The organism is Variovorax sp. CCNWLW225 (assembly GCF_037204045.1).
GTDB lineage: Bacteria > Pseudomonadota > Gammaproteobacteria > Burkholderiales > Burkholderiaceae_C > Variovorax.
Genome location: NZ_JBBCBV010000006.1, coordinates 193,458 through 250,298 on the forward strand (window position 1 = coordinate 193,458; position 56,841 = coordinate 250,298).

49 protein-coding genes and 2 riboswitches (2 of these 51 running past the window's edge) are annotated in these 56,841 nt (G+C 65.5%); of the genes, 12 read left to right on the top strand and 37 right to left on the bottom strand.

Annotated features, from left to right (window positions below):
* Positions 1–760 carry the 5' portion of an adenosylhomocysteinase gene (gene ahcY / locus V9L20_RS13690; RefSeq protein WP_337297001.1) on the bottom strand. 680 nt of this gene lie to the left of the window's left edge, so the window shows 760 of its 1,440 coding nt (coding positions 1–760); the start codon lies at positions 758–760; its stop codon lies beyond the left edge, outside the window.
* Positions 761–826: 66 nt separating this feature from the next.
* Positions 827–895, bottom strand: a riboswitch (S-adenosyl-L-homocysteine riboswitch).
* A 116-nt stretch (positions 896–1,011) separates the two neighbouring features.
* Between ahcY and V9L20_RS13695 the strand changes: the two genes are divergently transcribed.
* The 6 genes from V9L20_RS13695 to V9L20_RS13720 all read left to right on the top strand — a co-directional run bounded on the left by V9L20_RS13695 (position 1,012) and on the right by V9L20_RS13720 (position 9,012).
* Positions 1,012–1,380 carry a hypothetical protein gene (locus V9L20_RS13695; protein WP_443098577.1) on the top strand — a complete coding sequence of 123 codons (369 nt, stop codon included), beginning with the start codon at positions 1,012–1,014 and terminating at the stop codon, positions 1,378–1,380.
* A 142-nt stretch (positions 1,381–1,522) separates the two neighbouring features.
* On the top strand, positions 1,523–2,035 hold the full coding sequence (gene phaP / locus V9L20_RS13700; protein ID WP_337297002.1) for a TIGR01841 family phasin: 513 nt from the start codon (positions 1,523–1,525) through the stop codon (positions 2,033–2,035).
* Between the two features lie 208 nt (positions 2,036–2,243).
* Complete coding sequence (locus V9L20_RS13705; protein WP_337297003.1) at positions 2,244–4,220, top strand: trypsin-like serine protease; 1,977 nt, start codon at positions 2,244–2,246, stop codon at positions 4,218–4,220.
* A gap of 77 nt (positions 4,221–4,297) precedes the next feature.
* Positions 4,298–6,460: a hypothetical protein gene (locus V9L20_RS13710; RefSeq protein WP_337297004.1), complete on the top strand. Its 2,163-nt coding sequence runs from the start codon at positions 4,298–4,300 to the stop codon at positions 6,458–6,460.
* 79 nt (positions 6,461–6,539) lie between these two features.
* On the top strand, positions 6,540–8,168 hold the full coding sequence (locus V9L20_RS13715; RefSeq protein WP_337297005.1) for a peptide chain release factor 3: 1,629 nt from the start codon (positions 6,540–6,542) through the stop codon (positions 8,166–8,168).
* 7 nt (positions 8,169–8,175) lie between these two features.
* Complete coding sequence (locus V9L20_RS13720) at positions 8,176–9,012, top strand: HAD-IIB family hydrolase (RefSeq protein WP_337297006.1); 837 nt, start codon at positions 8,176–8,178, stop codon at positions 9,010–9,012.
* Here V9L20_RS13720 and V9L20_RS13725 read toward each other — a convergent pair.
* Entirely contained in the window at positions 9,002–10,270 is a 1,269-nt protein-coding gene (locus V9L20_RS13725) for an MFS transporter (RefSeq protein ID WP_337297007.1), read from the bottom strand. The genes V9L20_RS13720 and V9L20_RS13725 overlap by 11 nt on opposite strands.
* Positions 10,271–10,358: 88 nt before the next feature.
* On the opposite strand from V9L20_RS13725, the gene V9L20_RS13730 reads away from it, so the two are divergent.
* A complete protein-coding gene (locus V9L20_RS13730; protein ID WP_258502461.1) occupies positions 10,359–10,961 on the top strand; it encodes a TetR/AcrR family transcriptional regulator in 603 nt (200 codons plus the stop codon).
* Here the strand turns inward: V9L20_RS13730 and V9L20_RS13735 are convergent.
* From V9L20_RS13735 to uvrA, 4 genes are all read right to left on the bottom strand, one after another.
* Positions 10,915–11,895, bottom strand: coding sequence for a Bug family tripartite tricarboxylate transporter substrate binding protein (locus V9L20_RS13735; protein ID WP_337297008.1), 981 nt, complete (start codon positions 11,893–11,895; stop codon positions 10,915–10,917). The genes V9L20_RS13730 and V9L20_RS13735 overlap by 47 nt on opposite strands.
* 97 nt (positions 11,896–11,992) lie before the next feature.
* Positions 11,993–13,039 carry a histone deacetylase family protein gene (locus V9L20_RS13740; RefSeq protein WP_337297009.1) on the bottom strand — a complete coding sequence of 349 codons (1,047 nt, stop codon included), beginning with the start codon at positions 13,037–13,039 and terminating at the stop codon, positions 11,993–11,995.
* 7 nt (positions 13,040–13,046) lie between these two features.
* Complete coding sequence (locus V9L20_RS13745; protein WP_337297010.1) at positions 13,047–14,096, bottom strand: ornithine cyclodeaminase; 1,050 nt, start codon at positions 14,094–14,096, stop codon at positions 13,047–13,049.
* A gap of 169 nt (positions 14,097–14,265) precedes the next feature.
* Positions 14,266–20,115, bottom strand: coding sequence for an excinuclease ABC subunit UvrA (uvrA, locus tag V9L20_RS13750; RefSeq protein ID WP_337297011.1), 5,850 nt, complete (start codon positions 20,113–20,115; stop codon positions 14,266–14,268).
* Between the two features lie 174 nt (positions 20,116–20,289).
* On the opposite strand from uvrA, the gene V9L20_RS13755 reads away from it, so the two are divergent.
* A complete protein-coding gene (locus tag V9L20_RS13755) occupies positions 20,290–21,396 on the top strand; it encodes an ABC transporter substrate-binding protein (protein ID WP_337297012.1) in 1,107 nt (368 codons plus the stop codon).
* A gap of 157 nt (positions 21,397–21,553) precedes the next feature.
* Entirely contained in the window at positions 21,554–22,675 is a 1,122-nt protein-coding gene (locus V9L20_RS13760) for an ABC transporter substrate-binding protein (protein ID WP_258502467.1), read from the top strand.
* 4 nt (positions 22,676–22,679) lie between these two features.
* Here the strand turns inward: V9L20_RS13760 and V9L20_RS13765 are convergent, their stop codons facing one another.
* The 13 genes from V9L20_RS13765 to V9L20_RS13825 all read right to left on the bottom strand — a co-directional run bounded on the left by V9L20_RS13765 (position 22,680) and on the right by V9L20_RS13825 (position 33,353).
* Positions 22,680–22,853: a hypothetical protein gene (locus V9L20_RS13765; RefSeq protein ID WP_165442116.1), complete on the bottom strand. Its 174-nt coding sequence runs from the start codon at positions 22,851–22,853 to the stop codon at positions 22,680–22,682.
* A gap of 119 nt (positions 22,854–22,972) precedes the next feature.
* Positions 22,973–24,667 carry an MFS transporter gene (locus V9L20_RS13770; protein WP_258502469.1) on the bottom strand — a complete coding sequence of 565 codons (1,695 nt, stop codon included), beginning with the start codon at positions 24,665–24,667 and terminating at the stop codon, positions 22,973–22,975.
* 169 nt (positions 24,668–24,836) lie between these two features.
* Positions 24,837–25,481 (bottom strand): 2-hydroxychromene-2-carboxylate isomerase, encoded by a 645-nt coding sequence (locus tag V9L20_RS13775; RefSeq protein ID WP_337297013.1) that lies wholly within the window; start codon positions 25,479–25,481, stop codon positions 24,837–24,839.
* The gene (locus V9L20_RS13780) at positions 25,478–25,744 is read right to left on the bottom strand and encodes a DUF1289 domain-containing protein (protein WP_337297014.1); all 267 of its coding nucleotides are present in this window, start codon (positions 25,742–25,744) and stop codon (positions 25,478–25,480) included. Before V9L20_RS13780 ends, V9L20_RS13775 begins: the two co-directional genes overlap by 4 nt.
* Before the next feature lies 1 nt (position 25,745).
* Positions 25,746–26,234, bottom strand: a complete 489-nt coding sequence (locus V9L20_RS13785; protein ID WP_337297015.1) for a YbaK/EbsC family protein — start codon at positions 26,232–26,234, stop codon at positions 25,746–25,748.
* A 31-nt stretch (positions 26,235–26,265) separates the two neighbouring features.
* Positions 26,266–27,186: a hydroxymethylglutaryl-CoA lyase gene (locus V9L20_RS13790; protein ID WP_337297016.1), complete on the bottom strand. Its 921-nt coding sequence runs from the start codon at positions 27,184–27,186 to the stop codon at positions 26,266–26,268.
* A gap of 139 nt (positions 27,187–27,325) precedes the next feature.
* Positions 27,326–27,619, bottom strand: coding sequence for an acylphosphatase (locus V9L20_RS13795; protein ID WP_337297017.1), 294 nt, complete (start codon positions 27,617–27,619; stop codon positions 27,326–27,328).
* 17 nt (positions 27,620–27,636) lie between these two features.
* On the bottom strand, positions 27,637–28,806 hold the full coding sequence (locus V9L20_RS13800; protein ID WP_337297018.1) for an acyl-CoA dehydrogenase family protein: 1,170 nt from the start codon (positions 28,804–28,806) through the stop codon (positions 27,637–27,639).
* Entirely contained in the window at positions 28,803–30,026 is a 1,224-nt protein-coding gene (locus V9L20_RS13805; RefSeq protein ID WP_258502477.1) for a CaiB/BaiF CoA transferase family protein, read from the bottom strand. Before V9L20_RS13805 ends, V9L20_RS13800 begins: the two co-directional genes overlap by 4 nt.
* Positions 30,027–30,162: 136 nt before the next feature.
* Positions 30,163–31,176: a Bug family tripartite tricarboxylate transporter substrate binding protein gene (locus V9L20_RS13810; protein WP_258502478.1), complete on the bottom strand. Its 1,014-nt coding sequence runs from the start codon at positions 31,174–31,176 to the stop codon at positions 30,163–30,165.
* Between the two features lie 27 nt (positions 31,177–31,203).
* Positions 31,204–31,587 (bottom strand): cupin domain-containing protein, encoded by a 384-nt coding sequence (locus tag V9L20_RS13815; protein WP_258502480.1) that lies wholly within the window; start codon positions 31,585–31,587, stop codon positions 31,204–31,206.
* Between the two features lie 9 nt (positions 31,588–31,596).
* Positions 31,597–32,334 carry an IclR family transcriptional regulator gene (locus V9L20_RS13820; protein ID WP_258502481.1) on the bottom strand — a complete coding sequence of 246 codons (738 nt, stop codon included), beginning with the start codon at positions 32,332–32,334 and terminating at the stop codon, positions 31,597–31,599.
* A gap of 98 nt (positions 32,335–32,432) precedes the next feature.
* On the bottom strand, positions 32,433–33,353 hold the full coding sequence (locus V9L20_RS13825) for a 2-hydroxyacid dehydrogenase (RefSeq protein WP_258502482.1): 921 nt from the start codon (positions 33,351–33,353) through the stop codon (positions 32,433–32,435).
* 158 nt (positions 33,354–33,511) lie between these two features.
* Between V9L20_RS13825 and V9L20_RS13830 the strand changes: the two genes are divergently transcribed.
* On the top strand, positions 33,512–33,826 hold the full coding sequence (locus tag V9L20_RS13830; protein WP_258502483.1) for an EthD family reductase: 315 nt from the start codon (positions 33,512–33,514) through the stop codon (positions 33,824–33,826).
* Position 33,827: 1 nt separating this feature from the next.
* Here the strand turns inward: V9L20_RS13830 and V9L20_RS13835 are convergent, their stop codons facing one another.
* The 7 genes from V9L20_RS13835 to V9L20_RS13865 form a co-directional block, all read right to left on the bottom strand.
* Complete coding sequence (locus V9L20_RS13835) at positions 33,828–35,831, bottom strand: acetyl/propionyl/methylcrotonyl-CoA carboxylase subunit alpha (protein WP_258502484.1); 2,004 nt, start codon at positions 35,829–35,831, stop codon at positions 33,828–33,830.
* Positions 35,824–36,495, bottom strand: a complete 672-nt coding sequence (locus V9L20_RS13840; RefSeq protein ID WP_337297019.1) for a DUF4126 domain-containing protein — start codon at positions 36,493–36,495, stop codon at positions 35,824–35,826. The genes V9L20_RS13835 and V9L20_RS13840 overlap by 8 nt, the downstream gene beginning before the upstream one ends.
* Positions 36,496–36,504: 9 nt before the next feature.
* Positions 36,505–37,296, bottom strand: a complete 792-nt coding sequence (locus tag V9L20_RS13845) for an enoyl-CoA hydratase/isomerase family protein (protein WP_337297020.1) — start codon at positions 37,294–37,296, stop codon at positions 36,505–36,507.
* A gap of 354 nt (positions 37,297–37,650) precedes the next feature.
* Complete coding sequence (locus tag V9L20_RS13850; RefSeq protein WP_337297021.1) at positions 37,651–39,276, bottom strand: carboxyl transferase domain-containing protein; 1,626 nt, start codon at positions 39,274–39,276, stop codon at positions 37,651–37,653.
* Positions 39,273–40,943: an AMP-binding protein gene (locus V9L20_RS13855; protein WP_337297022.1), complete on the bottom strand. Its 1,671-nt coding sequence runs from the start codon at positions 40,941–40,943 to the stop codon at positions 39,273–39,275. The genes V9L20_RS13850 and V9L20_RS13855 overlap by 4 nt, the downstream gene beginning before the upstream one ends.
* A gap of 29 nt (positions 40,944–40,972) precedes the next feature.
* Positions 40,973–41,941, bottom strand: coding sequence for a tripartite tricarboxylate transporter substrate binding protein (locus tag V9L20_RS13860; protein ID WP_337297023.1), 969 nt, complete (start codon positions 41,939–41,941; stop codon positions 40,973–40,975).
* Between the two features lie 42 nt (positions 41,942–41,983).
* Positions 41,984–43,156, bottom strand: coding sequence for an isovaleryl-CoA dehydrogenase (locus V9L20_RS13865; RefSeq protein WP_337297024.1), 1,173 nt, complete (start codon positions 43,154–43,156; stop codon positions 41,984–41,986).
* Positions 43,157–43,296: 140 nt separating this feature from the next.
* Between V9L20_RS13865 and V9L20_RS13870 the strand changes: the two genes are divergently transcribed.
* Entirely contained in the window at positions 43,297–44,325 is a 1,029-nt protein-coding gene (locus tag V9L20_RS13870; protein ID WP_337297025.1) for an AraC family transcriptional regulator, read from the top strand.
* Between the two features lie 173 nt (positions 44,326–44,498).
* Here the strand turns inward: V9L20_RS13870 and V9L20_RS13875 are convergent, their stop codons facing one another.
* The 6 genes from V9L20_RS13875 to V9L20_RS13900 form a co-directional block, all read right to left on the bottom strand.
* On the bottom strand, positions 44,499–45,542 hold the full coding sequence (locus V9L20_RS13875) for a hypothetical protein (protein WP_337297026.1): 1,044 nt from the start codon (positions 45,540–45,542) through the stop codon (positions 44,499–44,501).
* Positions 45,543–45,730: 188 nt separating this feature from the next.
* Positions 45,731–45,934 carry a hypothetical protein gene (locus V9L20_RS13880; protein WP_337297027.1) on the bottom strand — a complete coding sequence of 68 codons (204 nt, stop codon included), beginning with the start codon at positions 45,932–45,934 and terminating at the stop codon, positions 45,731–45,733.
* Positions 45,935–46,243: 309 nt separating this feature from the next.
* A complete protein-coding gene (locus V9L20_RS13885; protein ID WP_337297028.1) occupies positions 46,244–46,570 on the bottom strand; it encodes a thioredoxin family protein in 327 nt (108 codons plus the stop codon).
* 96 nt (positions 46,571–46,666) lie between these two features.
* On the bottom strand, positions 46,667–47,359 hold the full coding sequence (locus tag V9L20_RS13890; protein WP_337297029.1) for an HAD family hydrolase: 693 nt from the start codon (positions 47,357–47,359) through the stop codon (positions 46,667–46,669).
* A 56-nt stretch (positions 47,360–47,415) separates the two neighbouring features.
* The gene (thiC, locus tag V9L20_RS13895) at positions 47,416–49,299 is read right to left on the bottom strand and encodes a phosphomethylpyrimidine synthase ThiC (RefSeq protein ID WP_337297030.1); all 1,884 of its coding nucleotides are present in this window, start codon (positions 49,297–49,299) and stop codon (positions 47,416–47,418) included.
* Between the two features lie 86 nt (positions 49,300–49,385).
* Positions 49,386–49,491: riboswitch (TPP riboswitch) on the bottom strand.
* Positions 49,492–49,517: 26 nt separating this feature from the next.
* Positions 49,518–49,946, bottom strand: coding sequence for a YchJ family protein (locus V9L20_RS13900; RefSeq protein WP_258502498.1), 429 nt, complete (start codon positions 49,944–49,946; stop codon positions 49,518–49,520).
* A 134-nt stretch (positions 49,947–50,080) separates the two neighbouring features.
* Between V9L20_RS13900 and V9L20_RS13905 the strand changes: the two genes are divergently transcribed.
* Positions 50,081–50,815 carry a helix-turn-helix transcriptional regulator gene (locus V9L20_RS13905; RefSeq protein ID WP_337297031.1) on the top strand — a complete coding sequence of 245 codons (735 nt, stop codon included), beginning with the start codon at positions 50,081–50,083 and terminating at the stop codon, positions 50,813–50,815.
* Positions 50,816–50,831: 16 nt separating this feature from the next.
* On the opposite strand, the gene iaaH is transcribed toward V9L20_RS13905, so the two are convergent.
* The 5 genes from iaaH to V9L20_RS13930 form a co-directional block, all read right to left on the bottom strand.
* Positions 50,832–52,340, bottom strand: coding sequence for an indoleacetamide hydrolase (iaaH, locus tag V9L20_RS13910; RefSeq protein WP_337297032.1), 1,509 nt, complete (start codon positions 52,338–52,340; stop codon positions 50,832–50,834).
* Positions 52,341–52,428: 88 nt separating this feature from the next.
* A complete protein-coding gene (locus V9L20_RS13915; protein ID WP_337297033.1) occupies positions 52,429–53,268 on the bottom strand; it encodes a metallophosphoesterase in 840 nt (279 codons plus the stop codon).
* Positions 53,265–54,395, bottom strand: coding sequence for an acyl-CoA dehydrogenase family protein (locus tag V9L20_RS13920; RefSeq protein WP_337297034.1), 1,131 nt, complete (start codon positions 54,393–54,395; stop codon positions 53,265–53,267). Before V9L20_RS13920 ends, V9L20_RS13915 begins: the two co-directional genes overlap by 4 nt.
* A 33-nt stretch (positions 54,396–54,428) precedes the next feature.
* A complete protein-coding gene (locus tag V9L20_RS13925) occupies positions 54,429–55,679 on the bottom strand; it encodes a glutamate carboxypeptidase (protein ID WP_258502503.1) in 1,251 nt (416 codons plus the stop codon).
* An 83-nt stretch (positions 55,680–55,762) separates the two neighbouring features.
* A protein-coding gene (locus V9L20_RS13930; RefSeq protein ID WP_337297035.1) for an acetyl-CoA C-acyltransferase crosses the window boundary here: on the bottom strand, positions 55,763–56,841 show its 3' portion. The gene runs 106 nt beyond the window's last position; only the last 1,079 of its 1,185 coding nucleotides appear in the window; its start codon lies off the right edge, out of view; the stop codon is at positions 55,763–55,765.

Consider the following 56,841-nt stretch of genomic DNA (forward strand, 5'->3'; position numbering starts at 1 on the left):
CGCGCTTGATACCGTCCACCAGCGATTCGCGGCAGCCGTAGAGGTTGTCGAACTTGCTCTTGGTGACCGAGTCGTTCACGTTGATGGCGCGGAACAGCAGCGTGCCCTTGGCGCTCATCTCGTTCAGGCGGTGCACGCCGGTCGTCGTTTCTTCGGTCACGCCGATGATCTCGGCCGACTTGCGCGTGTACCAGGTCGAATCGACAGCCAGCTTGGCCTTGATGGCTGCGTAGAGGATGCGTTCTTCCTCGCTGGTCGGGTTGGCGAGCACGCCCAGGTCCTTTTCAGCGCGCTGGCCCAGGTGCATCAGCAGCGTGGCGTCGCCGCCGTCGTCCAGGATCATGTTCGGGCCTTCGCCCTTCGAACCCTTGGGTCCGAAGTCGAAGATGGCGTGGGTGTAGTCCCAGTAGTCCTTCAGCGACTCGCCCTTGATCGCGAACACCGGGGTGCCGGCTGCGGCAATGGCGGCGGCGGCATGGTCCTGCGTCGAGAAGATGTTGCACGAGGCCCAGCGAACGGTGGCGCCAAGCGCTTGCAGCGTTTCGATCAGCACGGCGGTCTGGATCGTCATGTGCAGCGAGCCCGTGATGCGCGCGCCCTTGAGCGGCTGCGCCTTCGAGAACTCTTCGCGGATGGCCATCAGGCCGGGCATTTCGGTTTCCGCGATGCGGATTTCCTTGCGGCCCCAGGCGGCCAGCGACAGGTCGGCAATCGCCTGGTCGGCGGTGGAAACGGGGGTGGGCTTGAGAACAGCGCTCATGAGAACTCCAACAAAGCTAGTTTGAAAGGTGCCACTGCGTTCGGGGAAAAGACTCACCGCGAGAACAGCGGGTGAGCGTGGTTGCGATGTAGTCCGAGCCTCACGCCTGATGGCGCTGCAACGCTCCTCGGAACGGGGATTGTAGACGGGGTGGGGAGGCGAGCCAATCGCCGGGGCATCCCACATACCGGAAAGCGCGTTTCTCATCCCTGTCCGACATCAAGCGGGGCAGCTTTATCGGCACCGCCGCCATGCCGCAGGCCGACGGCTCGCAAAAGGCGCTCGAGGTGGTGGTGTTTCCCGAGGCCGCGCGCGGCACGGGCGAAGGGCACCGTCCGTGGGACCTGCTGCCGCAGAGCACCATGACCAACGCCACCGTGGCCGATCTGGCTGCAGCGCCGAAGTCGGTACGCGGCGGACAGCAGCTTCGGCTGACGTACAAGGGCGGAGAAAAGATCATCGTCGTGCCGCCCAATGTGCCGGTCGTGACCTTCCGACCCGGCACCGAGGCTTTGCTGGTGCCGGGCGCCAAGGTGCTGGTCAATGCGCAGGAAAAGAACGGCACGCCCACGGCGCTGCGCGTCACCGCCGGGCGCAACGGCTTTGCGCCGCCGATGTAGCAGCCCAAGGGAAATCCCGAAGGCGAATTTGTTGCCGCGGGCATTGCGGCCGTTCCAGTGCGGCGTATCGTGGCGAGGGACTTCGCCGTCCGGCCGGTCCTTGCCATTCACCCCGTTCACCTGACACAGGAGATACCGCACCATGGCCACAGCCAAGAAAGCCGCCGCGAAGAAGACTACGGCCAGCAGCAGCGAAAACAGCAGCGGGAGCACCAGGGCATCCGCCCCCGATGCCGCCGACATGCTGAATCCGCTGAAGAATCTCAAGGCCATGACCGATCGCCTGCAGGAGCTCAACCTGACCGGCGGTGCGAGCAAGCTGCTCGAAAGCGGCCAGAAGGACCTCCAGGCGCTGATGCAAGCCAACGAAAAGTCCTACCAGGGCCTGCAAACCGTGGTGCAGCGGCAGACCGAGATGATCAAGAACGCCATCACCGAATGGCAGACGGCCGCCAAGGAAATGCCGGGCAGGGACCCGAAGGCCAACCTCGCCAAGCTGGACGAACTCGGCCGCCAGTCGTTCCAGCGCGCCATCGACGACATCAAGGAACTCGCCAACCTGGCGGCCAAGTCGCAGGCCGATGCCTTCGAGCTGGTGCGCCAGCGCATTCAGGCGAATGTGGACGAAGTGACCAAAATGCTGAAGCGGAAGTAGCGAACAGACTCCCCTTCTGAATTTGCCATCCTTTAGTTTTAATTTTTCTTGGGAGGCACGACTGCTGAAGAGATAGATGTAGCTTTGCATCGCATTTTTGCGACTGCCGTGATGTTTCGCACGACAAATCCCTGTCGAACCAAGCCCGGAAACGTTTGCGTTTTATACAATCGCGTGTCAAGACGTAACGATTCAGGGTGGGTAAGATATGCGCGCAAATCTCAAGCTAGGTTGGGGCACGGTTATGCTGTCAGCATTGCTGACGGCATGTGGAGGATCAAGTGACGGCGGCTCCGCCCCCCAACTGATAGCGGCATCGGGCACTGTCGAAACAACAGCCAAGAGCGCCGAACCAAGCCCCGCCACGAGTAGCGCCCTGCTGCCTATCGAATCTAGAGTCCAAACGGAGGAGGGCGCGGCAGTTGACGTCAATCGGTTCAAAGTCCGCCTGATCGGCCGCGGCCCGGAACCGCAACAGGTAACCCTACCTTCGCTTCCGGCGGCAGAAAGCTCGCTCCCGTTGAAATCGACGCCTTCGATCTTTGGGGTCCCTACCAAGATCGGTGTTGCACGTCAGGTTGCTCAAACCGCCAGCCCTCTAGCCGTAACAAGCCTGATGAATTGGACGCCATCAGAACGAGGAGGCCAACTGGCCGCAATGAGGTTTGCATCGCCCAGCGCGAGAGGCGTTCGAATTGGCTTGCGTGTAGACAGTCTTCCTTTGGGCACGATGGTTCGCTTCTATGGCGATACAAGCGAAAAAATGTATGAAGTGTCTGCGCAGGAGATTCTTGCCGTCATTCAACGCAATTTAGCCGCTGGCGATTCGAGTGACAGCGCTCGAACCTTTTGGTCTCCCAACATGGGTGGCGAAGCCACTACGGTCGAAGTTGAGGTGCCGCCCAGCGCTGCGGTAGATGCAGTGAAGGTGGCAGTGCCCATGCTGTCGCACGTGACCGTGGACATGACCAAACAAGAATCGCTGGAAAAAGTCGGCGAATCCGGGTCGTGCAATGCGGACATTCCCTGCACCTCAAAATACGACAGCCTCAGCAAATCCGTCGCATTGATGGATTTCATCAAGGACGGGAACAACTACGTTTGCACCGGCACCTTGCTTAACGACCGCATGTCGACAGGCACGCCATATTTCTTGAGCGCCAATCACTGCATTTCCAACCAGACGGTTGCCTCGACCCTTTACACCCTGTGGTTCTACAAGTCGGCAACCTGCCGTAGCACGCAAGTCAACCCGACCTTTGCCACCATGACCTCGGGTGCCACACTGCTCTATACCGAGCCGACGACGGATACCACCTTCATGCGGCTGAATTCGCAACCTCCGGCCGGCGCACTGTTTGCGGGATCGAGCCCTTTCAGTCCTGATTCGTATAACGGTGTCCAAGGCGTCTACGGCGTACATCACCCCAAAGGCGATGTGCAGAAGTACAGTGAAGGCAGCTATCTTGGAACCGCAGCTTGCGGGAGTTCGAATTGTTATGCTGCCACGGGGAGCAATGCCAAGTTCCTCGCCGTCAGTTGGTACAACGGCGTGACCGAGGGGGGCAGCAGCGGCTCAGGGCTCTTCAGAAGGCTCAATGGCAATGACTATCTGGTCGGACAATTGCTGGGCGGAGCATCTTCGTGCAGCAACCCTGGTGGGTATGACTTCTACGGGCGCTTTGATCTCGCCTTCCAAGCTGCACTGCAACAGTGGCTCGATGCGCCCTCAACCACGGTACGTACGCCCATCTATCGCTTCTACAACACCAAAACCGGCGCACACTTCTATACCTCCAGCGTGTCCGAACGCGATCTCGTCATCACCAAGCTGCCCGAGTACAACTATGAAGGGCCCGCGTTCTTCGCGTTCGGTGCGGCTGCGCCGGGCACCAAGCCGGTTTACCGGTTCTATAACACGCGCAACGGCACGCACTTCTACACGATGGACGAGCAGGAGCGGGCGAATATCCAAGCCAACATGCCTTGGTATGAATACAACTACATAACTTGGTACGCCACTACTTCGCAGACCAGCGGAGCCATGCCGATGTACCGGTTCTATCATTCGCAAGCACAAACTCATTTCTATACGATGAGTGCAAGCGAGCGTGACAACATCCGACAAAACATCCCACAATATGCGTATGAGGGGGTCAGGTACTTCGCATGGGGAAGCCCTTGACCTAATAGCTGGGCCATCTGGCAGCTCTTCGTAAAACGGTTGAGTTGCGCGCAAAAAAACAAAGAAGGCGTGCCTGTATGCAACGAGATCTTGGCTTGTGCGGACTGCTGCTTTTCGGCGTCATCCTTACAGGTTGTGGTGGGGGGACTGGCAACGCATCGGGCGACTCAGGACCAGACGGCGCGGCCGCGAGGTTATTCGCAGCCGGCGAGTCGAGTTCGCTTCCCAGGACTGACTTTGCGGCGCCCGCAGGCGAACATGCAACGACTGGCACCAAAGAGCTCGGCTCTGTCATTCGCCCGCTCGCGAGGAGCCCCTTCGCGTTCGCAAGAAACGGCCAATTCCATGTCTACGCCGGCAACGGGTCGCGGAAACGCCTCGCGCTTGATTTCGATACCAGGACCTACACCGTAGCGGACAATTCGGGGCAAGGCACCTCCGGTACGTTCAGCGAGGATGCGACGGAGCCGGGGACTTACATCTTCGCGAGCACGCGTATCACGAGCGTCGTCAACACGGCACGCTTTCGCATCACTGCCGACGCAATCGTTGGCGCCTTCCCATTCGAAAAGCCTTGGTCGGATCCCGTCCGCTATGAGGTAGTGCCATTCATCGGGGCACGTGCTTTCGTTACGAACCCGGCCGAGCTCGATGGTTCTTACAATCGATTTGGCATCAGCCGCAACAGCGACGGGAGTTCGGACTCACAGATCCTCGCAATGGAGATTTCGGGCAACGGCACGCTGCTGGAGATGTGTTTCGATATCGGTATTTATCGCATAGCCACGTGCCCATACCAGTCGAGGCGCTCTTACCTCCTGACGGCCTCTGTTGATTCAGTGTGGACCGGCACCAACATCGCGGCGCCCAACGATGTACTGCAGTTCCGCATGGCGCGCATCGGGGGGGAGAACGTCTGGCTGTCAGGGGGTTACACGGACGCCGCTCCCGGTATTCATGTGTTCCGGGTCGGGTTGAAAGATGCAACCATCTGGCCTACGGCGCGCTATGGTGGGGGGTCCTCTGATGGGCGCTGGGGCACGAACATCATTGGTCCTACGAGCTCCTCACGCACCAGTTTTGATGCGACAGGTACGCCGTCAACGCTGGTCCGTACGGTGAGCACCCTCGGAGAGTCCGCGCCGCTGGGCATCCGCGGAGTCGACCTCAACGGTACACAAAAGTACTTCGCGATCCAGAACGGTGCGCTGTCGGTGGTCCTCGGCGCCCGCAATCCGGATACGCAGGGCTATATTCAAGTCGGGCTGTTCAAGGATCATGCCGGCGTGGATACCCGCAGTGGCACGTACCACGTTTTTTCGGGTCAGCGTTCGATCGTGAAGTTGACACTCGACTTTGATGCTGGCACTTACCGGATGAACGAAGACTTCAGTCAGGCCAGCAGTGGCACGTTCAGTGCCGACCCTAGCGATCCGGGCAGTTACATCTTCGATAGCCAGCGGATCACCGGCGCCGTGAACACGGCGCGGTTCCGCGTCGCGCAGGACGCGATTATTGGGGCCTTCCCGTTCTACGTCCACGCGCTACCTCCCAATCAGTATCAGATCCAGCCTTTCGTTGCGGCACGCAACTTCGTGACGTATCGCGGCGAGCTAGAGGGCCTCTACGACTTGATGGTGGCGGGTATACCGGTCGGTGCGAACGCGTATCCGCTCAACCTGATGCGCATGGCCATCCCTGCGTCCGGCTCGAGCGCCCAGCTCTGCAAGCTGGTGCCGGTCACGAGCTGCGCGGATGGCTCTTCATCTCCCTTCTCTGTGATAACCGGAGTGACGCCTGAGTCCTGGCTGCTCTCCGCCCCGGCTTGGGTGACACGCCTTTACGTGGCAAGAGTTGGAACCCGCCGGCTCGCTCTCTACGCAACGACCCAGATGTATGACAACCCCACCCGCGTCGGCGGCTACATGGTGATGGGCTTGCGTCGCCCCTCCACTGGCTCCGCCAACTGGACCAGCCTCAGTGGGCGCAGTTACTCAGGCTCCGGCGACCTCGGCGCTATGCTCGTAGACACTTCGAGCTATACAACCACATACGCCCGATCCGACGGGACGACGGCGTTGTTCTCACTGGCGTTGAGTCCAGTGACGAATAACACGCAAGTCAAGATTGGGGCGGATACGATCGGAACGCCGTACGCAGTGATCCAGGACGATTTGTTCATGTTTGCCATGCCCACCAGTGGCGATGCAAGCCAATTGCACATCAGTCTGGCTAACTGACCCGAGGGAACAAAGCGATCTACCGTGACGAGGGGGACGTACTTCTAAAATCGGGTAACTCCTTCGCAGATTGCCCACCTTGTCTTTTGTTGCCGAAACCCGCCGCCGTCGCACCTTTGCGATCATTTCCCACCCTGACGCCGGCAAGACCACGCTGACCGAGAAGCTGCTGCTTTTCTCCGGCGCGATCCAGATCGCCGGCTCGGTCAAGGCGCGCAAGGCCTCGCGCCACGCGACTTCCGACTGGATGGAAATCGAAAAGCAGCGCGGCATCTCTGTGGCCTCGTCGGTCATGCAGATGCTGTACCGAGACCACGTGATCAACCTGCTCGACACGCCCGGCCACAAGGACTTCTCGGAAGACACCTACCGCGTGCTCACGGCGGTGGACTCGGCCCTGATGGTGATCGACGCGGCCAACGGCGTGGAAGCGCAGACGCGCCGGCTGATCGAGGTTTGCCGCCAGCGCGACACGCCCATCATCACCTTCGTCAACAAGATGGACCGCGAAGTGCGCGAGCCGCTCGACATCCTCGACGAAGTGGAGCGCGAGCTCGGCATGCCGTGCGTGCCGATGACCTGGCCGGTCGGCCAGGGCAAGAGCTTCCGCGGGATCATGAACCTGCGCACGCAGACGATGACCGTGTTCGAGTCGGGCAGCGAGCGGCTGCCGCAAGATTTCGAGACCATTCCGCTCTCGGAGCGCGACACGCTCACCAAGCGCTTCGGTGCCGATTTCGAATCCGCCATGGACAGCATGGAGTTGGCCACCGGCGCCTCCCCCACCTGGGACCGCGAGGCCTTCCTGGCCGGCAAGCAGACGCCCGTGTTCTTCGGCTCCGGTGTGAACAACTTCGGCGTGATGGAAGTGCTCGACGCGCTGGTCGACCTCGCGCCGCCGCCGCAGTCGCGCACCAGCACCACCATGGTCAACCGCCAGCCGGTGGTGAAGGAGATCCAGCCCGAGGACAAGGACTTCGCGGGCGTGGTCTTCAAGGTACAGGCCAACATGGACGCCAACCACCGCGACCGCATCGCCTTTGTGCGCATGGCCTCGGGCAAGTACACGCCGGGCATGAAGCTCAAGGTGCAGCGCACCGCCAAGGAACTGCGCCCCACCAGCGTGGTCACCTTCATGAGCCAGCGCCGCGAGGCGGTCGAAGAGGCCTATGCGGGCGACATCGTGGGCTTTACCACCCACGGCGGCGTGCAACTGGGCGACACCATCACCGACGGCGCGAGCCTGCAGTTCACAGGCCTGCCCTTCTTCGCACCCGAACTCTTCATGACCGTGATCCTCAAGAACCCGCTGCGCACCAAGCAATTGCAGCAGGGCCTGGCCCAGCTCGGCGAGGAAGGTGCCATCCAGGTGTTCCGCCCCGAAATCGGCGGGCCGATGCTGCTGGGCGCCGTCGGCCAACTGCAGTTCGAAGTGGTGCAGCACCGGCTGAAGGCCGAGTACGACGCGGATGTACGGCTCGAAGGCTGCCAATACACCGGCGCACGCTGGATCACGGCCGATTCGCCGACCGAGCTGCGCGAGTTCGTCAACGCCTACCCGCAGCGCATGGCAAAGGACGCGGCCGATACGCTGGCTTTTCTGTGCACTTCGCCTTACGACGTGCGGCTGGCGCAGGAGCGCTTTCCGAAAATTCATTTCCATCCGCTGCGCGAGCACGCGGGCCTGGCGCTGCAGAGCGCGGGCTGAGCCGGGCATGCGCCAGCCGTCCTCCCTGCCGCCCTCGCCGACCCACCTGCTGCCGCTGTCGCAATGGACGGCGGCGGCGCGCGGCAAGCTGATCGGTGTGTTCACCGACATCGACGACACGCTCACCACCGAAGGCGCCATCACGCCCGATGCGCTGAAGGCCCTGTGCGACCTGAAGGCCGCCGGCCTCCATGTCGTGGCGATCACCGGCCGTCCCGTCGGCTGGAGCGTGCCCTTTGTTTCGGCGTGGCCGGTAGATTCCATCGTCGCGGAGAACGGCGCGGTCGCCTTGCTGCCCCTTGCCGGCGGCAAGCTGCAGAAGCGCTACCAGCAGGACGCAGCAACCCGCGCCGCCAATTTCGATCGCATGCAGGCCGTGCTGGTGCGCATCGAGCGCGAGATTCCAGACGCCCGGCGCGCCACCGACTCGCCGGGCCGCGAGACCGACATCGCCATCGACCACAGCGAGTTCACCCAGCTGAGCGAGGAAACCATCGCACAGGTGGTGGCGCTGATGCGCAGCGAAGGCATGCACGCCACCGTGAGCAGCATCCACATCAACGGCTGGTACGGCGACAACGACAAGCTGGAAGGCGCGCGCTGGATCGTGCGCGAGCTCTGGGGCCGCATGCTCGATGACGAAATCGACCGCTGGGCCTACGTAGGCGATTCGACCAACGACCAGCTGATGTTCCGCACCTTTGCGAACAGCATCGGCGTGGCGAACGTGGCGCGCTTCGTGCCGCAGCTGGCGCACCTGCCGCGCTACGTAACCGAAGGCGAGCGCGGCGCGGGCTTTGCCGAGGCGGCGCGGGCCGTGCTCTCGGCGCGCGCTACTCGATGACCGGCAGGCTGCGCCCCGGCGCGCCCCGCAGCGCCGCCCATTGGCGCCAGGCGCCGAAAGCCGCGATAAGCAGCAGCACACCCGCATAGCCTTCCGCCACACGCAGCAGCCCCAACGGCGCCACCAGGAAGCCCGCGAGCATCGCAGGCAAGCTGAACGCAAGGTAGGAGACCACGAAGATGGCCGCGAACAGCTCGCCGCGCTCATGCGCATCCGCGAGCGGGGCCAGAATTTGAATCAACGCCGAGAACGCGCCGCCGAAGCCGATTCCCGCGACCGCCGAACCGACGAAGAAGAGCCCGAGCGACTGCGTGGCCAGCGAAGCGAGCAGCAGCACCAGCCCGATCGCGATGCTGACTGTGCCGAAGATGACCGAACGAGGCGCACCCAGGCGGCCCAGCAGCGTGGGCGCGACCGCGCCAAAGCCCGATAGCACCGCGATCGTGAGGCCGTTGACCACACCGTTGTCGATGCCGAACACGTGGTGCATCAGCGAGGGAGCGAGCGACAGTTGCAGCCCGCCGAGCGCCCACACCACGATAAACACTGGCAGGCCGCGCGCAAACTCTTGCCGCGCCCGCGCAGGAATCGAGACGCGCGGCACCAGCGAGGCCAGCGCACCGGCACGCGGCGTCACGGTCTCCGGCAGCCACAGCACTGCGACGGCGCCCAGCACGAACACCGCGGCCAGCACGCCGAAGACCAGCGCTACCGGCACGCCGGTGAACTTGACCGCCATGCCCGTCAGCAGCGCCCCCACTGCGAGCCCGGAGAGTGGCGACACGCTCGTGATCAACGCCCCCAGCCGCTTGCGCGATGCCGGCGCCGCCTCGACCACCGCTGCACTCAGCGCGCCGCTTGCCACGCCCGTGGCTACGCCCTGCACGATGCGCGCTGCGATCAGCCCCGCGATGTCATGCGCCCACAAGAAAAGCCCCATCGCCACGGCCTGCAGCACCAGCGCCGCCAGCACCACCGGCCGGCGCCCGATGTGGTCGGACAGCGACCCCGCCACCAGCAGCGAGATCAGGAGCGCAATTGCATAGACCGCGAAGGCCACCGTGAGCATCGACGCCGAGAAGCCCCAGGCGTGCTGAAACACCACGAAAAGCGGCGACGGCGCGGCCGCCGCAAAGAAGAACGCAAAAAGCACCGCGGCGAGCAACACAAAGCTGAGCGACGCCGGAAGGCGCCAAGGCTTGGACCGAGTGGCGGTTGCGGCTGTGGAAACCGCGAGTTCAGGGCAGGAGGACGGCATGGCAGATTCTTAACGCAACTTTTTTAGCTTTTGCGATTCTAGACCTGCATATCCCCTAAAGCAAATATCTTTGCGTTAAAGTGTTGCCATGAATGATGTCGTTCTTCCCAGCAAGCGGCCCGGCGGCCGCAGCGCGCAAGTGCAGGCACTGGTGCGCACCGCCCTCGAGGAATTGGTGGCCGAGCAGGGCCGTGAGCGCGTAACCGTGCCCGCCGTGGCCGAGCGCGCGGGCGTCAGCGCCTCGAGCATTTACCGGCGATGGGGCGACCTGTCAGGCCTGCTGGCCGAAACCGCAACCCACCGGCTCGACCCGAACCGGCCCTTGCCAGATACGGGTTCGCTGCGGCAGGACCTGGTGGCCTGGGCGCAGGAACTCATCACCCATCTGGCGCAGCCCTGCAGCAAGTCTTTGTTGAAAGCCGCAGCCGCGTTGGCCAACGACGGCGCGGACACCGACTGCCTGCGCAACCGCCGCAAGGAGGCGGCCACGCTGGTCGAGCAGGCGCACGCCCGCGGCGAGCATGCGCCCGAGACGCAGCAAGTGATCGATCACCTGATTGCGCCCATCGTCTTCCGGCTGGTGTTCGGGGCCGAGCCGGTGAAGCCCGAACTCGCCCAGCGGCTGGTGGACGAACTGTTTGCGATCAGTTCGCCTTCGGCGGCTCCTTCGCCAGGCCCAGCTTCTCGATAACGGCCTTCTCCTTCACCACGGTCTCCTGCGCAAACTTGGTATAGGTTTCCGAGCTCATGTAGTTCGGCAGCATGTCGTAGCGGCCAAGCGACGCCACATAGCTCGGCTCTTCCATCGCCTGCTTGAACGCATCGTGCAGCTTCTTCACCACCTCGGGCGGCGTGCCCTTGGGGGCGCCGATGCCGAACGGCGAGTTCTGCACCAGGTCGTAGCCCAGTTCCTTCAGCGTCGGCGCATCGGGGAACTTGGCCAGGCGCTTCTCGCCCCAGGTGTTCAGCACGCGCAGCTTGCCGGCCTCGACTTGCGGCGCAAAGCCGGTGCTGTCGGCGGCGGCCATGAGCTGGCCGCTGACCACCGCGAGCATCAGGTCGGCGCTGCCCTTGTAGGGCACGTGCTGCAGTTCGATGCCGGCCTTCTGCGCAATGATTTCGGTCGTGAGGTGCGGACTCGTCAGGTTGCCGGTGGAGCCGTACGTGAGCTTGCCGGGGTTCGCCTTGGCGTAGGCGACAAAGTCGGCCCAGGTCTTGAACGGGCTGCTTGCCGGCACCACGATGCCGAAGGCGTATCCCGTCACGTTGAGGACATAGCTGATGTCCTTGAGCGGATCCCAGTTGATCTTGGTGGTGTAGCCCAGGCGGAACACGCCGAGCGGGATCTGCGCGACCGTGTAGCCGTCGGGCTGCGAGGTTTGCAGCGCCTGTGCGGGCAGCGTGCCGCCGGCGCCGGGCTTGTTGTCGACGATGACGGGCTGGCCGAGGATCTTGCTCGCGTTGTCGGCCAGCTGGCGCATGGTGATGTCGGTCGGGCCGCCCGCCGGGAAGGCGATGACCAGCTTGATCGGCTTGCTGGGAAAGGCCTGGGCAAGCGCCGCCAAGGGAAAAGCAAGGCCGCACGCGGCAAGCGTGGCGGCACAAAGAAGGGAACGGCGGGACATGGCGGAAGACTCCTGAAACTGAAATGAACCGCGCATTGGGCCTTGCCCCGCCGCCCCCGGCAATCGGGGCTCACCCGACTGCTGTCGCCGAAGTTCCTCAGCCGGCCCGCTGGCCGAAACCTTCGAGCACGTTCACCGTGTTGATGCCCACTTCGGCGACCGCGTAGCCACCTTCGAACACGAACACCGTGGGCAATCCTGCGCCCGCCAGGTCTTCTCCCATGCGCAGGTAGTCCTCGCTTTTCAGCTTGAACCCGGAGATCGGATCGCCCTCGAAGGTGTCGACGCCGAGCGAGACCACGAGGGCGCCGGCCTTCACTTTCGCGATGCCGTCGAGCGCCGACTTGAGAGCCGCGCGCCAAGCGGAAAAGCCGGTGCCTCGCGCGAGCGGCAGGTTGTGGTTGAAGCCCTCTCCTTGGCCCGCGCCGCGCTCGTCGGCGTGGCCGAGGTAATACGGGTAGTCGGTGAGCGGGTCGCCGTGCAGGCTTGCAAAGTGAACATCGCTTCGCTCATAGAAGATGGCCTGCGTGCCGTTGCCGTGGTGATAGTCCACGTCGAGCACCGCAACGCGCTCCACACCGGCACCGCGCAGCGCCTCTGCGGCAACTGCAGCGTTGTTGACAAAACAGTAGCCGCCAAAGAAATCGGCGCCCGCATGGTGGCCCGGCGGCCGCGTGAGCGCAAAGGCGGAGCGGCGACCGCCAATGACGCGCTGCGCCGCGGTCCATGCGCAGGCGGCGCCATGCCGCGCGGCCTCCCAACTGCCCGCCGTGAGCGGCGTTCCCGCATCGAACGAGAACAGGCCCAGACGGGCCGGAAAACTCTGGGGCAGCACATCGGTGCGCATGCCGCGCGTGGGCCAGTACGAAGGCAGCGCATCGCGCGAGGCGTTGGCTGCGTCGAGCGCCACCCACTCCTCCCAGGCATGCGCAATGAAGTCCAGGTAGCGCGGCGCATGCACCTTGGCCAGCAGGGCTTCGTCGAAATCATCGGGCACTTGCAGCGGGCCCAGGCCCCGGCGCTCCAGTTCATGCTTTACGTGGTCGACGCGGTCGGGCACCTCGAAGCACGGCACCAGCTCGCCGCGGAACATCTCGACTTTGCCTTGGTGAAGTGCGTGCTGGTCGTTGTAGATGGTGAGCATGCCTGGATCATGCCGCACGCCGCAGCACCGCGCGGCGCCGGCCGGATGCAGTCAACCCGAACAGATCCTTCGGGTCGTCCAGCTCGGGCACCAGCGCAATCTGCTGGCCCACGCCCCGCTCGATGGCCAACTGGTGGATGTAGCGCAGCGCGGTGTAGTCCTCGAGTGCGAAGCCGACCGAGTCGAACACGGTGACCTGGTCGGCGGTTTCGCGGCCCGGCACGTCGCCGACAAGCACCTTCCAGAGTTCGTGCACAGGAAAGTCGGCCGGCAGTTGCTGGATCTCGCCCTCGACGCGGGTCTGGGCCTCGTACTCGACGAACACGCGTGCCAGGCGCAGCACATCGGGGTGCAGTTCGGTCTTGCCGGGTGAATCGCCGCCCACGGCATTGATGTGCATGCCGGGCTCAATCATGTCGGGCGTGAGAACGGTGGCCTGCCCCTGGAAAGCGGTGATGGTGGTGACGATGTCCGCACCGCGCACGGCCTCGGCAACGGACCGGGCACGCACCACGTCCATCGGCGTACAGGCAGACAAGTGGCGCACCAGCTTGTCGGTTGCCCGCGCGTCGATGTCGAACACGCGCACTTCCTCGATGCCCAGCAACGCATGAAAGGCCAGCGCCTGGAACTCGCTTTGCGAGCCGTTGCCGATGAGTGCCATGCTGCGCGAGCCGAGCCGCGCCAAGGCCTGTGCCGCCATGGCCGAAGTGGCAGCGGTGCGCAGTGCGGTGGTGAGCGTGAGTTCGGACAGCAGCACCGGGTAGCCGGTGTCGACCTCGGCCAGCACGCCAAACGCCATGACGGTGGGCAAGCCGACCTGCGTGTTGTGCGGATGGCCGTTGACGTACTTGAAGGCGTAGGCGCCGTCGTCCGCCACCGGCATCAGCTCGATCACGCCAAGGTGCGAATGGCTCGCCACGCGTGCTTTTTTGTCGAACTCACGCCAGCGCAGGAAGTCGTCGCGCAGCGCGTCGGCCAACGCCGTGAGAAATTGCGGAACGCCGGTTTCGTCCACCAGGCGAACCAAGCTGTGAACATCGATGAAGCGGGTCATGACATGGCTCCTTGCGTAGCCCCGGCACGGCGCTTCATCCTGTCACCCGACTCGATCCCCCATGGCTGATTCAGGATGCGCCTGCGCCAAGGATTGAAGCCATTGTGCGCCGCCTTTCAGCGCTTTGCGAGCCCCGCGGAACCGGCGCTTGCCGGCCCGCAGTGTTGCGCTATCTCGTCAGCACCGGCGCCAGCGCCACGCCCGTGTGGGTACCCAGCCGAACCACCTCTTCCGGCGGTGCCGCGGCAACGATGCGCCCGCCGGCATTGCCGCCTTCCGGCCCCAGGTCGATGATCCAGTCGGCCTCGGCAATCAGGTCGAGATCGTGCTCGATCACCACCACGCTGTGGCCGCCGTTCACCAGCCGGTGCAGCACGTGGATCAGCTTCTCGACGTCGGCCATGTGCAGGCCCACGGTCGGTTCGTCGAGCACGTAGAGCGTGTGCGGCGCCTTCTGGCCGCGGCGCGTGATGTCGTCGCGCACCTTGCTGAGCTCGGTCACCAGCTTGATGCGCTGCGCCTCACCACCCGAGAGCGTTGGCGAAGGCTGCCCCAGCGTGAGATAGCCCAGGCCGACGTCCTTCAGCAGCTGCAGCGGATGGCTGATGTTGGGCATGGCGGCAAAGAACTCCACCGCCTCGTCCACCTCCATCTGCAGCACGTCGCCAATGCTCTTGCCGCGCCAGCTCACCGCCAGCGTCTCGGCGTTGAAACGCGCGCCGTGGCACACCTCGCAGGGCACCTTCACGTCGGGCAGAAAGCTCATCTCGATGGTGCGCACGCCCGCGCCCTCGCACCCCGGGCAGCGGCCTTCGCCGGTGTTGAAGCTGAAGCGCGCCGGGCCGTAGCCGCGCGCCTTGGCCTCCAGCGTGTCGGCAAACAGCTTGCGGATGGTGTCCCAAAAGCCGATGTAGGTGGCCGGGCAGCTGCGCGGCGTCTTGCCGATGGGGGTCTGGTCGACCTCGAGCACGCGGTCGATGGTTTCGTAGCCCTCGACGCGATCGCAGCCGGACCATGCCGGGCGCTTGCCCGCGGCATCGGCGTCGCGGCCCGCCTTGGTCATGCGCTGAATCACGACGGCCTGCACGCTGGCCAGCAGCACGTCGCGCGCAAGCGTCGACTTGCCCGAGCCGCTCACGCCGGTGACCACCACCAGGCGGTGCAGCGGCAGCGTGGCGGTCACGTCCTGCAGGTTGTGCAGGTCGGCGCCGTGCACCGTGAGCCAGTTGCCGCTGTCTTCCGCCTTCGGGTCCGGCGAGGGAATGAGCCGGCGCGCCTGCAGCGGATGCTTGATGGCATCGCGCAGGTAGCGGCCGGTTTGCGAATCGCCCGCCGACTGGATGTCTGCCACCGATCCTTCGGCCACGAGGCGGCCGCCCCGCTTGCCGGCGCTGGGGCCGATGTCGATGATGTGGTCGGCGCGGCGAATGGTGTCTTCGTCGTGCTCCACCACCACCAGCGTGTTGCCCTTGTCGCCGAGCTTGTGCAGCGCGTCGAGCAATATCTGGTTGTCGCGCGCATGCAGGCCGATGGTCGGCTCGTCGAGCACGTAGCACACGCCCTGCAGGTTGCTGCCAAGCTGCGCCGCAAGCCGAATGCGCTGCGCCTCGCCGCCGCTCAGCGTGGGCGCGCCGCGGTCGAGCGTGAGGTAGCCCAGGCCCACCTCTTCGAGAAACTCGAGCCGGCTCTTGATCTCGGGCACCAGGTCGCGCGCAATTTCGGCTTCGCGGCCGGTCAACGCGAGCCCTTCGAACCACTGGCGCACCTCGGTCACGCTCATGCGCGCGAGTTCGGTAATGCCGATGCCGCCCATGCCGTCCGCCAGCGATGCGCCGAAGCTCACCGCGCGCGCCGTTGCGTTGAGCCGGGTGCCTTCGCAGGTGGGGCACACCACGTCGGCCAGGTCTTCCACCTCGGGCTCTGCAAAGGTCTGCTCGCGGCCCTTGTTGTCGTCGTCGCGAATCGAATCGTCGAAGACCTTGCGCTGGTCCTTGCTGAGCTTGACGCCGGTGCCCACGCAATCGGGGCACCAGCCGTGCTTGCTGTTGTAGCTGAACAGGCGCGGGTCAAGCTCGGCATAGCTGGTGCTGCAGACCGGGCAGGCGCGCAATGTGGAGAACACGTTCACGCGGCCGATGCCGTGCGCCGATACGCCGGCCATCATCGCGGCCTTCAAGCCATCGAGCTCGCTCAGCACATGCACCACGCCCTTGCCATGCTCGAGTGCCTTGGTCAGCGCCTCGCGCAGCTCGGTTTCCTTCGATGGCAGCACGTCCAGGCTGGCCACCGGCAGTTCGATGCTGTGCTCCTTGAAGCGGTCGATGCGCGGAAAGCCCGTGGTCGGAAGAAACTCCCCGTCCACGCGCAGGTGCGTAAAGCCGCGCGGCCGCGCCCAGTCGGCCAGCTCGGTGTACACGCCCTTGCGGTTGCTCACCAGCGGCGCCAGCAGGCCGATGTGCTGGCCCTTGAAGTTGCGCATCAGCTGCGCCGCAATGCTGTCGGGCGTCTGCGGCTGCACGGCCGCGCCGTCGTGCGTGCAATGCTGGATGCCCAGCTTGACGTACAGCAGGCGCAAGAAGTGCCACACCTCGGTGGTGGTGCCCACCGTGCTCTTGCGGCCGCCGCGCGACAGGCGCTGCTCGATGGCCACCGTCGGCGGAATGCCGTACACCGCATCCACTTCGGGCCGGCCCGCGGGCTGCACGATGCTGCGCGCATAGGCATTGAGCGATTCGAGATATCGCCGCTGCCCTTCGTTGAACAAGATGTCGAAGGCCAGCGTCGACTTGCCCGATCCGCTGACGCCCGTCACCACGCTGAATTTGCCGCGCGGAATATTGACGCTGAGGTTCTTCAGGTTGTGTTCGCGTGCGTTGACGATTTCGATTGCATGGCTGCCGGGCGCCGTCTTGGCATTGGCGATGTAGCGCCGCGCCGCGCGCTCGGCCACCTTGTAGGCCTCGGGGCCGATGGCCAGTTCGTAGTCGGCCAGCGCCGCGCCGGTCAGCGAGGCGCGGTTTTCGCGCAGCTGCTCGGGCGTGCCCTCGGCCACCACCTGGCCGCCGCCCTCGCCGCCTTCGGGGCCAAGGTCGATGCACCAGTCGCTCGCGCGGATCACGTCGAGGTTGTGCTCGATCACGATCAGCGAATGCCCTGCGTCGAGCAGCTTGCGCAGTGCGCGCATCAGGCGTGCAATGTCGTCGAAGTGCAGGCCGGTGGTCGGCTCGTCGAAGAGAAACAGCGTGCCCTTGCGCGCGACCGACTGCTTGCTGGCCGTTCCGTTCTTTGCCGCTTCCGCCAAAAAGCCCGCGAGTTTGAGGCGCTGCGCCTCGCCGCCACTCAGTGTGGGCACCGGCTGGCCGAGCTTCACGTAGTCGAGCCCCACGTCTGAAATGGGCTGCAGCACCCGCAGCACGTCGCGGTCGGCTTCAAATACGGCGGCCGCTTCGGCCACGGTCAGTTCGAGCACGTCGGCCACGTTGTAGCTCTTGCCTTTGCGCTCGACCTTCACTTCCAGAATTTCGGGGCGGTAGCGCTTGCCGTCGCAATCGGGGCAGCGCAGGTACACGTCCGACAGGAACTGCATCTCGACGTGCTCGAAGCCCGAACCGCCGCAGGTCGGGCAGCGGCCGTCGCCGGAGTTGAAGCTGAACTTGCTCGCGGTGTAGCCGCGCTGGCGCGAGAGCGCAGCGGTGGCGAATATCTCGCGAATCGCGTCCCATGCGCCCACGTAGCTCGCCGGATTGGAGCGCGCCGTCTTGCCGATGGGCGACTGGTCGACAAAGACCACGTCGCCCAGGTGATCGGCGCCCAGCAGGCGGTCGTGCGCACCCGGCGTTTCGGTGGCCTTGCCGAAGTGGCGCATGAGCGCGGGTGCCAGCACGTCCTGGATCAGCGTCGACTTGCCCGAGCCGCTGACGCCGGTCACGCACACCAGGCGCGCGAGCGGAAACTCGACCGTCACGTTCCGCAGGTTGTGCTCGCGCGCACCTTCGAGAATGAGGCGGTGCGTGTTCTCGCTCACGAGCCGCTTGAAGCCCATGCCGATCTTCTTGCGCCCGCCCAGGTACTGGCCGGTGAGCGTGTCGGCGTCGCGCAGCTGGTCGGTGGTGCCGTCGAACACGATCTGCCCGCCGCGAATGCCGGGGCCGGGGCCCATGTCGATCACGCGGTCGGCCGCGAGCATCACGGCCGGGTCATGCTCGACCACCACCAGCGTGTTGCCCGCATCGCGCAGGCGCAGCATGGCCTCAGTGATGCGGTTCATGTCGCGCGGATGCAGGCCGATGCTGGGCTCGTCGAGCACGAACAGCGTGTTGACCAGCGAGGTGCCGAGCGCCGTCGTTAAATTGATGCGCTGCACCTCGCCACCCGAGAGCGTGCGGCTCTGGCGGTCGAGCGTGAGGTAGCCGATGCCTACGTCGTGCAGGTAGCGCAGGCGGGTGGTGATTTCTTCATGGAGGAGCTTGAGGGCCTGGGCTTCGCCCTGTCTTGCTCCTTCCCCCGCTGGGGGAAGGTGGGGATGGGGGCTCCCGGCCTCCACCACCGCCACAGCTTTTGCGGAGGCCGCGTGCCCCCACCCCAGCCCTCCCCCAGCGGGGGAGGGAGCCAAACCCATGTGGTCGAAGAACTGCCGCAACCGCTCGATCGGCAGCAGCATCAGGTCATGCAGGCACAGCCCCGGCAGCGCTTCCAGCTGCGCACGCGTCCATTTCGCGCCGGTCGGCATGAAGCGCTTGGCGGGCTCCAGCACCGTATCGGCGTCTTCCTTGCTGCCGATGCGCCACAGCAGGCTGTCGAGCTTGAGCCGCGCGCCGCTGCAGACGGGGCATGGCGTGTAGCTGCGGTACTTCGACAAGAGCACGCGGATGTGCATCTTGTAGGCCTTGCTCTCCAGGTAGCCGAAGAAGCGGCGCACGCCGTACCACTGCTTGTTCCAGTTGCCCTCCTTGTAGTTGGGCGTGCCCTCGATCACCCAGTGCTTCTGCTCGTCGGTGAGCTTGTTCCAGGGCGTGTCGCGCGGAATGCCGGCGGCCTCGGCGTGGCGCATGAGGTCGTCCTGCGCTTCTTTCCAGGCGGGCGTCTGGATGGTCTTGATCGCGCCGGCGCGCAGCGTGAGCTTGTCGTTCGGAATCACCAGGCCCAGGTCAACGCCGATCACCCGGCCGAAGCCGCGGCAGGTGTCGCAGGCGCCCACGGCCGAGTTGAACGAGAACATCGACGGGATCGGGTCGGTGTAGCGGATGTCGCTCTCGGGGCAGTGCAGGCCGGTCGAGAACTTCCACACGTCCGTCGGTGCATTCTCATCCGCGCCCGTGGCATGCACGGTGACGCGCCCGCTGCCGCGCTTGAGCGCCACTTCGATGGCTTCGACCACGCGCGACCGCTCGGCGCTCGAAATGCGGAAGCGGTCGGCCACCACGTCGAGCATCTTGCGCGGCCCGGTGGGCGTGGCCACCTCGCGCTCCGCCTGCACCCGCGTGAAGCCGCTGGCCGACAGCCACTGCGTGACTTCTTCCGCCGAAGTGCCCGCGGGCAGTTCGACCGGGAAGGTGACCACAAGGCGTGGATCGCCCGCCGCAGCCGCGCGCTCGGCAATCTGCGCATAGATGCTGTCCGGCGAATCGTGGCGCACAGGCAACGCGGTTTCGCGGTCGAACAGCTGGGCCGCGCGCGCATAGAGCAGTTTCAGGTGGTCGTTCAGCTCGGTCATCGTGCCGACCGTGGAGCGCGACGAGCGCACCGGATTGGTCTGGTCGATGGCGATGGCGGGCGGCACGCCCTCCACCTTGTCGACGGCCGGCTTGTCCATGCGGTCCAGGAACTGGCGCGCATAGGCGGAGAAGGTCTCCACATAGCGCCGCTGGCCTTCGGCATAGAGGGTGTCGAATACGAGGCTCGACTTGCCCGAGCCGCTGGGCCCGGTGACCACGGTCATCTCGCCTGTGCGGATGTCGAGGTCGAGGTTCTGGAGGTTGTGCTGGCGCGCGCCGCGAATCCGGATGGAGCCCTGTGTCATGAGTGCCTTGGGGGGTGGGGCAAACATTCTAGGGAGTGGCTGGTGACGAATTTGTGCACTCCGTCACATGGACTGTGCCCGTGCAGGGGTTTATACGGATTCAGTCGAAGACACTTTGAGTAACAAATAGACGATTTTGTTTACGTTTACTCGAACACCTCCGGACGACCACCCATGAAGACGCTGCACGCGCTTTGCGCCGCCCTCCTGACGATGGCCGCTACGGCCGCTTCGGCCCAGATCCTGATCGGCCAGACGACCGGCGTGACCGGCTCGGTGGCCGCCAGCGTGAACGAAGCCCTGGGCGGTGCCCAGCTTGTGATCGATGCCGCCAATGCCCAGGGCGGCATTCACGGCGAGAAGATCGAGATCCTCCGCATGGACGACGCCTTCGACGTGAAGCGCGCCAGCGAAAACGCCCGCGTGCTGATCGAAGACAAGAAGGTGCTGGCGCTATTTTTGAGCCGCGGCACCCCGCATTCGCAGGCCATCGTGCCCTGGCTCGACAAGCACGGCGTGCCGCTCATCGCGCCTTCCACCGGCGCCATGGCGCTGCACAAGCCGGTTCTCAAGCACGTGTTCAACGTGCGCGCCACCTACCAGCGCGAAGCGGAAAAGGCGGTCCAACACCTGCTCACCACCGGCATCGCGCGCATTGCGGTGGTCTACGTGACCGATTCCTTCGGCCAGGACGCGCTCGAAGGCGCAATGACCGGCTTTGCCAAGGCCCAGGCCAAGCCCATCGTTACCGTGCCGGCCGACCGCGAGAAGCCCGACTACAAGTCCATCGTGCCGGCCATCAAGGACGCCAATGCGCAGGCGGTGCTCTGGATCGGCTCGGGCGTGGCGGTGGTCGAAGGCATCAAGGCGCTGCGCGCGGGGGGCTCCTTCGCGCAGGTGGTCACCTTGTCGAACAACGCCTCGTCGGGCTTCATCAAGCAGTTGGGCGATGCGAGCAAAGGCGTGATCGTGACCCAGGTGTTCCCGAGCGAACGTTCCATCAGCTACCCAATGGTGAAGGAAGCCATGGCGCTTGCACAGGCCAAGGGCCAGACCGAACTCTCACCCGCGGCGCTCGAGGGCTTTGCCTCGGCCAAGGTGCTGGTGGAGGCGCTGCGCCGCGCCGGGCCCAAGCCCACGCGCGCCAAGGTGCTCGCGGCGCTTGAAACGCTGCGCGCCTATGACCTCGGCGGCCTGGAAGTGAGCTATTCGCCGCAGGACCATTCGGGCATCGACTTCGCCGACCTGGCCATCATCAGCGACGGCCGCTTCAAGCGGTAAACCGCGCCCGCGCGAGCCACGTTGTTGCGGGGCTCCCTGTCCGTTCCATAGGAAACTATGGTTTGACAGGGTTTCCACGAGCGAGTGAACGCCACTCGCTGCAACACATTTGCGCATCTTCCGACGGAAGCATCCGCTTCGCGTAAAGGCTCGTTCGATGAAGATGTACAGGTTCCGCGCCGCCGCGCTCTTCTTGGGCGTGGCCTTGGCCATGGCGGTCTCCGGCGCATCGGCGCAGATCGTCATCGGCCAGTCGGCCGACCTGTCGGGTCCGGCGGCGGTGGGCGTGAAGGAAACGATCATGGGCTCGCAGCTGGTCATCGACCATGTGAACGCCCAAGGCGGTGTGCATGGCCAGCAGATCGAGGTGATCCGGCTGGACGACGGCCTGGACCCCAAGCGCTCGGTCGAGAACACCCGCATCCTCATCGAGGACAAGAAGGTGCTGGCGCTGCTGCTCAACCGGGGCACGCCCAACACCCTTGCCGTCATTCCCCTGCTCGATCAACACGGCGTGGCGCTGGTCGGCCCTTCGACCGGTGCCATGGCGCTGCACAAGCCGCTGCAGAAAAACGTATTCAACGTGCGCTCGACCTACCAGCGCGAGGCCGAAACGGCGGTGCAGCACCTGTACACCACGGGCATCCAGCGCATTGCGGTGGTGCAGGCCGACGATGCATTCGGCAGGGACGCGATGGAAGGCGCGAGCCGGGGCTTCGAGCGGGCCGGTCTGGCGCCGGCGGTGCTCGCGCTGGCCGACCGCAGCAAGCCAGACTACGCGGCGATCGTGCCGCAGCTCATCAAGGCCAACGCGCAGGCGGTGCTGTGGATAGGCTCCGGCACCGCGGTGACCGATGGCGTGAAGGCGCTGCGCGCCGCGGGCTCGGCGGCGCAGATCATCACGCTGTCGAACAACGCGGCGTCAGGCTTCATCAAGGAGCTTGGCTCCGTCAGCACCGGCGTGATCGTGACGCAGGTGCTGCCCTACGAGCGCGCGCTCGGCCATCCGCTGGTCAAGGAAGCGATGGCGCTCGCGCAGGCCCGGGGCCAGACCGAGCTGTCGCCGGCATTCCTCGAAGGCTTTGTGGCCACCAAGGTGCTGGTGGAAGCCCTGCGCCGCACCGGCCCGAGGCCGACCCGCGCCCGGCTGATCGCCACGCTCAACCGCTTTCGCTACGACGTGGGCGGCAAGCTCGACGTGAGCTACTCGCCGCAGGACCACACAGGCATCGACTACGTCGACCTGTCGATCGTCAGCGAAGGCCGCTTCAAGCGGTAGCGGCTTACTTGGCGGGCGCAGCAGGCGCTGCGGGGGCCGCCGGGGTGGCGGGCGCCGGCTCGTGCGTCACATCGCCGCCGTGCTTCTCGCCGGACATGTCGATCTTGTCACCGCCCTTCGAAATCACGTAAAGGGCAACAGCGGCAAAGATGACGAAGCCGACAACGAGTTTCCACATGGGTTCAATCTCCTGATGGGGGTTCAATGGGTTCAAGAAAAAGGCCTCATGCCGACGGCATGAAGCCCCTTTGTTGAACGGAGGGCCGGCTTGCGCCCTCCTGTCGAACATGCCTCGCGTCAGTCGTTCGCGTAGATGTCCACGTCCTTCGTCTCGCGGATGAAGAGCATGCCCACCACCAGCGTCATTGCCGCAATGATGATCGGGTACCAGAGGCCGTTGTACATGTTGCCGGTGGTCGCCACGATCGCGAAGGCGGTGGTCGGCAGCAGGCCGCCGAACCAGCCGTTGCCGATGTGGTACGGCAGGCTCATCGAGGTGTAGCGGATGCGCGTGGGGAACAGCTCGACCAGCATGGCGGCAATGGGGCCGTACACCATGGTCACCAGCAGCACCAGCCAGAACAGCAGTGCCACGACCATCAGCTTGTTCATCTTGGCGGGGTCGGCCTTGGCCGGATAGCCCGCCACCTTCAGGTCGTCGGCCACGGCCTTCTTGAAGGCTGCGATTTCCTTGGCGGACGATTCGTCGAACTTCAGGTTGACCACGTTGCCGACCGGCGCTTCGATGGTCTTGCTGCCGATCTTGACGATGGCCTTGGAGCCCGGGGCGCCTTCGACGTTGTCATAGCTCACCGAGTTCTGCACCAGGTAGCGCTTGGCAATGTCGCAAGAGCTCCTGAAGTCGATCTCGCGTGCCACCGGGTTGCCCTGGAACGAGCACGACTTCGGATCGGCCGTCACCGTGACGCCGGCGGTCGCTTGCGCGCGGGCCAGGTCGGGGTTGGCATATTCCGTGATCATCTTGAAGACCGGGAAGTAGGTCACCACGGCCAGCAGGCAGCCCGCCATGATGATCGGCTTGCGGCCGATCTTGTCGGACAGCGTGCCGAACACCACGAAGAACGGCGTGCCCAGCAGCAGCGAGGCGGCGATCATCAGGTTGGCGGTGGTGCCGTCGACCTTCAGTTGCTGCGTGAGGAAGAACAGCGCGTAGAACTGGCCCGTGTACCAGACCACGGCCTGGCCGGCGGTCAGGCCGATGAGCGCCAGGATCACGATCTTGAGGTTCTTCCACTGGCCGAACGATTCGGACAGCGGCGCCTTCGAGGTCTTGCCCTCGGCCTTCATCTTCTGGAAGGCGGGCGACTCGCTCAGCGACAGGCGAATCCACACCGAGATGCCGAGCAGTGCGATCGACACCAGGAAGGGAATGCGCCAGCCCCAGTCGCCGAACGCCTGTTCGCCGAGCCAGGTGCGCACACCCAGGATGACCAGCAGGCTCAGGAACAGGCCGAGCGTTGCAGTGGTCTGGATCCACGAGGTGTAGGCGCCGCGCTTGCCGTGCGGCGAGTGCTCGGCCACGTAGGTGGCGGCACCGCCGTACTCACCGCCGAGCGCAAGGCCCTGCAGCATGCGCAGCGCAATCAGGATCACCGGCGCGGCAACGCCGATGGTGGCGTAGCTGGGCAGCAGGCCGACGATGAAGGTCGACAGGCCCATGATCAGGATGGTGACCAGGAAGGTGTACTTGCGTCCGATCATGTCGCCCAGGCGGCCGAACACGATGGCGCCGAACGGCCGCACCAGGAAGCCCGCGGCAAATGCCAGCAGCGCAAAGATGAAGGCGGCGCCCGCATCGAGGCCGCTGAAGAACTGCTTCGCGATGATCGCGGCCAGCGAACCGTAAAGGTAGAAGTCGTACCACTCGAACACCGTGCCAAGGGAGGAAGCGAAGATGACCTTCTTTTCCTCCGCGGACATGGGCCGGGGGGCCGGGTGCGGCATCCCCCTCGAATCCAGTGTTGCTGCCATTTGCGTCGTCTCCTGTGTATGCGTTCGTTCAGCCCCGGCATTCGGGACCGTGAGGCATTCTTGGAGGCGCGACTGACCCGAGCCTTTCGCGAAACTGAACCGACGCTTACGGATTAAGGTGAAACCCGCAGGGATCGTTTCAGGTTGTAAGAAATCGGGAAACTACCAATCAGTTTTTGCTGCTGCGCAGCATCGAAGGCCGCTGGTCGGCGCCGGCCCATTGCGGACCGTCGAACCACGTGTCGCCGGCCAGGTAGGCACGCAGCATCGCGAGCCCGTCGAAGCCCCAGAACAGGCGGCCGTCGACCACATAAGCGGGCGTGCCGAACACGCCGAGCTGCACGGCTTCGTCGGTGTTGCGCTTGAGCAGGGCCTTGCTCTCGTCGCTGTTCATGTCCCGCTTGAGTTGCAGTTGCACAGCCAGCGCGGCCAGGCGCGTGGCATCGCCCGCTTCTTCACCGCCGCGCCACACGTTGCGAAAGATCGTCTCGGCCGCGAGGCGGCTGATGCTGCCGTCGTCCGACGTCGAGACTGCGAGCCGCAGGTGCGGGAGCGGGTTGTACGGGTGCGATGCCGGCATCTCGATCTGGATGCCGTTCGCATGGCCGAGCCAGAGCACATGCCGGTAAGTCCAGCTGCGCTTGGCCGGAATCTCCGCGGGGCCGAGCTGGCCATGGTGCTTGAGCAGCGCACCGAGCAGCACCGGCTTGTAGGCCACGTCGTAGCTCAGGCCTTCGAGTGCTTCGGGCAGGTGCTCGAAGGCAAGGTGCGCATAGGGCGAAATGAAGTCCAGATAAAAGTCGATGTGCTTCATGCGTGCTTGTCTCCAGATGCCTCGGGGATGCGCCAGATGCCGTCGCGCGCCCGCAACTCTATTGCACGCCACACGCCGCGCCGCGCGGCGTCTTCCATCTTGCTCCAGCCTGCGATCTCGGGGATGGTGCGCAGGCACCCTTCGCAAAAGCCGCTCAAGCGGTCCATGCGGCAGACCGAGGTGCAGGGCGAAGGCGCATCGTCGGCCGAGCGTTGTACGGTGGCGGCACGTTCGGCCAGCGTTTCGGCGGCGTCGAAATTCACGTCACACCACGTCCGCCACCGGCGCGCCGGTGAGCTTCTCGAGGTCATGCGGGCGCAGCTGGAACACCGCGTGCGGATGGCCCGCGGCCGCCCAGATCTCGTCGAAGCGGAACAGCTCGCGGTCGATCAGCACCACGGGCTTCGTCGCATGCCCTACCGGCGACACGCCGCCGATGGTGAAGCCGGTGCGCGCCTTCACGAACTCGGCGTCGGCGCGGCCGGTCTTGCCGATGAGTGCGTCGACCTTCTTCTCGTCGACACGCTTGTCGCCCGAGGTGATGACCAGCACCGCCGCGTCGTCGCTCTTGCGACGGAAGATGATGCTCTTGGCAATCTGCCCGACCAGGATGCCGAGCGCATCGGCCGCCTGCTGCGCGGTGCGGCAGGCATCGTCGAGCATGCGCGGCGAATGGGGGTGGCCCGCGTCCTGCAGCACACGGGAAACGCGCTGCACGCCCTCGGGCAGCGAATGAAGTTCAGCGCCGCACATCAGTTGCCTCCACGCTTTTCGTCGATGCTCATCATCCCGCCCTCTTGGTACGGATCGCCTTCGACGCGCGCGAATTCGGCTCGCGTCCCAGCGCCTCGCTGATGTACACGCCCGCGTCGATCAGCTTGTCGAGGTCGATGCCAGTCTCGATGCCCATGCCGTGCAGCATGTACACCACGTCTTCGGTCGCCACGTTGCCCGTCGCACCCTTGGCGTAGGGACAACCGCCCAGCCCGGCGGAGGACGACTGGAAGTTCCAGACCCCCAGCTCCAGCGAGGCCAGCGTGTTGACCAGCGCCTGGCCATAGGTGTCGTGAAAGTGGCCCGAGATGTGGTCCACGCCGAAGTGCGCCAGCGTGGCCTCGATGGCGGCCCGCACCTTGCGCGGCGTGCCCACGCCGATGGTGTCGGCCACGTCCACGCGCTGCACGCCGATGTCCTTCATCAACTTGGCCAGCATGCCCACGCGCTCGGGCGCGACCTCGCCTTCATAAGGGCAGCCCACCGTGCACGACATGGCGCCGCGCACGTCGATGCCCTTCTCGCGAGCCGCGGCCACCACGGGCGCGAAGCGCTCGATGCTTTCGGCAATCGAGCAGTTGATGTTCTTCTGGCTGAAGGCCTCGCTCGCGGCGCCGAACACCACGATCTCGTCGGGCCACTCTTCGCGCGGCGCGGCAATGGCGGCCTCGAAGCCCTTCATGTTGGGCGTGAGCACCGAATAGCGCACGCCGGGCTTGCGCTTTATGCCATGCATCACCTCGGCGTTGTCGGCCATCTGCGGCACCCACTTGGGGCTCACGAAGCTGGTGACCTCGATCTCCTTCAGGCCGGCGTCCTGCAGGCGATGCACCAGCCCGATCTTGACTTCAGCCGAGACCGGCTGCTTCTCGTTCTGCAGTCCGTCGCGCGGACCGACGTCGACGATCTTGACCTTGGCGGGGAGTTTCATGGCGTGTCTCTGGGTTCGCTGGAGAAAGGAAAAAGCGTGCGCCGATTGTCGGCCGTCTGCGTCCGCCGTGCTCGGCCGCGCCTGCGCCCGGGGTTGCAATGCCTGCCAGAGGCGTTGCAGATCGCGCCAGCGCGGCGGTTCACACCGTTTCGTGCTGCACGAAATCCGACGGCGGCTCGGCGGGCGCGGGAGCCTCCACCGCATCGAGCGCATCCACGTGTGCGCCGTCCGGACCGCTGCGGGCCCAGGCGACGAGCGCATCGACCGCGGCAGCCGAGCCAAAGGCCAGCGCCTCCACGCTGCCGTCGCGGCGGTTGCGCACCCAGCCGCGCACGCCCAGGCGCCGCGCGGCCTGCACCATCGACCAGCGATAGCTCACGCCCTGCACGAGGCCGCGGACGACCAGATGGCGGGTAACGGCGGATGGATTCATGGCATGGGCAAGATCAATCAGTACGACTTGGGCAGGCCGAGCGCCTTTTCCGCGATGAAGTTCAAGATCATCTGCGGGCTCACCGGCGCAATGCGCGGAATGTAGCTCTCGCGCAGCAGCCGCTCGACATGGTATTCCTTCGCATAGCCCATGCCGCCCAGCGTGAGAACCGCGTTCTGGCAGGCGTCGTGCGCCGCTTCGGCCGCCAGGTACTTGGCAGCATTGGCCTCGATGCCGCAGGGCTCGCCCGCGTCGTACAGCGTGGCGGCCTTGAACACCATCAGGTCGGCCGCCTCGAGGTTGGCCCAGGCGCGCGCAAGCGGATGCGCCACGCCCTGGTTCTGGCCGATGGGCCGGCCGAACACGACGCGCTCCTGTGCGTACTGCGAGGCGATGCGCAGCGCGGCGCGGCCGATGCCGATGGCTTCGGCCGCGATCAATATGCGCTCGGGGTTGAGCCCGTGCAGGATGTATTCGAAACCGCGGCCCTCCTCTCCGATGCGGTCTTCTTCGGGCACCTGGAGCCCATCGATGAAGAGCATGTTCGAGTCGACCGCCGCGCGCCCCAGCTTGTGGATCTCACGCACCTCGACCTTGCTGCGGTCCAGCGGCGTGTAGAACAGCGTGAGGCCCTGCGTGGGCTTTTTCACCTGGTCGAGCGGCGTGGTGCGCGAGAGGATCAGCATGCGGTCGGCCACCTGCGCGGTCGAGATCCAGATCTTTCGGCCATGCAGCAGGTAGCTGCCGTTGGGCTGGCGCACTGCCTGTGTCTTGAGGCTCGTGGTGTCGAGCCCCGCGTCGGGCTCGGTCACGGCGAAGCAGGCCTTCTCGGTGCCGGCGATCAGCGGCGGCAAGAAGCGCTGGCGCTGCGCCTCGCTGCCGAACACCACCACCGGGTTGAGCCCGAAGATGTTCATGTGCACCGCAGAAGCACCCGACATGCCCGCGCCCGATGCGCTGATGGCGCGCATCATCAGCGCCGCCTCGGTAATGCCCAGGCCCGCACCGCCCTGCGCCTCGGGCATTGCGATGCCGAGCCAGCCGCTGTCGGCCATGGCGCGGTGGAACTCGTGCGGGAACACCGCGCGGTCGTCGTGGTCGCGCCAGTAGTCGGCGGGAAAGTCTTCGCACAGCCGCTCGATGGCCGCCACCAGCGAGCGCTGGTCTTCGTTCAGGGAAAAGTTCATTCGCTGTCCTTCGTGGGTTCCGGCTGCAGCGTGACGCCGCGCGCGAGCATCCGGTCGATCTCTTCGCTTGCATAGCCCGCCTCGCGCAGCAGCTCGACGCTCTGTTCGCCGATGCGAGGTGCGGGCCGACGAATGGCCGCGGGCGTGGCGCTGTAGCGGCCGACCGGCGCCAGCGTGCGGATGCGGCCTTCGCTCGGATGGTCGAGTTCGGGAAAGAAATCGACCGCGCGCAGGTGCGGGTCGCCGAGCAGGCTCTCGGTGCTGTGCAGGCGCGCGACCGGAATGTCGGCGGCTTCGAGCACCGCCATCCATTCATCGCTGCCACGCGCAGCCATCACCTCGGCCACGAATGCGTAGACCGCACCAATGTTCGCGGCGCGCGCCGTGTGCGTGCCGAACATCGACGAGTCGCGCAGCTCGGGCCTGCCGATCACGTCGAAGAAGGCCTGCCAGTGCTTGTCGTTGTAGATCAGCACGCTCAGGTAGCCGTCGGCCGTGGCGTAGGGCTTGCGGTGTGGCGCGAGCAGGCGCGCATAGCCGGTGGGGCCGAGCGGCGGCTCGAAACTGTGGCCACCAAGGTGGTCGCCCATCACGAACTGCGAGAGCGCCTCGAACATCGGCACTTCCACCGCCTGGCCCTTGCCGGTGCGCTGCGCATGCAGCACGGCAGCCAGCAGGGCGATGGCCGCCTGCAAACCCACGGCGCGGTCGGCCAGCGTGACCGGAGCGTAGCGCGGCGCATCGCCGCTTTGCTGCGCGAACAGCGAGGCAACGCCGGCCGCGCCCTGAATCAAGTCGTCGTACGCGGGCTTGCCGGCATACGGGCCTTCTTCGCCGTAGCCGAACGCACCGAGGTAGACGATCTTCGGGTTGACCGCGGCCACCGCTTCGTAGCCGAGCCCGAGCCGCGCCATCGCCTGCGGCCGCGTGTTGTAGATGAGGGCATCGCAGCCGGCCGCGAGCCGCAGGCAGGCCTCGCGGCCTTCGGGCTGCTTGAGGTCGAGCACGATCGAGCGCTTGTTGCGGTTGAGGTGCAGCGCCATCGCGCCCATGCCGGCATTGCGCATCGGACCGACCGCGCGCAGGTTGTCGCCTGAGGGCGGCTCGACCTTGATGATGTCCGCGCCCAGGTCGCCGAGCGTCTGCGTGGCGTACGGGCCCATCACCACGGCCGTGAGGTCGAGGATGCGGATGCCGTCTAGAGGTCCCGTGGTGTTCATGTCTTGGTGTTGGTATTGGCTCCTTCCCCCTCTGGGGGAAGGCTGGGATGGGGGCAGGCAGAGCGCCCGATGGATACGCCGCGTGCCCCCACCCCTGCCCTCCCCCGGGAGGGGAGGGAGAAATTCAACAGCACGCTCATTCCGGTTGAATACCCGCGGCCTGAATCAGCTTCTTCCACTTGGCCAGTTCCGCCACAGTGAATGCACCCAACTCTTCAGGCGTGCTGCCGAACGCATCGAAGCCCAGCTTCGCGACGCGTTCCCGAAACACCGCGCCGTTCGCCATTTCCGACAGCGCCTTGTTGAGCTTCAGCACAACGTCGCGCGGCGTACCTGCAGGCGCGAACACGCCGTTCCACGAGGTGATGTCGAAGCCCTTGAGCTCGGGCGTATCGGCCAGCGGCGGCAGTTCGGGAAAGAGCTTGGTGCGCTCCTGCGTGGTGACCGCAATCGCGCGCATCTTCCCGGCCTTCACCGTGGCGAGCCCCGCGGCCAGGTCGACCACCATCATCGACACCTGCCCGCCGATCAGGTCGGCAATGGCCGGCGGCGTGCTCTTGTAGGGAACGTGCAGCATCGGCACGCCGCTCATGCGCGACAGCGTGGCGCCGCTCACGATGCCGGTGCTGTTGCCGCTTGCATAAGTGAGCTTGCCCGGATGGGCCCGCCCCCAGGCCAGCAGCTCGGCCACGCTCTTCACCGGCAGGTCGTTGTTCACCACCAGCATGAACGGCAGGTTGCCCATGCGGCTCACGGGTGCGAAGTCCTTCACCGGGTCGTAGGGCAGCGACTTCATCAGGCTCGGGTTGGCCGAATGCGTGGTGTTGGTCGTCATGAAGAGCGTGTAGCCGTCGGGCGCCGCCTTGGCCACGAACTCGGCGGCGATCACGCCGTTGGCCCCTGCGCGGTTGTCGACGATGACCGAGGTCTTCAGCGCCTCGCCCAGCATCTGCGCGGTGATGCGCGCCACCGCATCGGTGCCGCTGCCGGCCGCAAAGGGCACGATGAGCTTGATGGGCTGCTTCGGATAGCCCTCTTGCGCAAAAGCCCACGGCGCCGCGCCGGCCAGGCCCGCGGCGGCACCGATGGAAATGAAACGGCGGCGGCTTGCCACCGCGACTGTTTCTGTCGCGTTCTTCGTCGTCTGCATGTTGTCTGTCTCCGGGGTTGTTGTCGGTCAGGGCCGGGTCACGCGCTCCGGCAATTCCTCGTACGGCGGGCTGTAGATGACCAGCACGCGCACCGGCTCGTCGCTCACCACCGTGAAGGTGTGCATCGCATCGGCCGGAAAAAAGCAGCTGTCGCCGGGGTGCAGCTCTTGCCGCTGGCCGCCCACTTCGGCCACGGCCCGCCCTTCGAGCATGTAGCAGACCTGCTCGATGCCGGGGTGGGCATGGGGCAGCGCGCCCTTGCCCTTCTGGATGTGGCCGACCAGCACCTCGAGCTGCTTCGCGCCCACGGTCTCAGGGCCGATGAGCCGCTTGTTGAGCGTGCCGGTGTGGTTGGCCGGGTGGTAGCCGGCGATGTCGGCTTCGCGGACGAAGTAGCGTGGGAGGGTCATGGTCTTCAATCAGCCTTTGTGTTCGATGGCCAGGCAGGCGGAGCGCAGCATGGCGGCCACCTCGTCGATGCGGGGCTCCAGCCGGTAGCGCGGGCCCGCCACCGAAATGGCGTAGGCCTCGCCTCCGATACGCAGCGGCCATGCGAGGCCGACCAGATCGGGAATGCTTTCGCCCAGGTTGCCGTACCAGCCGCGTGCGGGCGAGCGTTCGAGCTCTTGTTCGATGGCTTCGGCGGTGGTCAGCGTGGCATCGGTCAGCGGCACCAGCCGGGTGGCTTCGAGCAGCTTGCGGCGCGCCTCGGGCGCGAGCGTGGAAAGCAGCGCGCGGCCCATCGAGTTGGCATAGGCCGGGCGGGTTTCGCCCGACTCGGCGGAATAGCGAATGCTCTGAGGCGCACTGAGCACCTCCAGGTAGACGACAGTGCTCGGGTCGCGGAACTTGCCGAACAGCACGGTTTCGCGCGCGCCGTCGCGCAGCTCTTCGAGCGCGGGCCGCACGCGGTCGAGCACCGGGTCGTGCGCCGCGATGATCTGCGCCATGGCGAGCAGCCGGCCGGTGGGGTAGTAGCCCTGGCGCCGCCCGGTTTCGTACATGTAGCCCTGCTCTTCGAGCGTACGGATGAGGCCCAGGCAGCTGGACACGGGCATTTCGAGCAGGCGCGCCATTTCGGACAGCGCCAGCGGCTGCTTCTCCCGGGCGAAGAGCTCGACGATCTCGATCACGCGAAAAGCAGTTTTCACAACCATGAAGGAATTTTCGCGTATGTGAAAAACAAATCGCGTCGGGGTTTGCCCTGCCTGCCCCTCCTTTCAGCGCAATCGGCGATAACGCATGCCGTTCGTTGTCAGTAGCCCCGAACCGGATCGACCACGCCGCTGACCGGCAGGCCCTGTTCCATCGCGCGGATCTTTCCGGCGATCTGGGCGATGGATTCTTCACGCAGCGTGCGCGCCGAGCCGTGCGGCGTCACCGTGATCTTCGGATGGCGCCAGAAGGCATGGTCGGCCGGCAGCGGCTCGACCTGGAACACGTCGAGCGTGGCGCCCGCCAACTGGCCCGCGTCGAGCATCGGGATCAGGTCGTCTTCGACCAGGTGCGCACCGCGCGCGATGCTGATGAGATAGCCGCCGGGCCGCAGCTTGCCGAGCGTGTTGCGGTTGAGAATGCCGCGCGTGGCATCGGTCAGCGGCAGCAGGTTGACCAGCACGCGCGTGGACGACAGGAACTCGTCGAACTGCGCCTCGCCGCTGAACACCTTCACGCCGTCGATCGCCTTGGGCGAACGGCTCCAGCCCAGCACCGGAAACTCGAACTGCGCCACGGCCTTGGCAACCCTTTCACCCAGCACGCCCAGGCCCATGATGCCGACCGGAAAGTCGCGCCGCAGCCGCGGCTTGCGGTAGCTCCAGCGCCCTTCGCGCGCATCGGCTTCATACACGTCGAATTCGCGAAAGTGCCGGATCAGCGTGTGGCACACGTACTCGGCCATCTGCACCGACATGCCGGCATCGTCGAGCCGCACGATGCGCGTCTGCGCCGGCACCTTCAGCTTGAGCAGCGCATCCACGCCCGCGCCGATGTTGAAGAGGCCGCGCAGTTGGGGCTGCTCGTCGAGCAGTTGCTGCGGCGGCGCCCACACCACGGCATGGTCGGCCTGGGCGGCACCCGGCTGCCAGGTCTCGATCTGCGCTTCAGGCAACTCGGCCTTGAGGCCTTCGATCCACGGTTCGGGGCGGTTGTCGGTGAGAGAGACGATGATTTTCATGGCTCAATCTTAGAGGGGCCATCAGACCGGTTGCTGGAGGGGCCGGCCACGCCGCGGCCTGCCCGGGCCCATGACCAATGGCCGCTTGTAGCGCCCCGGGCCTTCTTCTATGCTGGTGCGCGACCACCGAGACATCGAAACACCAGGAGACCGAAGCAATGATCAAAGTCAGCGTGATGTACCCCTACACCGAGGGCGCCCGGTTCGACCACGCCTACTACCGCGACACGCACATGCCGCTTCTGAAGGCCCGCATGGGAGACGCCTGCAAGTCGTACACCATCGACAAGGGCCTCGCCGGCGGCGCGCCCGGCACGCCGCCGACCTATGTCGGCATGTGCCATGTGTTCTGCGAATCGACCGACGTTTTTCAGGCGGCCTTCGGTCCGCACGCCAAGGAAATCCTCGGCGACATCAGGAACTACACCGACATCGCGCCCGTGATGCAGATCAGCGAAGTGGTGGTGGGCTGACTCAGGCTGCTGCCGCGGCCATCCGCAGCAATTCTTCGCCCTCGGCCACCTGCTCGCCGGGCGCGAACATCAGCTCTTCCACGGTGCCGTCGGCCGGCGCGGCGATGGTGTGCTCCATCTTCATGGCTTCCATCACCGCGAGCGGCTGGCCGCGGCTGACCTTGTCGCCGGCCTTGACCGCGAACGACACGACCTTGCCGGGCATCGGCGCAGTGAGCCGGCCGCCTTCGGCATGGGTGTCGCCGGCATGGGCGAGACGGTCGATAGCCGTGATCTTCGTCGCGCCCTTCGATGCGAAGACGTGGGCCGTCGCGCCGTCCAGATGCACGTCGAGCGTCTGCCGCGTGCCCGCGAACTCGACCTCGAATTCACCCGACGGAAACTGGCCCACGAGCAGCGGGCCTTGCACGCCACCGGCTTCGAGCCACAAGCTGCCGTCGCGCTTGTAGGTCAGCAAGGCCGTCTGCTCGGCGCCGCGAAACTCGAAGTCGAAGTGGCGCCGGTACTCGCCCATCGCGCGCCAGCCGTCGCGCCGTTCGAACGGGTCGGGTGCGCCAGCCGGCCGTTCGGTAATCAGCGTGCGCGTGATGGCGGCAGCAGCGGCCAGCGGCAGGCCCAGCGCCTCGCGGTCGAACAGCACGGCGCGCTCGCGCTCGATCAGCGCGGTGTCGAGGTTGGCCTTCGAGAACGATTCGGTCGCGAGAATGCCGCGCAGGAACTGCACGTTGGTCGACACACCCACGATCTGCACCTGCGCCAATGCGGCATCGAGCCGGGCCAACGCCTCGGCACGCGTGGAGCCGTGCACGATCAGCTTGGCGATCATCGAGTCGTAGAACGGCGAGATCTCGCCGCCCTCGCGCACGCCGTCGTCGATGCGCACGCGGCTGCGTTGGAACGCCGTCGCCTGCGGCTTGCGGTACACGCGCAAGGTGCCGGTGGCCGGCAGGAAGTTGTTGTCAGGGTTCTCGGCGCAGATGCGCGCCTCGATGGCGTGGCCGTGGATCTGCAAGTCTGCCTGTTTCGCGGGCAGCGCCTCGCCCGAGGCCACGCGCAGTTGCCATTCGACGAGGTCGAGGCCGGTGATGGCTTCGGTCACCGGGTGCTCCACCTGCAACCGCGTGTTCATCTCCATGAAGAAGAAGTTCATCTCGCCGCCTTCGCGCTGCTCGACGATGAACTCGACGGTGCCCGCGCCCACGTAGTTCACGGCACGCGCCGCGGCCACCGCTGCATCGCCCATTTCCTTGCGCATCGCCTCGGTCATGCCGGGCGCGGGCGCTTCTTCGAGCACCTTCTGGTGCCGGCGCTGCACCGAGCAGTCACGCTCGAACAGGTAGACATAGTTGCCGTGCGTGTCGCCGAACACCTGGATCTCGATGTGGCGCGGGCGTTGCACGTACTTTTCGATGAGCACCGCATCGTCGCCGAAGCTGTTGATCGCCTCGCGCTGGCACGAAGCGAGCGCCGCCGCGAAGTCTTCCGCCTTGTCGACCGCGCGCATGCCCTTGCCGCCGCCGCCCGCACTGGCCTTGATGAGCACCGGGTAACCGATGCGGTCGGCCTCGCGCTGCAGCAGCGCCGGGTCCTGGTCGTGGCCGTGGTAGCCGGGCACCAGCGGCACGCCGGCCTTTTCCATCAGTTGCTTCGATTCGGCCTTCAGGCCCATGGCCTTGATCGCCGAGGGCGGCGGGCCGATGAAGACGAGCCCTGCGTCCGCGCAAGCCTGTGCGAACTCCTCGTTCTCGCTCAAAAAGCCGTAGCCCGGATGCACCGCTTCGGCGCCCGTGGCCTTGGCCGCTTCGAGGATCTTCTGCCAGCGCAGGTAGCTGTCTTTCGGTGCGCTGCCGCCCAGATGCACCGACTCATCGCAGGCGCGCACGTGGTTGGCATGCGCGTCGGCGTCGGAGTACACGGCCACGGTGCGGATCGCCATGCGGCGAGCGGTCGCTGCAACACGGCAGGCAATCTCGCCTCGGTTGGCGATCAGGATCTTCTTAAACATTCGGAGTGTCTCCCGGAGGATTCTTTTTCAGTTGAAATGCAGGCACGACGCCGGGATCGGGTCGGCCGCTGAAGATGCGCGCAACGCGGCTGAACAATGCCCTCAGAAAGCGCCAGCTCTTGCGGATGAGCCACACGCTGAGCACAAGCACCAGCACAAAAAGCACCAGGAAGACCAGCGGATGCGCCACCGCCAGCCACAAGCCGGCGGGCACCATGCTGTCTTCGACCAGCGAAGCGCCTACATTAGAGAACGGCTCGGGCGACGTGTTGATGGCCGCCCGCGTCGTGGCCTTGGCGGCATGCGCGGTGGCCGCAAAGCCGCCGCCGAGCAGCGCCGCAACCACGGCCATCGCGCCATGGTCGGCGCCGAACACGCTGGCCGCGAGCGCCGCGCCGGCCGGAATGCGAATGGCGGTGTGCACCACGTCCCAGAGCGAATCGAGGCCGGGAATCTTGTCGGCGAAGAACTCGATGAACACCATGAAGCCGCTGGCCGCAATGACGACCGGATGCGCGAGCATCTGCAGTCCGCCGGGCAGAGGCACCCAGCCGAAGTAGCCGGCCAACCCCGTGAGCAGCACGACCAGGTACAGCCGCACGCCGCTGGCCCAGCCGACTGCCGCGGCCAGGGCAAGCAGTTGGGGCATGTCGAGCGCGTTCATGGCGTGCACTCAGCGGCCGAGCCAGGACGGCTTGCGTTTCTGCAGGAAGGCCTGCACGCCTTCGCGGCCTTCGTCGCTCGCGCGGATGTCGGCAATGCTCTCGACGGTCTTGCCAATCAGCGCATCGTCGATCTCGCGTCCGTCCACATCTGCGATCAGCTGCTTGCAGGAACGCACCGCGGCGGGGCTGGCACTGGTGAGCGCCTTCACCAGTTCATCGACCTTGGCATCGAGCGCATCGGCGCCAGCAACTATTTCATGCACGAAGCCGATGCGATGCGCCTCGGCAGCGATGAAGCGCTCCGCCGTAAGAAAGTAGCGCTGCGAAGCGCGTGTGCCCATGGCGCGCAGCACATAGGGGCTGATGGTTGCCGGCACAAGACCGATCTTCACTTCGCTCAGGCAGTACCAGGCTGTATCGACACTCACCGCCATGTCGCAGGCGGCCACCAGCCCCATGCCACCGGCGTACACATCGCCCTGCACGCGCGCGATGGTCGGCTTGGGGCATTCGGCAATGGTGCGCAGCATGGTGGCCAGCTTGCCCGCATCGGCGATGTTCTCGTCGCGGGTGTAGTCGGCCATGCGGCGCATCCAGTTGAGATTCGCTCCGGCGCAGAAGGCAGGGCCGCTGGCGCCGAGCACGATAGCCTTGACCTGCGGCTGGGCGCCGGCTTCGTTGAAGGCCTGGGTCAGTTCGGCGATGACGATGTCGTCGAAGGCGTTGCGTGCGTCGGGCTGGTCCAGCCAGATGCGCGCTACTGTGTCCTGGACTTCCAGTTTCAGTTTGGTGAAGGTCATGTCATTTGTCCGTGGTGCTGATGCGTGGTTCGCGGTGCTTTCGGGGCGTGTGCACAGGCCACCGGGTACTCCCCTCCGCGAATGTCCCCCGGGGCTGCGCCCCTCCTCCTTTATTTCGCTGCGTGGAGCACCCGATGCCCTGTGCACCTGGACGCGCTGCTGGTGTTCCGCTGATCAACCACGGCTCTGCCCAACGCACCCGCTGATGGGGTGCCTTGCGCAGCGAAATAAAGGAGGAGGCCGAAGGCCGGGGGACATTCGCGGAGAAAGGTACCCCGTCGGCGGGGGCGCGCCCTGAACGCCCCGAAACGCGACACCCATATCCACCCGAAGCCAAAGAAAGCCGTGCCATGACTACATCCGGAAAATGCCGAACTTCGGCTCTGGAATGGGCGCGTTGCGTGCAGCAGCAAGACCCAAAGCCAGCACCCGCCGCGTATCCGCCGGATCGATGATGCCGTCGTCCCACAGCCGTGCCGTCGCGTAGTACGGGTGGCCCTGGTCTTCGTACTGCTGGCGAATCGGCGCCTTGAAGGCCTCTTCCTCTTCCTTGCTCCAGCTGCCGCCCTTGAGTTCGATGCCGTCGCGCTTCACCGTGGCCAGCACGCTCGCGGCCTGCTCGCCGCCCATCACGCTGATGCGCGCGTTGGGCCACATCCAGAGAAAGCGCGGGCTGTAGGCGCGGCCGCACATGCCGTAGTTGCCGGCGCCGAAGCTGCCGCCGATGATGATGGTGAACTTGGGCACGTTGGCCGTGGCCACTGCCGTCACCATCTTGGCGCCATGGCGCGCAATGCCTTCGTTCTCGTATTTGCGGCCCACCATGAAGCCGGTGATGTTCTGCAAAAACACCAGCGGAATCTTGCGGTGGCAGCACAGCTCGATGAAGTGCGCGCCCTTTTGGGCCGACTCGCTGAACAGGATGCCGTTGTTGGCGACGATGCCAACGGGCATGCCCTCGATCTCCGCAAACCCGCACACCAGCGTGGCGCCGAAGCGGGCCTTGAACTCGTGGAACTCGCTGCCGTCGACGATGCGCGCGATGATCTCGCGCACGTCGAAGGGTTTGCGGGTGTCGGTGGGGATCACGCCGTAGAGCTCTTCGCGCGGGAACGCGGGTTCGCGTACGGCGGCCTTCTCGGCACCTTCCGTGGCCGTCTTCGCATTGAGGTTGGCCACCGCCGAGCGCGCAAGCGCCAGCGCGTGCAGGTCGTTCTGCGCCAGGTGGTCGACCACACCCGACAGCCGCGTGTGCACATCGCCGCCGCCCAGGTCTTCGGCTGTGACGACCTCGCCCGTGGCCGCCTTCACGAGCGGCGGGCCGCCCAGGAAAATGGTGCCCTGGTTCTTCACGATGATCGACTCGTCGCTCATCGCCGGCACGTAGGCGCCGCCCGCCGTGCATGAGCCCATGACCACCGCAATCTGCGGAATGCCCTGGGCGCTCATGTTGGCCTGGTTGTAGAAGATGCGGCCGAAGTGGTCGCGGTCGGGGAAGACCTCGTCCTGGTTCGGCAGGTTGGCGCCGCCCGAATCGACCAGGTAGATGCAGGGCAGGCGGTTCTGCTCGGCGATCTCCTGCGCGCGCAGATGCTTCTTCACCGTCATCGGGTAGTAGGTTCCGCCCTTCACCGTCGCGTCGTTGCATACGATCATGCAGTCGACGCCGTTCACGCGGCCAATGCCCGCGATGATGCCGGCGCCGGGTGCCGATTCGGCCCCCTTGGCATCAAGGTACATCGCGTGCGCGGCCAGCGGAGCGATCTCCAGGAACGGCGTGCCGGGGTCGAGCAGCTCGGCCACGCGGTCGCGCGGCAGCAGCTTGCCGCGCGCGGTGTGCTTGGCGCGCGCGGCCTCGCCGCCGCCCTGCTCCACTTTCGCGAACTGCGCGTGCAGGTCGTCGACCAGTGCGCGCATCGCCGCGGCATTCGCTTGGAAGTCGGCCGAGCGGGCATTCAATTTCGTTTCGAGTTTGCTCATGCTGTCTTTTCTTGGCTGAGACCGAGCTGCTCGGTCATGGCATCGCGGATCTTGAATTTCTGGATCTTGCCGGTCACCGTCATCGGAAATTCGGTGACGAACTGGATGTACTTCGGCACCTTGTAGTGCGCGATCTGGCCCTTGCAGAAGTCGCGGATCTCCGTGTCGGTCGCGGTCTGGCCGGGCTTCACGATGATCCAGGCGCAGAGCTCCTCGCCGTACTTCTTGTCGGGCAGCCCGACCACCTGCACGTCCTGCACCTTGGGGTGGCGGTACAGAAACTCTTCGATCTCGCGCGGGTAGATGTTCTCGCCGCCGCGGATCACCAGGTCCTTGATGCGGCCGACGATGTTGACGTAGCCCTCGGCATCCATCGTCGCGAGATCGCCGGTGTGCATCCAGTGCTCGGCGTCGATGGCCTCGCGGGTCTTGGGCTCGTCTTCCCAGTAGCCGTGCATCACCGAGTAGCCGCGCGTGCACAGCTCGCCCGACTGGCCAGTCGGCACGATGCCGCCGGTCTCTGGGTCGACGATCTTCACCTCGATGTGCGGCTGCACGGTGCCGACAGTGGACACGCGCTTGTCCAGCGGCGTGTCGGTGCTGCTCTGGCAGCTCACCGGGCTGGTCTCGGTCATGCCGTAGGCAATGGTGATTTCGCTCAGGTGCATTTCGTTCACCACGCGCTTCATCACCTCGATGGGGCACGGCGAGCCGGCCATGATGCCGGTGCGCAGCGTCGAAAGGTCGAACTCCTTGAAGCGTGGATGGTCAAGCTCGGCAATGAACATCGTGGGCACGCCGTGCAGCCCGGTGCACTTCTCGGCCTGCACGGTTTCGAGCACCGTGAGCGGATCGAATCCATCGTTCGGGTACACGATGGCCGAACCGTGCGTAAGGCAGGCGAGGTTGCCCAGCACCATGCCGAAGCAGTGGTACAGCGGTACCGGAATGCAGAGCTTGTCGATGGGCGAGAGCTTCATGCACTCGCCGATAAAAAAGCCGTTGTTCAGGATGTTGCGGTGCGTGAGCGTCGCGCCCTTGGGGAAGCCCGTGGTGCCGCTGGTGAACTGGATGTTGATCGGGTCGGTGGCCTTGAGCGTCTTCTGCACCTGCGCCACGCGCGGGTCGCTTGCATCGCCGCTCGCGAGCAACTGGCTGAAGCGCTGCATGCCCGGTTGTTCCACATCGGCTGCGGCCTTGCCGTCGATCCAGAAGGTGTGCTGCAGCTGTGGCAGGCGCTTGGGGCCGAGTTCCCGCAGCATGCCGAGGTAGTCGCTGGTCTTGAACTGCGCCATCGTCACCAGAGCCTTGCAGCCGACCTTGTTGAGCGCGTATTCGAGCTCGGAGGTGCGGTAGGCCGGGTTGATGTTGACGAGGATCAGGCCGGCCTTGGCGGTCGCGATCTGCATCAGCACCCAGGGCGCGTTGTTGTGCGACCAGATGCCCACGCGGTCGCCGGGTGCGAGCCCCAGATTCAGCAATGCGCTGGCGAGGCGATTCGATTCGGCCTGCAGTTCACGGTAGGTGAAGCGCTGCCCTTCATGGCGACTCACCAGCGCCAGCGCATGGGGCTGGCGCGCCGCCATTGCATCGAAGAAGTCGCCGATGGTCTGCTCGATCAGAGGAATGCGGGTATCGCCTTGGGCAAAACTCAATCGTGGAGACATGTTGCGTGTTTCCTGTTGCTATTGAGAAATCAGTCCACCGTGGCGCCGGTGTCCTTCACCACGCGCGCCCACTTGGGCAGGTCGGCGCGCACCAGCGCGCCCAACTGGGCCGCGGTGCCCTTGAAGGGCTCGCAGCCCACCGCGGCAAGCTTGTCGGCCACGTCCTTCTGATCCAGCGCGCGAGCCACTTCGGCCTGCAACTGCGCCACGATGGGCGCGGGCGTGCCTGCAGGCGCGAACAACGCATACCACGGCGCTTCGCCAAAACCCTTGAGCGTTTCACCGATGGTCGGCACATCCGGCAGTACGGCCACGCGTTTGGCGTTCACCACCCCCAGCACCTTGAGCCTGCCCGCCTTGATGAAGCCCATGACCGAAGGCAGGCTTTGCACCGACAGCGGCACCTGCCCGCCCACCACGTCGGTCGCCGCCGCCGCCGAGCCCTTGTAGGGCACATGCCGGAGCTGGATGCCTGCCTGTTTTTGCAGCATTTCGCCGATCAGGTGGTTGAGGGTGCCGTTGCCCGCCGAGGCAATGGTGTACTGGCCGGGTTGGGCCTTGGCCTGCGCAATCAGCTCCGCCACGTTGTTGGCGGGAAAGGAGGGGTTCGCCACCAGCACATAGCCCGCCGTGGCGACGGGTGCGACGGGCTCGAAGTCCTTGACCGCATCGAACCCGGGGTTCTTGTAGAGCGCGGGGCCGACCACGTGGGCGCTGTCTGCCGTGAGCAGCAGCGTGTAGCCGTCATGCTTGGCGCGCGCCAGCGCCGCCGTGGCCACCGTACCGCCCGCACCAGGACGGTTGTCCACGATCACGCTCTGGCCCATTTGCTCCGACAGGCGCTGCGCAACCACGCGCGCAATGGCGTCGTTGGCACCGCCGGCGGATTGGGGGACGACGAGGGTGATGGGTTTGGATGGGTATTTGTCCTGGGCGAAAGCGGCAGCGCACAACGTGGCGGCCACAGCCAGTGCGGCGTGGCGGCGGGTCAAGGTCATGGGTTGTCTCCTGTTGTCATTCGAAAGTTCGGCTGGCCGCTTTCAGGAAGTCTCGGCAAACAGCTCGCGCCCGATCAGCATGCGGCGGATCTCGCTCGTCCCCGCGCCGATCTCATACAGCTTCGCATCGCGCCACAGCCGCTCGACCGGAAAGTCCTTCGTGTAGCCCACGCCGCCCAGCGCCTGGATCGCCTCGCCAGCCATCCATGTCGCCTTCTCGGCCGAATAGAGAATCGCGCCCGCCGCATCCTTACGGAAAGTGCGCGCATGGTCGTTGCGGTCGCAGGCCTTGCCCACCGCGTACACGTAGGCACGCGTGGCTTGCCACGTCGAATACATGTCCGCCAGCTTGCCCTGCATCAGCTGGAACTCGCCGATGCTCTGGCCGAACTGTTTGCGCTCGTGGATGAAGGGCAGCACCGCGTCCATGCATGCGGCCATGATGCCGAGCGGGCCGCCCGACAGCACTGCGCGCTCGTAGTCGAGTCCGCTCATCAGCACCTTGGCGCCCATGCCTTCGCCGCCAAGCACGTTTTCTTCGGGCACTTCGCAGTTGTCGAAGAACAGCGGATAGGTGTTGGAGCCGCGCATGCCCAGCTTGTCGAGCTTGGCGCCGGCCGAAAAGCCCTTGAAGCCCTTTTCGACGATGAAGGCCGTCATGCCGCGCGCGCCCATCTCGGGCTCGGTCTTGGCGTAGATGACCAGCGTGTCGGCGTCGCCGCCGTTGGTGATCCACATCTTGCCGCCGTTGAGCACGTAGTAGCCGTTCTTCTTCTCGGCCTTGAGCTTCATGCTCACCACGTCGGAGCCGGCGTTGGGCTCGCTCATGGCCAGCGCGCCCACGTGCTCGCCGCTCACGAGCTTGGGCAGGTACTTTTTCTTCTGCGCATCGCTGCCGTTGCGGTGGATCTGGTTCACGCACAGGTTGGAGTGCGCGCCGTAAGAAAGGCCCACCGAGGCCGAGGCCCGCGAGACTTCTTCCATGGCCACGATGTGCGCCAGGTAGCCCAGTTCGGTGCCGCCGAATTCTTCTTTCACGGTCATGCCGTGCAGACCGAGTTCGCCGAGCTTTTGCCACAGGTCGTGCGGGAACAGGTTGTCGCGGTCGATGTCGGCGGCGCGGGGCGCGATTTCGTTCGCGGCAAAGTCCTGGATGGCGCTGCGCAGCGAGTCGATGTCCTCGCCCAGGTCGAAGTTCAGGCCGGGATCGTGCATGTGTCTTGTCTCCTCTGAGGGGTCGGCGCGCAGAGCTACCCACGCGGATTGGCGCTTGGAAGAAACACAGCTTACGCCTCGCTGCGCCGCAATTGGCGCCACAATGGTTGCAAATTGCGCCACGTCCTACTCGCTCGACCATGACCTCGCCCGCCTTCCTGAAGCCCGCCCGAGCCGTCACGCCCATGGCCTTTGTGAGAGCCATTGTGAAGGGCTATGAGCGCTACGGCATCGACCCTGCCGAAGCCCTGAAAGCGGCACAGATCACGCCGCGCGAGCTGGCGCGGCCGGGCGCGCGGGTCACGGCGGCGCAGTTCGAGGCACTCTCGGAACACGCCATGCAAGAGCTGGACGACGAAGCGTTGGGCTGGTTCTCGCGGCGTCTGCCCTGGGGCAGCTACGGCATGCTGTGCCGCGCATCGCTGAGTTCGCCCGACCTGGGCGTGGCCATCAAGCGCTGGTGCCGCCACCACCGGTTGCTGACCGAGGACATCGGCCTTGCGCTCGAGGTGGCGGGCGGCGTGGCCACGCTGCGCATTGCCGAGAACCGCCCGCTGGACGAGGCCTTTCGCGAGTTCTGCCTGGTGACCAGCCTGCGCTTCATGCACGGCTACATGTGCTGGGCCATCGACTCGCGCATTTCGCTGCGCAACGCGACCTTTCCGTTCGCGGCCCCGCCGCACCGCGATGCCTACGCGCCAATGTTCACGCCCGAGGTGCGCTTCGACGCGCCGCAGGCCACCATCAGCTTCGACGAACGCTATCTCGCCCTGTCCTTGCAGCGCGACGAGCGGGCGTTGCGCGCCATGCTCAAGCGTGCGCTGCCGCTGACCATCCTTCAGTACCGCCGCGACCGGCTGCTGGGGCAGAGGGTTCGAGAATTGCTGCGCTCGCGCGCCGGCGAGGCCACGACGGCGGAGGCGCTGGCCACGCTGCTCAACGTATCGGGCCGCACGCTGCATCGGCAATTGCACGAAGAAGGGACATCGCTGCAGGTGCTGAAGAACGAAGTGCGCCACGAGATGGCAGTGGAGCAGTTACGCCGCACCAATCGGCCAATCAAGCAAGTGGCACTGGCGGTGGGCTTTCGCAACGAGAAGAGCTTTTCGCGTGCGTTCCTGCAGTGGACCGGGCATGCGCCGCGCGACTTTCGGCAGCAGGGGTTATAGCAGCGCGCCCCGGACTTCGGCCGCGCCTTCGGCCTCCACGGCCTGCGCCAGCAGCAGTCGAAACTGAATCGGCGCCGAATTCATCGCCAGAGGCAACATCGGCTCCGAGGGGCGGAGCTCCTGTGCGGTGAGCGCAAGAAAATTACTCCGATCTCTCGCTTGAACAAATTCGGCTAACCGCGCAGCATTTCGTTGAGGATGTGCTGCAGAGACGCGGTCGCCACGCTCGCAAGTTCGGAAAAGGAATATCGCTTGAGAGCCTTTTCCTGTGTCACTCGACCGCTGTGCACATATTGAGAGCGCAGCGCGTAAAGTGCCGACACCTTTTTTCTACAGTCGCCCTCGTCGGTGAAAAACTGATGCAGCGGGTTCTTCGCCTTGCCCGGAGCGCACCAGTTGATGACCAAGTCCTTTACTGCGGCGCCGATGGATTGCTCTTTCGCTCCTTGAATTGCATTCTTTAACCAGTCGACTTGAACCGCTGGCGTCTGCGCGTACTTCGCATCGATATCTTCCCGCAGAAGTTCAATCACCTGCTTTGTTTCGTCTCCCGCTTGCTGTCGATCCGCAAGCATCTCCAGTCCAGTGACTGCGATCAGGAATCGCCACACTTGCAGTGTCGATCGACATCCATGCGCAAGAAATGACGCGGCGATCAAGACCTCTCGATCTATCGGCCTTGCTTGTTGTGGCATCTGCGTGGAAGCATCTGTCAGCTCTTTCGTAATTTGTGCAATGTCGGTAAGAAAGGTGGGAACAATACGGATGATTTTTATCAGAGCGACATACTCGTGCTCCGGATAAACCCACGCTCCGTCGTTATAGATAACAAGAGGATTCGGTAGCTGCGTTGCTGGCCACCCGTGCTCTATGACTTCCTGTTGCCCCTCCCAGAAACCAAAGTCAGACACCTTGGTCTCAGAAATCTCTAGAGGCATATTGACAGCCAACCGTCCGCTCACACCTGCCAACGCAACCGCTCGTTGCAATACAGGGAAGAAATTCCTTGCGGCATCCGCCACCGGAAAACCCTTCGCGATCAGCACCAAAGTGCCGTTTTTATCGATCGAAACATCTACAGGCCTCCCCACTACGGTAAACCCGAGTGTCTCCGCACTGGGTTGAATGGAGAGTTGCATCGCCGGAGGACAGTAAACACGGAGCGTGAATTCCTCAGGCGGCGTTCCCCTTGATAGAGGCAGGAATGAGCGTTCCATGATGTCCTTACTTTTGAGAGGTCTTGCAGCGTCGTCGAGAGGGGATCACCGTTCGTTCGTGGCACGGTCGTGCATATCCAATGCATTGGACTTGCGGGTTCAAATTGACCGCACCGGCTAGCTTGCACGTGCAGGCCGACCGCAGAAATTCTGCGCCCGCGCGGACGCATGCCCCCCGAGACTCGGGATCAACCTGCCGGTGCGGCTGGCCCCGGCCCGTCGTCGCGCAGCGCGCGGAACGCCGAGACCTGCCACGCGAACTCTTCCGCGAAGGCCTCAGGATCGGTGACCGCGTAGCCGCCGTAGGCATAGACCGTGGCGTAGGCCGCGTACGCCGCCGCCTGCAGCGCGCGGCCAGCCACTGCCTGGGACACGGCATAGGTCGCGGACACCGCCGCATGAGCCGCCCCGTCGGGGAGCGCGAGCCCGGATGGCCACCGGCCACCACATCCATCTGGTGCATGGCCTGCGCCACTGCGTCCGGGCTAGCCCGGCCGTCGAGAAAGGCCTTGAGCGTGTCGAGGCCTTCGATGGCCTCTGGCGACTCCAGCAGATGCCGCACGCGCCGGGCGCAGGCCAGACCGAACCGCAGGCGCAAGGGTGCTAGGGCCTGCGCGTCCAGGTCGACCTCCTGGGCGAGCCGGTGCAGTTCGGTGCTCATGGTTCGCAGCGCCTACGCGACAGGCCGGAACGATGCGCAGTCAGGTCGACTTGTCGATCAGCGCCAGCGCATCCGCGATCGACTGGCTGTCTTCCGGCCGCACCAGCTTCGCAACCTCCTTGCCGTCGCGCATGAACACCAGCGTGGGCCATAGGCGCACGTTGAACGAGCGCCCCAAGGGACGGCCGCTGCCGTCTTCAACCTTGATGCGCGGGATGTCGGGGTACTTGGCAAAAGCCTCTGCGATATTGGGCTGCGCGGCCTTGCAGATACCGCACCAGTTGGTACCGAACTCGACCACCGCGGGGCCCTTGAGGGCGTCGATTTCGGCGCGGGCCGGTTGTTCGGTCTTGTATTCGGAAGTCATGACGATCTGGCTCCTTTCTTGGCTTGCTTGGTCCATTGCACCAGAAACTTTGCAGGCCTGTGCGCGGCAGGGGCTTGGGTTATCCGGCTGGTTTTTTCAGGCCGGCTGCATGCCGTGGGCCGCAAGCAGCGCGGGCAGTTCCCGCATGTCGCTGAACACCTGCAGCGCGCCGACGCTGCGCAGCGCCTCGGGTCCGCTGTGGCCCGATTCGCCGGTGCTGTAGCCGAACACCGTGGCGCCCGCGGCCACGCCGGCCATGGCGCCCGTGACGGTGTCTTCGACCACCGCGCAGCGTTTCGGATCGACGCCCAGAGCCTCGGCGGCGGCAAGGTACACATCAGGGTGGGGCTTGGAGCGCGGCATCTCGTGGCCGCTGAAGATCCGGCCCTGGAAGCAATCGATGAGACCCACCTTCGCCAGTTGAAGCTCGACCTTGTGGCGGTCGGCACCCGAGGCGCACGCGATGCGGCCCTTGAGCCTTGCATGAATCTCGCGGATGGTTGCGGGAGCGTGGGGAATGGCTACCAAGTCCCGTTCGAGGGCTTCGTTGCGGCGGGCCCTGAATGCCCTGAGCCACTCCTCTGTGATCCTGACGCCGGTCTTGGATTCGATGAGGTCCGTTTCGTCCTTCACGGCCTTGCCGGTGAAGGTGTTCATCGACTCTTCGGTGGTGAGGTGCCAACCGAGCTCGCCGAGCATTTCGGCAAGCACGCGGTTGGTGATGGGTTCGGAGTCGACGAGAACGCCGTCGCAGTCGAAGAGGACTGCGGCGAAGGGAAATGGGGTCATTGCACTGGAAGGGGTTCGGGGATAGCCCCTCATGGTAGCAACGACCCCGGGCGCGCTCAGGCCACGGGCCGTATCGGGATGTAGATCTCCCCACCGCCCGCCATGAACTCCTTCGACTTTTCCTCCATGCCCTCGGCCATGGCTTCGGCCTCCGCCACGCCCTTCTTGGCGGCGTATTCGCGCACCTCCTGCGTGATCTTCATCGAGCAGAACTTGGGCCCGCACATCGAACAGAAATGCGCCACCTTGCTCGAATCCTTGGGCAGCGTCTCGTCGTGGAATTCACGTGCCGTGTCGGGGTCGAGCCCCAGGTTGAACTGGTCTTGCCAACGGAACTCGAAGCGCGCCTTGCTGAGCGCATCGTCGCGCGACCGCGCGCCCGGGTGCCCCTTGGCCACATCCGCCGCATGCGCGGCGATCTTGTACGCAATGATTCCCTGCTTCACGTCGTCTCGATCGGGCAGGCCCAGGTGCTCCTTCGGCGTCACGTAGCAGAGCATCGCGGTGCCGGCCCAGCCGATCATCGCGGCGCCGATGGCGCTTGCAATGTGGTCGTAGCCAGGCGCAATGTCGATGGTCAGCGGCCCGAGCGTGTAGAACGGCGCCTCGTGGCAGTGCTTGAGCTGCTCGTCCATGTTCGACTGGATCATGTGCATCGGCACATGGCCCGGCCCTTCGATCATGGTCTGCACATCGTGCTTCCATGCAATCTGCGTGAGCTCGCCCAGCGTGCGCAGCTCGGCAAACTGGGCCTCGTCGTTGGCATCGGCGCCGGAGCCCGGGCGCAGGCCGTCGCCGAGCGAAAAGCTCACGTCGTAGGCCTTCATGATGTCGCAGATGTCTTCGAAGTGCTCGTAGAGAAAGCTCTCCTTGTGGTGCGCAATGCACCACTTGGCCATGATCGAACCGCCGCGCGAGACGATGCCCGTCATGCGGTCGGCGGTCAGGTGAATGAACGGCAGCCGCAGGCCCGCATGAATGGTGAAGTAGTCCACACCCTGCTCGGCCTGCTCGATCAGCGTGTCGCGGTAGATCTCCCAGGTGAGGTCTTCGGCCACGCCGCCCACTTTTTCGAGCGCCTGGTAGATCGGCACCGTGCCGATGGGCACCGGCGAGTTGCGCACGATCCAGTCGCGCGTGGTGTGTATGTTCTTGCCGGTCGAAAGATCCATCACGTTGTCGGCGCCCCAGCGAATGGCCCACACCAGCTTTTCGACTTCTTCCTCGATGCTCGAAGTGACGGCCGAGTTGCCGATGTTGGCGTTGATCTTCACCTTGAAGTTGCGGCCGATGGCCATCGGCTCGACCTCAGGGTGGTTGATGTTGGCCGGAATGATTGCTCGGCCGCGCGCCACTTCGTCGCGCACGAACTCGGGCGTGATGATGCGCGGAATGCTCGCGCCCATGGGATTGCCGGCCACGCGCTTGGCACGCTCCTCGTTGGCCAGGTACTCGGCCATCCACTCGCGCTTGCCGTTCTCGCGCAGTGCCACGTACTCCATCTCGGGGGTGACGATGCCGCGGCGGGCATAGTGCATCTGCGTCACGTTCGCGCCCGACTTGGCGCGGCGCGGCGTGCGCTGCAGGGCCGAGGCGCCGGCGCGCAGTTCGGCCAGGCGCTGGGCGTCGCGGTCTTCGTTCTTGGCACCGTCGTCCAGCGCGTGGTGGGTGCGGCCCTCGTAGCTTTCGGTGTCGTTGCGCTCGATCACCCACGCACCGCGCACGTCGGGCAGGCCGCGGCGCACGTCGATCTCGACCTTGGCATCGGTATAGGGGCCCGAGGTGTCGTAGAGCGACACGGTCTCGCCGTTGGTGAGCAGAACGTCGCGCACCGGCACGTTCAGGTCGGGCCGGCTGCCCGGAATCAGGCACTTGTGCGAAGCGGGAAAGGGCTCGCGCGTGAGCGAGAGCAGGGAGGTGAACTTGTCGGGGGCATTCATGCGGGGCACTCCTTGTTGAGGGAAAGGGTGCTCCGCAATCGCTCGGTGGACTTTGGGCCGCCACGGTGGGTGGGTGGCGGACCGGAGTCAGGGAGTGCAGCTCTTCTTACGCCGGTATGACCCGGATCAAGTTCGCGGGTCGGCAGCTTTGCCATCTCAGCACGCCACATGCGTGCACCCCGGAGCGAGGCCGATTGTGCGAGCCTCGGCCCGCCGAGTCAACCAGGAGTCTGCAAGTCGCCTTCGAGGTAGAACCAGCGATCGCCCTCGCGCACGAAGCGGCTGCGCTCGTGCAGCCGCGTGGCGGTGCCGGTGCTGCTGCGCTGCCGGGCGACGAATTCGACCTCTGCGTGGTCGGCGTCGAGCACCGATCGCGAGCGGATGTCCAGGCCCAGCCATTTCACGCCGGGCTCGAACTCGATCGACGCCGGCCGCGTGGACGCGTGCCAGGTGGCAAGCAGGTAGGGCCCACGCTCCAGCACAAAGGCGGTATAGCGCGAACGCATCAGCGATTCGGCGTCCGGCGCGGGCGTGCCCTCGAAGTCTTCGAGGTAGCGGCCGCAGCACAGGGCATAGCCGATGGGCTTGTCTCGACGGTCCGTGCGGCCGCAGGGGCAGGGTCCGGTGGTGGGAACAGTGGCGCTCATGAAGGCCTCTATTGGAACACCTCGCGGCCCTGCCCCCGATGGGGCAACCCCGGGGCGCCTTCGGAGATCCACCCTTGGCGCAGTGCTTGCTAGAAGTTAGCCTTGTTTCTGCACACGAAAAGAACGAGGCGGCGATGTACCTGACAGGCTCCGAACAGCAGGCGCTGCGCGGCGTTTTCACGCTGCTGGCGGAAGACCGAGGCGAAGGCGACATTCGCGAGCGACTCGGCCGGGCGCTGCTCGACCTGCTGCATGCGGACCAGTTCGCCTCCTTCGTCTGGAATGCCGAGACCGGTCAGTTCGACGGCCGCGTAGCCTTGAACATGGACCCTGCCAACCTCGACCGCTATGGCGAATGGCATCAGCACCATGACCCGATCACCTTCGTGCTGCAGTCGCACCGCCGCGCGACGCGCGTGACCGACGTGATGCCGCAGCGTGAACTGATGCACACAGAATTCTTCACCGACTTTCTTTCGCGCGACGGACTGCACTGGGGCATGAACCTGCATGCGTTCGAGGGCAACCGGGCGCTGGGCGACCTGCGCATCTGGCGGTGCAAAGGCCGCGGCGATTTCGGCGATCATGAAAAGGCACTGCTCGACCTGATCGAGCCGGCTTTCATCGGTGCGCTGCAGCGTGCTCAGCGTAAAGCGGCTGCCGTGCAAATGCCCGCCGAAGCGCCGTGGAGTGCCCTGAGTGCGCGAGAGCAGGAGGTCGCTCAGGCTGTCTGCGAAGGACTGACCGACAAGGAAATCGCGCGCCGCATGGCGGTGAGCGTGCCGACGGTGCGCACCTACCTGCGGCGCATCTTCGACAAGCTCGGCATCGAACGCCGCTCGGCGCTGGCCGGCTGGGCCCAGCGCTGATACGGGCTAAAGCGCCCTACTTCGCCTTTGGAGCCGGCAGGCGGCCCAGCACGTTTTCCACCGCAAGGCCCACGGCGAGCAACTTTCGATCACTGCCGGCGGGCCCGTCGAGTTCCAACCCAATGGGCAAGCCGCTGGTTGCGCCAAGGCCCGAGGGCAGCTGCACGCCCGGAATGCCGGCGTTGCTGCCGGGGTCGGTGTTCTGTATCAGCACGCCGAAGTTCTCGGGGCTGCTGGCCTCGGGTGCAGCCAGCGGCGCCACGCGCGGCACGGTGGGAAACACCAGCGCATCGAGGCGGTGCTGCGCGAAGGTGTCGCGGTAGAGCTTCTGCAACGCGGGCCGCGCGACGTGCATTGCGCTGTCGTAGGCCGGCTTGGCGTCGACCGTGCCATTCGGCGCCGGCAGCTTGCGCGGAATCACGAACGCCTCGAAGGTGGCCTTGACGTCCGGGCTCGCAATGCCGGCCGTCAGCTGCGCGATGTCGATGCCGGTGCGGTATTTCGCGAGGTAGGCGACCATGTCGTCGTTCGCCTCGTAGAGCGCGACCGGAAAGCCGATGGCGCCATTGAGTTCCATGAGCTTCGGCATCTCCACGTCGACCAGCGTGGCGCCTGCCGCGCGCAGCTTGGCCAGTGCTGCGTCGGTTGCGGCGCGCGTATCGGCGTCGAGGTTGGCGTAGAAAGCCGGCACCACGCCGAGCCGCACGCGCTTCAGGTCGGCGGGCTTCAGCGGGGCGCCGCCTGCAATCACGCGGTCGAGCAGCGCAACGTCGGCCATCGACTGCGCCATCGGCCCGGCGGTGTCACGGGTGTGCGAGATCGGCGCGATGCCCCGCTGCGAATAACGGCTCATGCTCGGACGCAGCGAAGCGCAGCCGTTGAATGCGCACGGAATGCGCACCGAGCCGCCGGTGTCGGTGCCCAGTGCCGCCGGCGCCATGCGTGCGCCGAGAGCCGCGCCATTGCCTGAGGACGAACCGCCCGCCACGCGGCTTGCGTCGTAGGCATTGCGCACGCCCACCTCGGGGCCGGTCTGGAACGCGGGGTTGTAGCCTGTCACGCCGAAGGCCAATTCGTGCATGTTCGTCTTGCCGAGAATGACGGCGCCGGCCGCGCGCAGCTTGGCGACCACCGGCGCATCGGCCTTGGGAACAAAGCCCTTGAGCGCCGGCGACCCGGCCGTGGCGGGCAGGCCCTGCACCTGGATGTTGTCCTTGATGACCACGGGCAGTCCGGCCAGCGGCTTGCAGGCACCGCCGCGCTTGCGCGTGGCATCGGCGGCACGCGCGGCCGTCAGTGCGCCGGCTTCGTCGAGCGTGATGAAGGCGTTGAGACTCGCCTTCTCCTTGGCTTTCCCAAGGTACGCTGTCACGAGCTGCTCGCTGGTCAGGGTGCCGGCGCAGAGCTGCTGCACGGCATCGCTCGCCGTCAGCGAGCCGATGTCAACGGCGGCGGGTTGCGCCTGGGCGGATGCACCGAGGCACAGCAGGGCCGCGGCGAAGAAGAAGGGTTTGGAATTGGACATGGCAAGGACCTTCGACAAAGAGACCGACATGCTGGGCCAAGGGCGCTGTCCTGTCTGTCATCAAGAACGATGACACGGCTTCGACGCCTTACTGGAACATCACCCACTCGGGCCGCATGTTGAAGCGCACCGGAAGAATGCTCACACCCAGCCCGCTGGTCACGTACATGCGCTTGTCCTTGTGCGCGATCCAGCCATAGGCCCACTCGCGTGGCGCGCGCCCCGGCACCACCAGGGCGCCGTAGCCCGGCACGCTGATCTGCCCGCCGTGCGTGTGCGCGGCCACCATCAACCCGCGGGTGGGCGGCATCGTCGCGAAGCTGAAGGGGTCGTGCATCATGACCAGCGTGGCGGCGCCCTTCGGCACGCCGGCCAGTGCCTGGTCCGGCTGTGAATGGCCCGTCGAGTCGTCGCCGATGCCGACCACCCAGATGTCATGGTCCGGCAGGCGCACCGAGGCGTTTTCGAGCACGCGGATGCCCTGTGCAGACAAGGCCCGCGCCGTGCGCAGGCCGTCGTGCCACCAGTCGTGGTTGCCGAGCACTGCATACACGCCCTGCGGCGCTTTCAGGCGGCCCAGCACGGCAGCCATTTCCTCGATCGACAGGTCTTCGTCGCCACCCGAACCCGCAAGAAAGTCGCCGGGCAGCAGGATCACGTCGGGCTGCGCGGCGTTGATCTGGTCGACGATGCGCGCGGCGCGCTCCACGCTGGTAATGCGCCATGCCGAGCGCGTGGTGAGATGCCAATCGCCCGCCATGGCCACCTTGAGTCCGGCGGGCGCCTGCCAATGCGCCGAACTCAACGGCTCGACGCGTGCCGCGACCCAGCGCGGCTCGATGGCTACCGTCCAGACGGCCAGCGCCAGCAGCAGGACGGCCGCCGCGGTCCGGAGCACCGGCAGCCGGCGGCGCGTACCGGCGCTCACGCCAGCGCGCGTTGAATCAGCAGCTTCTGGATGTCCGACGTGCCTTCGTAGATCTGGCACACCCGCACGTCGCGATAGATGCGCTCGAGCGGAAAGTCGTTCACGTAGCCGTAGCCGCCCAGCGTCTGGATGGCGGCGCTGCACACGCGCTCGGCCATTTCGCTCGCGAACAGCTTGGCCATGGCCGCTTCCTTCAGGCAGGGGCGGCCGGCGTCGCGCAGGCTTGCGGCGTGCCAGATGAGCTGGCGTGCGGCTTCAAGTTGCGTGGCGCACTCGGCCAGGCGAAAGCCCACGGCCTGCTGTTCGAAGATCGAACCGCCGAAGGCCTGGCGCTCCTTGGCGTAGGCCAGCGCCACCTCGAACGCGCTGCGCGCCATGCCCACGCTCTGCGCCGCAATGCCGATGCGACCACCTTCGAGCGCGCCCAGCGCGATCTTGTAACCCTCGCCCTCGGCACCGATCAGGTTTTCCGCCGGGATGCGGCAGCCGTCGAAATTGATCTGCGCGGTGTCGCTGCTGTGCTGGCCGAGCTTGTCTTCGAGGCGCGCGACGCTGTAGCCGGGCGCATCGGTGGGCACGATGAAAGCGCTCATGCCGCGCTTGCCCGCGCCTTTGTCGGTCACTGCGATGACGATGGCGACTTGGCCGTTCTTGCCGCTGGTGATGAACTGCTTCACGCCGTCGATCACGTAGCCGTCTGCGTCTTTCCGCGCCGTGGTGCGCAGGCTCGACGCATCGCTGCCGGCCTGCGGTTCGGTCAGGCAGAAGGCGCCGAGCATCCGTCCTTGCGCCAGCGGTTCGAGCCACTGCTTCTTCTGCTGCGCGTTGCCATAGCGCATGAGGATGGCGTTGACCGGGCAGTTGGTCACGCTGATGGCCGTGCTGGTGCCGCCGTCGCCAGCCGCGATTTCTTCGAGCACCAGCGCGAGCGTGAGGTAGTCGAGCCCCGCGCCGCCATGCTCTTCCGGCACGCAGATGCCGTAGGCGCCCAGTGCCGCAAGGCCCTGGTGCGCTTCCTTCGGAAAGCTGTGTTCGCGATCCCACTTCGGAGCGTTGGGCCAGAGTTCGGCCTGCGAAAAATCGCGCACCGCGTCGCGGATGGCTTCCTGGTCGGCACTGAGCAGCATGGTGTGTCTCCTGTCTTTTTTATTCTTGCGTGCTTACTTGCCGGCGCCCAAGTCCATGATGAGCCGCGCCGCCATGTACAGGCGCCGTGGAATCGCGCTGATGTCGACGTATTCAGCCTTGTCGCTGTGATAGCCGAAGCCCGGCAGGCCCAGGCTTTCGATCACCGGCTTGCCCGAGAGCGCTGCGTAGGCTGCATCGGTGCCGCCGCCGGTGCGTTCTTCGACGCCCAGCGTGCCGCCGGCTTCCTTGTAGAAAGCCACGGCCTTCTCGACCAGCTTCTTGCCGCCTTCGCCCGCGTTGAAGGCCGGACGGCCGCGCGTGATCAACACCTTGACGTCGGATTCGGGCAGCTTCTTTTGCTGCGCCTTTTCTTCGAGTGTCTTCATGGCGGCCTCGAAGTCTTCGTTCTGCGCGTAGCGCACGTCTGCATTGAGCGTGGCGCTGGCGGGAATGATGTTCGACACGCTGCCGGCCTTGGCAATGGTCCAGTTGAAGCGCAGGTGCTTGGCCTTGTCGTCGATGCTCATGGTGCGCAGCACCAGGTCCGACGCCTCCACGAGCGCGTTCACGCCCAGGTCGGGCGCGGCACCGGCGTGCGAGGCCTTGCCGGTGATGTTGACCTGTACGTAGGCAATGCCCGAGGTGCCGAGCGATAGCTTTTCGTCGCCGGCGGCCGTGGGTTCGAAGGACAGCACGTAGTCGGCCTGCTTGGCTTCTTCCTGGATCAGGTCGCGCGAGCCGAAGGAGCCTTTTTCCTCGTCGGTGTTGAAGAGCACGGTGATGGTGCCGTAGTCGCGCACGCCGTAGTCCTTGAGCAGCTTCAGCGTGTGCAGGATGACGGCGTTGCCGCCCTTGTCGTCGGCAATGCCGGGGCCGTAGGCCTTGTTGCCCTCGATGCGGAAAGGCGCCTTCGCGAGCGTGCCCTTGAGGTACACGGTGTCCATGTGCGACATCAGCAGCAGGTTCTTGCCGCCCCGGCCCTTGATCTTGCCGACGATGTTGTCGCCCACCGCGAGCCCGGCCGACTTGCTGCGCGTGACGGTGAAGCCGAGGTTCTTGAGTTCGGCCTCGAGATAGTTGCCGGCAGCCGCAATGCCTTCGGCATCGCCCGTGCCGGTTTCGATGTTGACGAGCTGCTCCAGCGTCTTGAGCACCGCGGGCTGCGCATCGGTCGCGGCCTGGAAGAGCACATTGTCGCGTTTCTGCGCCCAGCCGGCGGCGGGCGCAAGAAAGGCGCCGGCGAGCAAGGCCGTCATGACGGTACGTTGGATGGATGGGCGCATGAAGAACCTCCTGGCGTCTGCGATATTTTTGAAGAAAAACCACGAAGCGCCCCGGCAAGGGGCGCTTGTGGCGGTCGTTTTTATCAGAGCAATTCGAGTGCCACGGCGGTGCCTTCGCCGCCGCCGATGCACAGCGTGGCCACGCCGCGCTTCTTGCCGCGCGCCTTCAGCGCGTGGATGAGCGTGACCATGATGCGCGCGCCGCTGGCGCCGATGGGGTGGCCCAGCGCGCAGGCGCCGCCGTTCACGTTGACGATCTCGTGCGACACGTCGAGCTCATGCATCAGCGCCATCGGCACCACCGCGAAAGCTTCGTTCACTTCCCACAGATCGACGTCCTTGACCGTCCAGCCGGTCTTCTTGAACAGCTTGGCCACGGCGCCCACCGGCGCGGTGGAGAACCACTCGGGCTGCTGCGCATGCGTGGCATGGCCGACGATGCGCGCGATGGGCTTGACGCCGATCTTCTTCGCATGCGATTCGGTCATCATCACCAGCGCGGCGGCGCCGTCGTTGATCGACGAGCTCGATGCGGCGGTGATGGTGCCGTTCTCTTTCTTGAACGCGGGCTTGAGCGTGGCGATCTTGTCGAGCTTGACCTTGCCCGGGCCTTCGTCGATGGAAATGACGGTGTCGCCGCCGCGGCCCTTCACGGTCACGGGCGTGATCTCGTCCTTGAACGCGCCGGACTCGGTGGCCGCCTTGGCGCGCTGCACGCTGGCAATGGCAAAGGCGTCTTGCTGCTCGCGCGTGAACTTGTACTTGGCGGCGCAGTCTTCGCCGAAGGTGCCCATCGAGCGGCCCGGCTGGTAGGCGTCTTCCAGGCCGTCGAGCATCATGTGGTCATAGATCTTGTCGTGGCCCATGCGGTAGCCGCCGCGGCCCTTGAGCATCAGGTAGGGCGCGTTGGTCATGCTTTCCATGCCGCCTGCCACCATCACGTCGTGCGTGCCGGCCAGCAGCAAATCATGCGCGAGCATGGCGGCCTTCATGGCCGAGCCGCACATCTTGCTGAGCGTGACCGCGCCCGCGCTGTCGGGCAGGCCGCCCTTGTAGGCCGCCTGGCGCGCCGGCGCCTGGCCTTGGCCGGCCATGAGGCAGTTGCCGAACAGCACTTCGCCGACGCTGTCAGGTGCAATGCCGGCGCGCTCCACGGCGGCCT

Bases quoted from the DNA above. Each gene is read 5' to 3' on its own strand.
- V9L20_RS13845 (WP_337297020.1), bottom strand. From the start codon at position 37,296: ATGACCTTCACCAAACTGAAACTGGAAGTCCAGGACACAGTAGCGCGC.
- V9L20_RS13820 (WP_258502481.1), bottom strand. From the start codon at position 32,334: ATGGTTGTGAAAACTGCTTTTCGCGTGATCGAGATCGTCGAGCTCTTC.
- V9L20_RS13860 (WP_337297023.1), bottom strand. From the start codon at position 41,941: ATGACCTTGACCCGCCGCCACGCCGCACTGGCTGTGGCCGCCACGTTG.
- V9L20_RS13870 (WP_337297025.1), top strand. From the start codon at position 43,297: ATGACCTCGCCCGCCTTCCTGAAGCCCGCCCGAGCCGTCACGCCCATG.
- V9L20_RS13805 (WP_258502477.1), bottom strand. From the start codon at position 30,026: ATGAACACCACGGGACCTCTAGACGGCATCCGCATCCTCGACCTCACG.
- V9L20_RS13795 (WP_337297017.1), bottom strand. From the start codon at position 27,619: ATGAATCCATCCGCCGTTACCCGCCATCTGGTCGTCCGCGGCCTCGTG.
- V9L20_RS13760 (WP_258502467.1), top strand. From the start codon at position 21,554: ATGAAGATGTACAGGTTCCGCGCCGCCGCGCTCTTCTTGGGCGTGGCC.
- V9L20_RS13875 (WP_337297026.1), bottom strand. From the start codon at position 45,542: ATGGAACGCTCATTCCTGCCTCTATCAAGGGGAACGCCGCCTGAGGAA.
- V9L20_RS13695 (WP_443098577.1), top strand. From the start codon at position 1,012: ATGCCGCAGGCCGACGGCTCGCAAAAGGCGCTCGAGGTGGTGGTGTTT.
- V9L20_RS13890 (WP_337297029.1), bottom strand. From the start codon at position 47,359: ATGACCCCATTTCCCTTCGCCGCAGTCCTCTTCGACTGCGACGGCGTT.
- V9L20_RS13740 (WP_337297009.1), bottom strand. From the start codon at position 13,039: ATGCTCACCATCTACAACGACCAGCACGCACTTCACCAAGGCAAAGTC.
- V9L20_RS13850 (WP_337297021.1), bottom strand. From the start codon at position 39,276: ATGAGCAAACTCGAAACGAAATTGAATGCCCGCTCGGCCGACTTCCAA.
- V9L20_RS13855 (WP_337297022.1), bottom strand. From the start codon at position 40,943: ATGTCTCCACGATTGAGTTTTGCCCAAGGCGATACCCGCATTCCTCTG.
- V9L20_RS13810 (WP_258502478.1), bottom strand. From the start codon at position 31,176: ATGCAGACGACGAAGAACGCGACAGAAACAGTCGCGGTGGCAAGCCGC.
- V9L20_RS13865 (WP_337297024.1), bottom strand. From the start codon at position 43,156: ATGCACGATCCCGGCCTGAACTTCGACCTGGGCGAGGACATCGACTCG.
- uvrA (WP_337297011.1), bottom strand. From the start codon at position 20,115: ATGACACAGGGCTCCATCCGGATTCGCGGCGCGCGCCAGCACAACCTC.
- phaP (WP_337297002.1), top strand. From the start codon at position 1,523: ATGGCCACAGCCAAGAAAGCCGCCGCGAAGAAGACTACGGCCAGCAGC.
- iaaH (WP_337297032.1), bottom strand. From the start codon at position 52,340: ATGTCCAATTCCAAACCCTTCTTCTTCGCCGCGGCCCTGCTGTGCCTC.
- V9L20_RS13920 (WP_337297034.1), bottom strand. From the start codon at position 54,395: ATGCTGCTCAGTGCCGACCAGGAAGCCATCCGCGACGCGGTGCGCGAT.
- V9L20_RS13900 (WP_258502498.1), bottom strand. From the start codon at position 49,946: ATGAGCGCCACTGTTCCCACCACCGGACCCTGCCCCTGCGGCCGCACG.
- V9L20_RS13785 (WP_337297015.1), bottom strand. From the start codon at position 26,234: ATGTGCGGCGCTGAACTTCATTCGCTGCCCGAGGGCGTGCAGCGCGTT.
- V9L20_RS13730 (WP_258502461.1), top strand. From the start codon at position 10,359: ATGAATGATGTCGTTCTTCCCAGCAAGCGGCCCGGCGGCCGCAGCGCG.
- thiC (WP_337297030.1), bottom strand. From the start codon at position 49,299: ATGAATGCCCCCGACAAGTTCACCTCCCTGCTCTCGCTCACGCGCGAG.
- V9L20_RS13815 (WP_258502480.1), bottom strand. From the start codon at position 31,587: ATGACCCTCCCACGCTACTTCGTCCGCGAAGCCGACATCGCCGGCTAC.
- V9L20_RS13840 (WP_337297019.1), bottom strand. From the start codon at position 36,495: ATGAACGCGCTCGACATGCCCCAACTGCTTGCCCTGGCCGCGGCAGTC.
- V9L20_RS13745 (WP_337297010.1), bottom strand. From the start codon at position 14,096: ATGACCCGCTTCATCGATGTTCACAGCTTGGTTCGCCTGGTGGACGAA.
- V9L20_RS13775 (WP_337297013.1), bottom strand. From the start codon at position 25,481: ATGAAGCACATCGACTTTTATCTGGACTTCATTTCGCCCTATGCGCAC.
- V9L20_RS13825 (WP_258502482.1), bottom strand. From the start codon at position 33,353: ATGAAAATCATCGTCTCTCTCACCGACAACCGCCCCGAACCGTGGATC.
- V9L20_RS13770 (WP_258502469.1), bottom strand. From the start codon at position 24,667: ATGGCAGCAACACTGGATTCGAGGGGGATGCCGCACCCGGCCCCCCGG.
- V9L20_RS13800 (WP_337297018.1), bottom strand. From the start codon at position 28,806: ATGAACTTTTCCCTGAACGAAGACCAGCGCTCGCTGGTGGCGGCCATC.
- V9L20_RS13925 (WP_258502503.1), bottom strand. From the start codon at position 55,679: ATGCGCCCATCCATCCAACGTACCGTCATGACGGCCTTGCTCGCCGGC.
- V9L20_RS13735 (WP_337297008.1), bottom strand. From the start codon at position 11,895: ATGTCCCGCCGTTCCCTTCTTTGTGCCGCCACGCTTGCCGCGTGCGGC.
- V9L20_RS13905 (WP_337297031.1), top strand. From the start codon at position 50,081: ATGTACCTGACAGGCTCCGAACAGCAGGCGCTGCGCGGCGTTTTCACG.
- V9L20_RS13725 (WP_337297007.1), bottom strand. From the start codon at position 10,270: ATGCCGTCCTCCTGCCCTGAACTCGCGGTTTCCACAGCCGCAACCGCC.
- V9L20_RS13885 (WP_337297028.1), bottom strand. From the start codon at position 46,570: ATGACTTCCGAATACAAGACCGAACAACCGGCCCGCGCCGAAATCGAC.
- V9L20_RS13835 (WP_258502484.1), bottom strand. From the start codon at position 35,831: ATGTTTAAGAAGATCCTGATCGCCAACCGAGGCGAGATTGCCTGCCGT.
- V9L20_RS13790 (WP_337297016.1), bottom strand. From the start codon at position 27,186: ATGAAACTCCCCGCCAAGGTCAAGATCGTCGACGTCGGTCCGCGCGAC.
- V9L20_RS13830 (WP_258502483.1), top strand. From the start codon at position 33,512: ATGATCAAAGTCAGCGTGATGTACCCCTACACCGAGGGCGCCCGGTTC.
- V9L20_RS13705 (WP_337297003.1), top strand. From the start codon at position 2,244: ATGCGCGCAAATCTCAAGCTAGGTTGGGGCACGGTTATGCTGTCAGCA.
- V9L20_RS13765 (WP_165442116.1), bottom strand. From the start codon at position 22,853: ATGTGGAAACTCGTTGTCGGCTTCGTCATCTTTGCCGCTGTTGCCCTT.
- V9L20_RS13710 (WP_337297004.1), top strand. From the start codon at position 4,298: ATGCAACGAGATCTTGGCTTGTGCGGACTGCTGCTTTTCGGCGTCATC.
- V9L20_RS13720 (WP_337297006.1), top strand. From the start codon at position 8,176: ATGCGCCAGCCGTCCTCCCTGCCGCCCTCGCCGACCCACCTGCTGCCG.
- V9L20_RS13755 (WP_337297012.1), top strand. From the start codon at position 20,290: ATGAAGACGCTGCACGCGCTTTGCGCCGCCCTCCTGACGATGGCCGCT.